Annotated in this window: 43 protein-coding genes and 3 pseudogenes (2 of these 46 cut by a window edge); 22 read left to right on the top strand and 24 right to left on the bottom strand. The window is 71.2% G+C overall.

Going from position 1 to position 57,671, the window contains the following annotated elements; genetic code table 11:
- On the bottom strand, positions 1-1,047 hold the 5' portion of the coding sequence (locus KBY19_RS04525; protein ID WP_210965197.1) for a helix-turn-helix domain-containing protein. The gene continues 372 nt to the left of window position 1, outside the view; 1,047 of the gene's 1,419 nt are visible here — the first part of the coding sequence; its start codon is at positions 1,045-1,047; its stop codon lies beyond the left edge, outside the window.
- Between the two features lie 1,002 nt (positions 1,048-2,049).
- Here KBY19_RS04525 and KBY19_RS04520 point away from each other — a divergent pair.
- Positions 2,050-2,571 carry a universal stress protein gene (locus KBY19_RS04520; protein ID WP_099881187.1) on the top strand — a complete coding sequence of 174 codons (522 nt, stop codon included), beginning with the start codon at positions 2,050-2,052 and terminating at the stop codon, positions 2,569-2,571.
- Between the two features lie 405 nt (positions 2,572-2,976).
- On the opposite strand, the gene glmS is transcribed toward KBY19_RS04520, so the two are convergent.
- Together glmS and KBY19_RS04510 are read right to left on the bottom strand one after the other, a co-directional pair.
- Positions 2,977-4,803 carry a glutamine--fructose-6-phosphate transaminase (isomerizing) gene (glmS, locus tag KBY19_RS04515; RefSeq protein ID WP_099881185.1) on the bottom strand — a complete coding sequence of 609 codons (1,827 nt, stop codon included), beginning with the start codon at positions 4,801-4,803 and terminating at the stop codon, positions 2,977-2,979.
- A gap of 73 nt (positions 4,804-4,876) precedes the next feature.
- Positions 4,877-5,155 carry a hypothetical protein gene (locus tag KBY19_RS04510; protein ID WP_185016925.1) on the bottom strand — a complete coding sequence of 93 codons (279 nt, stop codon included), beginning with the start codon at positions 5,153-5,155 and terminating at the stop codon, positions 4,877-4,879.
- Between the two features lie 248 nt (positions 5,156-5,403).
- Between KBY19_RS04510 and KBY19_RS04505 the strand changes: the two genes are divergently transcribed.
- Positions 5,404-7,065 (top strand): beta-N-acetylhexosaminidase, encoded by a 1,662-nt coding sequence (locus KBY19_RS04505; RefSeq protein ID WP_210965196.1) that lies wholly within the window; start codon positions 5,404-5,406, stop codon positions 7,063-7,065.
- A 65-nt stretch (positions 7,066-7,130) separates the two neighbouring features.
- Here KBY19_RS04505 and KBY19_RS04500 read toward each other — a convergent pair whose 3' ends face one another.
- The 5 genes from KBY19_RS04500 to KBY19_RS04480 form a co-directional block, all read right to left on the bottom strand.
- On the bottom strand, positions 7,131-8,075 hold the full coding sequence (locus KBY19_RS04500; protein WP_210965195.1) for a DUF4429 domain-containing protein: 945 nt from the start codon (positions 8,073-8,075) through the stop codon (positions 7,131-7,133).
- A 67-nt stretch (positions 8,076-8,142) separates the two neighbouring features.
- Positions 8,143-9,309: an acyl-CoA dehydrogenase family protein gene (locus KBY19_RS04495; RefSeq protein WP_099881177.1), complete on the bottom strand. Its 1,167-nt coding sequence runs from the start codon at positions 9,307-9,309 to the stop codon at positions 8,143-8,145.
- A 2-nt stretch (positions 9,310-9,311) separates the two neighbouring features.
- Positions 9,312-10,376, bottom strand: a complete 1,065-nt coding sequence (locus KBY19_RS04490; RefSeq protein ID WP_185016922.1) for a hydroxymethylglutaryl-CoA lyase — start codon at positions 10,374-10,376, stop codon at positions 9,312-9,314.
- Complete coding sequence (locus KBY19_RS04485) at positions 10,373-12,616, bottom strand: biotin carboxylase N-terminal domain-containing protein (RefSeq protein WP_210965194.1); 2,244 nt, start codon at positions 12,614-12,616, stop codon at positions 10,373-10,375. The genes KBY19_RS04490 and KBY19_RS04485 overlap by 4 nt, the downstream gene beginning before the upstream one ends.
- A gap of 76 nt (positions 12,617-12,692) precedes the next feature.
- Entirely contained in the window at positions 12,693-14,369 is a 1,677-nt protein-coding gene (locus KBY19_RS04480; protein WP_185016920.1) for a carboxyl transferase domain-containing protein, read from the bottom strand.
- Positions 14,370-14,574: 205 nt separating this feature from the next.
- Between KBY19_RS04480 and KBY19_RS04475 the strand changes: the two genes are divergently transcribed.
- The 3 genes from KBY19_RS04475 to tesB all read left to right on the top strand — a co-directional run bounded on the left by KBY19_RS04475 (position 14,575) and on the right by tesB (position 17,480).
- A complete protein-coding gene (locus KBY19_RS04475; RefSeq protein ID WP_210965193.1) occupies positions 14,575-15,207 on the top strand; it encodes a TetR/AcrR family transcriptional regulator in 633 nt (210 codons plus the stop codon).
- A 148-nt stretch (positions 15,208-15,355) separates the two neighbouring features.
- Positions 15,356-16,513, top strand: a complete 1,158-nt coding sequence (locus tag KBY19_RS04470) for an acyl-CoA dehydrogenase family protein (RefSeq protein ID WP_099881168.1) — start codon at positions 15,356-15,358, stop codon at positions 16,511-16,513.
- 43 nt (positions 16,514-16,556) lie between these two features.
- A complete protein-coding gene (tesB, locus tag KBY19_RS04465; RefSeq protein WP_099881166.1) occupies positions 16,557-17,480 on the top strand; it encodes an acyl-CoA thioesterase II in 924 nt (307 codons plus the stop codon).
- Here the strand turns inward: tesB and KBY19_RS04460 are convergent.
- Positions 17,447-18,271 (bottom strand): phosphatase, encoded by an 825-nt coding sequence (locus KBY19_RS04460; RefSeq protein WP_247690582.1) that lies wholly within the window; start codon positions 18,269-18,271, stop codon positions 17,447-17,449. The genes tesB and KBY19_RS04460 overlap by 34 nt on opposite strands.
- Positions 18,272-18,383: 112 nt before the next feature.
- On the opposite strand from KBY19_RS04460, the gene speB reads away from it, so the two are divergent.
- Positions 18,384-19,376 (top strand): agmatinase, encoded by a 993-nt coding sequence (speB, locus tag KBY19_RS04455; protein ID WP_099881164.1) that lies wholly within the window; start codon positions 18,384-18,386, stop codon positions 19,374-19,376.
- A gap of 546 nt (positions 19,377-19,922) precedes the next feature.
- Positions 19,923-23,714: an ABC transporter ATP-binding protein gene (locus KBY19_RS04450; protein ID WP_185016918.1), complete on the top strand. Its 3,792-nt coding sequence runs from the start codon at positions 19,923-19,925 to the stop codon at positions 23,712-23,714.
- 30 nt (positions 23,715-23,744) lie between these two features.
- On the opposite strand, the gene KBY19_RS04445 is transcribed toward KBY19_RS04450, so the two are convergent.
- Together KBY19_RS04445 and KBY19_RS04440 are read right to left on the bottom strand one after the other, a co-directional pair.
- Complete coding sequence (locus KBY19_RS04445) at positions 23,745-23,975, bottom strand: hypothetical protein (protein WP_185016917.1); 231 nt, start codon at positions 23,973-23,975, stop codon at positions 23,745-23,747.
- A gap of 16 nt (positions 23,976-23,991) precedes the next feature.
- Entirely contained in the window at positions 23,992-24,489 is a 498-nt protein-coding gene (locus KBY19_RS04440) for an NUDIX hydrolase (protein ID WP_185016916.1), read from the bottom strand.
- Between the two features lie 158 nt (positions 24,490-24,647).
- On the opposite strand from KBY19_RS04440, the gene KBY19_RS04435 reads away from it, so the two are divergent.
- The gene (locus tag KBY19_RS04435; protein ID WP_099881156.1) at positions 24,648-26,072 is read left to right on the top strand and encodes a S28 family serine protease; all 1,425 of its coding nucleotides are present in this window, start codon (positions 24,648-24,650) and stop codon (positions 26,070-26,072) included.
- 52 nt (positions 26,073-26,124) lie between these two features.
- Here the strand turns inward: KBY19_RS04435 and KBY19_RS04430 are convergent, their stop codons facing one another.
- Both KBY19_RS04430 and KBY19_RS04425 read right to left on the bottom strand, forming a co-directional pair.
- Positions 26,125-26,952, bottom strand: coding sequence for a sugar phosphate isomerase/epimerase (locus KBY19_RS04430; RefSeq protein ID WP_185016915.1), 828 nt, complete (start codon positions 26,950-26,952; stop codon positions 26,125-26,127).
- Between the two features lie 108 nt (positions 26,953-27,060).
- Positions 27,061-28,269, bottom strand: coding sequence for a LacI family DNA-binding transcriptional regulator (locus KBY19_RS04425; RefSeq protein ID WP_210965192.1), 1,209 nt, complete (start codon positions 28,267-28,269; stop codon positions 27,061-27,063).
- 214 nt (positions 28,270-28,483) lie between these two features.
- Between KBY19_RS04425 and KBY19_RS04420 the strand changes: the two genes are divergently transcribed.
- From KBY19_RS04420 to KBY19_RS04410, 3 genes and pseudogenes are all read left to right on the top strand, one after another.
- Positions 28,484-29,671, top strand: a complete 1,188-nt coding sequence (locus KBY19_RS04420) for a Gfo/Idh/MocA family protein (RefSeq protein WP_210955275.1) — start codon at positions 28,484-28,486, stop codon at positions 29,669-29,671.
- On the top strand, positions 29,668-30,876 hold the full coding sequence (locus KBY19_RS04415) for a dihydrodipicolinate synthase family protein (protein WP_210965191.1): 1,209 nt from the start codon (positions 29,668-29,670) through the stop codon (positions 30,874-30,876). Before KBY19_RS04420 ends, KBY19_RS04415 begins: the two co-directional genes overlap by 4 nt.
- Positions 30,873-31,693: pseudogene (locus tag KBY19_RS04410) on the top strand (sugar phosphate isomerase/epimerase family protein). The gene KBY19_RS04415 and the pseudogene KBY19_RS04410 overlap by 4 nt, the downstream one beginning before the upstream one ends.
- 200 nt (positions 31,694-31,893) lie before the next feature.
- Here the strand turns inward: KBY19_RS04410 and rbsD are convergent.
- The 5 genes and pseudogenes from rbsD to KBY19_RS04380 all read right to left on the bottom strand — a co-directional run bounded on the left by rbsD (position 31,894) and on the right by KBY19_RS04380 (position 37,981).
- Positions 31,894-32,283, bottom strand: a complete 390-nt coding sequence (gene rbsD, locus KBY19_RS04405; protein ID WP_099881148.1) for a D-ribose pyranase — start codon at positions 32,281-32,283, stop codon at positions 31,894-31,896.
- Positions 32,280-33,326: a ribokinase gene (locus KBY19_RS04400; RefSeq protein ID WP_210965190.1), complete on the bottom strand. Its 1,047-nt coding sequence runs from the start codon at positions 33,324-33,326 to the stop codon at positions 32,280-32,282. Before KBY19_RS04400 ends, rbsD begins: the two co-directional genes overlap by 4 nt.
- A 100-nt stretch (positions 33,327-33,426) precedes the next feature.
- Positions 33,427-35,389 (bottom strand): annotated as a pseudogene (locus tag KBY19_RS36195) (substrate-binding domain-containing protein).
- 22 nt (positions 35,390-35,411) lie between these two features.
- Complete coding sequence (locus tag KBY19_RS04385) at positions 35,412-36,977, bottom strand: sugar ABC transporter ATP-binding protein (RefSeq protein WP_180289648.1); 1,566 nt, start codon at positions 36,975-36,977, stop codon at positions 35,412-35,414.
- Positions 36,974-37,981 (bottom strand): LacI family DNA-binding transcriptional regulator, encoded by a 1,008-nt coding sequence (locus tag KBY19_RS04380; protein ID WP_099881141.1) that lies wholly within the window; start codon positions 37,979-37,981, stop codon positions 36,974-36,976. Before KBY19_RS04380 ends, KBY19_RS04385 begins: the two co-directional genes overlap by 4 nt.
- Positions 37,982-38,338: 357 nt before the next feature.
- Here KBY19_RS04380 and KBY19_RS04375 point away from each other — a divergent pair, with 357 nt between their 5' ends.
- Both KBY19_RS04375 and KBY19_RS04370 read left to right on the top strand, forming a co-directional pair.
- Positions 38,339-40,588, top strand: a complete 2,250-nt coding sequence (locus KBY19_RS04375; protein WP_185016908.1) for an ATP-dependent RecD-like DNA helicase — start codon at positions 38,339-38,341, stop codon at positions 40,586-40,588.
- Between the two features lie 161 nt (positions 40,589-40,749).
- Positions 40,750-42,054 carry a citrate synthase gene (locus KBY19_RS04370; RefSeq protein ID WP_185016907.1) on the top strand — a complete coding sequence of 435 codons (1,305 nt, stop codon included), beginning with the start codon at positions 40,750-40,752 and terminating at the stop codon, positions 42,052-42,054.
- Positions 42,055-42,800: 746 nt separating this feature from the next.
- On the opposite strand, the gene KBY19_RS04365 is transcribed toward KBY19_RS04370, so the two are convergent.
- Complete coding sequence (locus KBY19_RS04365) at positions 42,801-43,019, bottom strand: heavy-metal-associated domain-containing protein (RefSeq protein WP_099881137.1); 219 nt, start codon at positions 43,017-43,019, stop codon at positions 42,801-42,803.
- On the opposite strand from KBY19_RS04365, the pseudogene KBY19_RS37440 reads away from it, so the two are divergent.
- Positions 42,969-43,670 (top strand): annotated as a pseudogene (locus KBY19_RS37440) (DedA family protein); the annotation flags it as partial. The gene KBY19_RS04365 and the pseudogene KBY19_RS37440 sit on opposite strands and share 51 nt — an antisense overlap.
- A 264-nt stretch (positions 43,671-43,934) precedes the next feature.
- Here KBY19_RS37440 and KBY19_RS37435 read toward each other — a convergent pair.
- Together KBY19_RS37435 and KBY19_RS04355 are read right to left on the bottom strand one after the other, a co-directional pair.
- Positions 43,935-44,129 carry an AlpA family transcriptional regulator gene (locus KBY19_RS37435; RefSeq protein ID WP_099881135.1) on the bottom strand — a complete coding sequence of 65 codons (195 nt, stop codon included), beginning with the start codon at positions 44,127-44,129 and terminating at the stop codon, positions 43,935-43,937.
- Positions 44,130-44,273: 144 nt separating this feature from the next.
- A complete protein-coding gene (locus KBY19_RS04355; RefSeq protein WP_210965189.1) occupies positions 44,274-45,218 on the bottom strand; it encodes a sugar phosphate isomerase/epimerase in 945 nt (314 codons plus the stop codon).
- A 248-nt stretch (positions 45,219-45,466) separates the two neighbouring features.
- On the opposite strand from KBY19_RS04355, the gene iolC reads away from it, so the two are divergent.
- From iolC to KBY19_RS04325, 6 genes are all read left to right on the top strand, one after another.
- Positions 45,467-46,456 (top strand): 5-dehydro-2-deoxygluconokinase, encoded by a 990-nt coding sequence (iolC, locus tag KBY19_RS04350; protein WP_099881130.1) that lies wholly within the window; start codon positions 45,467-45,469, stop codon positions 46,454-46,456.
- Between the two features lie 91 nt (positions 46,457-46,547).
- On the top strand, positions 46,548-47,435 hold the full coding sequence (locus tag KBY19_RS04345; protein WP_210965188.1) for a deoxyribose-phosphate aldolase: 888 nt from the start codon (positions 46,548-46,550) through the stop codon (positions 47,433-47,435).
- A 15-nt stretch (positions 47,436-47,450) separates the two neighbouring features.
- On the top strand, positions 47,451-48,395 hold the full coding sequence (gene iolB, locus KBY19_RS04340; protein ID WP_185016904.1) for a 5-deoxy-glucuronate isomerase: 945 nt from the start codon (positions 47,451-47,453) through the stop codon (positions 48,393-48,395).
- Positions 48,395-50,308: a 3D-(3,5/4)-trihydroxycyclohexane-1,2-dione acylhydrolase (decyclizing) gene (gene iolD / locus KBY19_RS04335; protein WP_099881125.1), complete on the top strand. Its 1,914-nt coding sequence runs from the start codon at positions 48,395-48,397 to the stop codon at positions 50,306-50,308. Before iolB ends, iolD begins: the two co-directional genes overlap by 1 nt.
- Positions 50,309-50,435: 127 nt before the next feature.
- Complete coding sequence (locus KBY19_RS04330; RefSeq protein ID WP_210965187.1) at positions 50,436-51,932, top strand: CoA-acylating methylmalonate-semialdehyde dehydrogenase; 1,497 nt, start codon at positions 50,436-50,438, stop codon at positions 51,930-51,932.
- 174 nt (positions 51,933-52,106) lie between these two features.
- On the top strand, positions 52,107-54,443 hold the full coding sequence (locus KBY19_RS04325; protein ID WP_099881121.1) for an FUSC family protein: 2,337 nt from the start codon (positions 52,107-52,109) through the stop codon (positions 54,441-54,443).
- Positions 54,444-54,514: 71 nt separating this feature from the next.
- Here the strand turns inward: KBY19_RS04325 and KBY19_RS04320 are convergent, their stop codons facing one another.
- On the bottom strand, positions 54,515-54,982 hold the full coding sequence (locus tag KBY19_RS04320; RefSeq protein ID WP_099881119.1) for a MarR family transcriptional regulator: 468 nt from the start codon (positions 54,980-54,982) through the stop codon (positions 54,515-54,517).
- Between the two features lie 80 nt (positions 54,983-55,062).
- Between KBY19_RS04320 and KBY19_RS04315 the strand changes: the two genes are divergently transcribed.
- Together KBY19_RS04315 and KBY19_RS37695 are read left to right on the top strand one after the other, a co-directional pair.
- On the top strand, positions 55,063-55,524 hold the full coding sequence (locus tag KBY19_RS04315; RefSeq protein WP_307843433.1) for an ester cyclase: 462 nt from the start codon (positions 55,063-55,065) through the stop codon (positions 55,522-55,524).
- Between the two features lie 236 nt (positions 55,525-55,760).
- Complete coding sequence (locus KBY19_RS37695) at positions 55,761-56,225, top strand: DUF3592 domain-containing protein (RefSeq protein WP_185016901.1); 465 nt, start codon at positions 55,761-55,763, stop codon at positions 56,223-56,225.
- Between the two features lie 89 nt (positions 56,226-56,314).
- Here the strand turns inward: KBY19_RS37695 and KBY19_RS04305 are convergent, their stop codons facing one another.
- Positions 56,315-56,785, bottom strand: coding sequence for a hypothetical protein (locus KBY19_RS04305; RefSeq protein WP_247690581.1), 471 nt, complete (start codon positions 56,783-56,785; stop codon positions 56,315-56,317).
- Between the two features lie 91 nt (positions 56,786-56,876).
- Positions 56,877-57,671: the 3' portion of an SDR family NAD(P)-dependent oxidoreductase gene (locus KBY19_RS04300; RefSeq protein WP_210965186.1), read on the bottom strand. The gene runs 3 nt beyond the window's last position; only the last 795 of its 798 coding nucleotides appear in the window; its start codon lies beyond the right edge, outside the window; its stop codon occupies positions 56,877-56,879.

The following is a 57,671-nucleotide window of genomic DNA, read 5'->3' as shown; positions in this document are numbered from 1 at the left end:
GTGGCCCTGCTCCCCGTCCGGCCGACGGGCCCGGTATGCGGCCCGGTAGGCGGCGGGGGAGGCGCCGAGCTGGCGGCGGAAGTGACCGCGCAGCGCGACGGGGGAGCGGAAGCCGCAGCGGCCCGCCACCTCGTCCACCGAGTAGTCCGACGTCTCCAGCAGCCGCTGTGCCTGCAGCACGCGCTGAGTGATCAGCCACTGCAGTGGAGCGCTCCCAGTAAGAGACCGGAAGCGCCGGTCGAAGGTGCGGCGGCTCATGTACGCGCGCGCGGCGAGCGTCTCCACGTCGAACTGCTCGTGGAGGTGTTCCAGCGCCCAGGCGACGACCTCGGCGAGCGGGTCGGCGCCGATCTCCTCTGGTAAGGAGCGGTCCAGGTGGCGGGGGTGGCCGCCGGTCTCCTGGCCGTTGCCGCGGCGGGGCGGGACGACCAGGCGGCGGGCGAGCGCCCCGGCAGCCTCGGCTCCGTGGTCGGTGCGCACGACGTGCAGGCACAGGTCTATGCCCGCGGCCGTGCCCGCGGAGGTGAGGATGTCCCCGTCGTCCACGAACAGTTCGCGCGGATCGACATGGACGGCCGGGTAGCGCTTGGCCAGCGTCGGGGCGTACATCCAGTGTGTGGTGGCCGGCCGCCCGTCGAGCAGTCCGGCGGCGGCGAGGACGAAGGCGCCGGTGCACAGCCCCATGACGCGGGCTCCCTCCTCGTGCGCGCGGCGCAGCGCCTCCAGTGCGGCCGGTGGTGGTGGCTGGGTGATGGAGCGCCAGGCCGGTACGACGACGGTCCCGGCGCGGGAGATCGCCTCCAGCCCGAACGGCGCGCTCAACTGGAGCCCGCCTGTGGTGCGCAGCGGCCCGTCCTCGCCCGCGCAGATCAGCAGCCTGTAGCGCGGAACTCCGGCGTCCTGGCGGTCGATTCCGAAGACGGAGAGCGGGATGGAACTCTCGAAGATGGGACCACCGCTGAAGAGCAACACCGCCACGATCTCGCGCCGGCGGCGCGCGGCCAGCTTGCGGGTCTCGACTGGGCCGTTCGTGGAGTCCTGGCTCATTGGAACTAAGCCCCCCTCAATCGTTGTGTTCCTCTCGGTCCATGCACATCTCCCCCGCTCTCCCCCGCAGCGAAAGCCAAGATCGAATCTACTGCGTCGGATGAGGTGGGCGGTGCAAGTTCGGCATCCGGCGCTATGTCGACAAGGCAACTTGGCGTGAAGCATTCGATCACGAAGCGTTTCACTCAACGGCGCTGCAGGGAAGTACGCATGCCCTCTCTGCCCCATCAACGTAGGGTGCACACCCGCGCGACGCTCCTTTCGCCCCTGGTGGCAGGGGGGTTGGTGAAAGAGGTGGCAAGGGTTGTGACGAGGTGGCAAGTTGGCTGAAATTAGAGGGCGAGCAGACGTGCGATGAGGCCATTCCTCGGCCATGCCTCCGAGGTGCTGGAGGCCTGTGTGATGCATGAGGTGTACGAGGTGCGCCGGGTGCGCGCAGCGCACAACGATGCGTAACTATTTGTGACTCTGTGCGCGCTTGCGTGTGCCGGTGTGCGCCCCAAGGGGCCTTCTCGCGCCAACGCAACGATCGAGGTGGGCCTGCTCCGATGCGCCCCCTGTGCCACCCCGGTTGCCAGACGGTGAGCGGGACGCATCCGCACTCTGAGTATTCAGTCCAGCACTTAGGGTTATCATAGGGTATTCATGCCGAAGGTTCGGGCTGTTCAGCGCTTCTTCGGGCCCCGGTCACCCGGTGCGCCTGTCAAGGAGGCGCGTAAGGGGCGTAACGCGGCATTGCGCTGCGGGCCGCGCTCAGGCATGCTCCGGGGTCAACCGCCTCGGGCGGCTGCCGTCCCAACCTGGGCAAGAGGGGAGTGCGGCCGTACCCTGTGGGTAAGGGACTTGGGAAGACGATTCCCGGTCTTCGTCGAGCAGGCCGTGCGGTCACCCAGCACCGTCGACCAGCACAGTCGACCAGCACATTTCGACCGAGCAGATTCGAGAGAACGCAAGCCGTCCGTCGTCCCTCTGCACAGAGGACTCACTTCGCCGAGACAACTCATGGCAGGACACGAGATCCCTGACCCAGCAGACCGCAGGCAGGTCGCCGACTCGACGGCGATCCCGGAAGCGGCGGACGAGACGCGCCACTCCTGCGATCCGGCCTTTCGGCACGGTGTCGTCGTGGGCTTCGACGGCTCGGTCTCCAGCGAGCGTGCGCTGGCGTACGCCATCGGTATGGCCCACCGCTCCGGCTCCGGCCTGATCATCGTCCATGTCGCCAACCGGCTGCCGACCACCGTATGGGCGGGGTGCGAGCCGCCCGTCTTCGTCGACGTCCCCGATCATCGCACCGAGGTGCTCGGGCTCGAACTCGCCTGCGCCGATCATCTGGCGGAGGTGCCCTGGATCCTGGTGGAGCGGGGCGGCGACATCTGCCACGAGCTGGAGGAGGTCGGCAGCGAGTACGCGGCCGACGCCATCGTGGTCGGCTCGACCCACGGGCTGGTGGGGCGGATCTTCGGCTCGGTGGCCGGCCGGCTCGCCCGGCGCGCCCAGCGCCCGGTCATCGTCGTCCCCTGACGCACCGCTCCCGAACGTCTATACCCCCCGAACGCCTTTACGGCGGTCCGCTCCCGGTCCCTGCGCGGGCGGCTCCCGTCTCGTCCCGGAGCAGCGACTCCCGTGCGCGTGCCGGGCCTTCGGCTTTCCGCGCCGCTGCCGCAGAAGTGCCGCACATCGACAAATCTACCCAGCCGTAGAGGTGGGTTGTGCGCTTGTGAGGGGCATACAGACAACACACGGGTGGCCGAGACCCGAGGGCGTGCTGCCGGACGGGAGGTGACGGTCCCGCACGGCAGCCCACCCGCCGGCGTAATGGGCGACGCCGGCACAGGGGAGGCGGAATCCCGCGCGGTTGGTGGCCCGCGCGGGATTCCGCCCATTCATGCGTCCCGTCCCTCATGCGGCGCGGCGCTGCGTACCCTCTTACTCGACGGTGACCGACTTGGCCAGGTTGCGGGGCTTGTCGATGTCCCGGCCCAGGGCGAGCGCCGTGTGGTAGGCCAGCAGCTGGAGCGGGATGCCCATCAGGATCGGGTCCAGCTCGTCCTCGTTCTTCGGTACGACGATGGTGTGGTCGGCCTTCTCCTGCTCCTGGTGCGCCACGGCCAGGATGCGGCCGCTGCGCGCCTTGATCTCCTCCATGGCCGCCCGGTTCTTCTCCAGCAGATCGTCCTCCGGCACGATCGCGACCGTCGGCATCGCGGGCTCGATCAGTGCCAGCGGCCCGTGCTTGAGCTCGGAGGCGGGGTAGGCCTCGGCGTGGATGTAGGAGACCTCCTTCAGCTTCAAGGACGCCTCCAGCGCCACCGGGTAGCCGCGCACCCGGCCGATGAAGAGCATCGAGCGCGCGTCCGCGTAGTTCTTGGCCAGCTTCTCGATCTCCGGCTCCTGCTTGAGGATCTCGGCGATCTGTCCGGGCAGCCGGCGCAGCCCCTCGATGATGCGCTTGCCGTCCTTGACCGACAGGTCGCGGATGCGGCCCAGGTGCAGGGCGAGCAGCCCGAAGGCGACCACCGTGTTGGTGAAGCACTTGGTGGACACGACACAGACCTCGGGTCCGGCGTGCACATAGACCCCGCCGTCGGCCTCCCGGGCGATGGCCGAGCCGACGACGTTGATGACGCCCAGCACACGGGCGCCCTTGCGCTTGAGCTCCTGGACGGCGGCGAGCGCGTCGTAGGTCTCACCGGACTGCGAGACGGCGATGTAGAGCGTGTCCGGGTCCACGACCGCGTTGCGGTAGCGGAACTCGCTGGCGGGCTCCGCGTCGGCCGGGATGCGGGCCAGCTCCTCGATCATCTGGGCGCCGATGAGGCCCGCGTGGTACGAGGTGCCGCAGCCGAGGATCTTCACCCGGCGTACGGCACGCGCCTCGCGCGGGTCGAGGTTGAGGCCGCCGAGGTGGACGGTGGCGAACCGGTCGTCGATCCGTCCGGCCAGCACCCGGTCCACCGCGTCAGCCTGCTCGGCGATCTCCTTGTGCATATAGGTGTCGTGGCCGCCCAGGTCGTAGGACTCGGCGGCGTACTCCACCGTCTCCGGCGAGGAGGAGGTGCGGGAGCCCTCGGTGGTGTAGGTGCGGTAGTCGCCGGCCTTGATGGTGGCCATCTCGCCGTCGTCCAGGGTGACCACCTGGCGGGTGTGGGAGACCAGCGCGGCGACGTCCGAGGCGACGAACATCTCGTTCTCGCCGATACCCAGGACGACGGGCGAGCCGTTGCGGGCCACCACGATGCGGTCGGGGAAGTCGGCGTGCAGCACGGCGATGCCGTAGGTGCCCTCGACGTGCCGCAGCGCCTCCTGGACGCGGGCCTCCAGGCGCTCGGCCTGGGCGCCGGCGATGAGGTGGGTCAGGACCTCGGTGTCGGTGTCGGAGACGAAGGTGATGCCGTCCGCGGTGAGCTTGGCGCGCAGCTCGGCGGCGTTGTCGATGATGCCGTTGTGGACGACGGCGACCTTCTCGGCCGCGTCGAGGTGCGGGTGCGCGTTGACGTCGTTGGGGACCCCGTGGGTGGCCCAGCGGGTGTGGGCGATACCGGCGGTACCGGCGAAGCGCTTGGGGATCCGCTCCTCCAGATCACGGACCCGGCCCTTGGTCTTGGCGGTCTTCAGCCCGCCCGGCTTGCCGCCGGTGCCGGCCTGGATGGCGATGCCCGCCGAGTCGTAGCCGCGGTACTCCAGCCGCTGGAGGCCCTCCAGCAGGAGCGGGGCGGTGTCACGCTTACCGATATATCCCACGATTCCGCACATACTGCTGATGCCCTGCCTCTCCGTCGTGCCGTGCTGATTGCGCTGTGAATGATCTGGTGCCGCCGCCGCGTGATCAGCCGTACACGATGCGGCGGAGCTGTCTGAGGGACAGCTGAGGCGGTGCCACAGCCCGGTGCGGCAGTTCGGCCTCGATACGTTCGAAAATCTCCGGGTTCGACAGGCCCCTGGCCTGGAGCTCGCGGTGCCGACGGCGGACGAACTCGGGTGCCGTCTCGTCGAAGTACGACAGGACGTCCAGCACCACCCGGGCCGCCTCACCGCGCTGCAGCGGTGTGGTGCGGACCAGATGGTCGATGAGGTCCTCGTGGACCGGCGTCGGGCTGTCGAGCACCCGTCGATACTGCGGTCTCAGCGCCTCGATCGCAAGAAATCTGCCCGATATCGGGCACCGCGTGGCGAAAACGCTGGGGACGGAGCGGGAAAAGACGCCTCCCGACGCCTTCCCGGTCCCGCCTGAGGCGGTCATTATGACGAAGTGTCCTGAACACGGCTTTCGTTGAGAGTGCGCCAACCCGGTGAACAACCCCCGATGAACAACCGTTCGAAAGGGATCCGGTGCGGATCCCGGAGGGATCGCTGATGGGACGACGACTGGGACCGCTGCTGGTCCTCTGCGCCTCACTTCTCGCCACCACCACGCTGCCCGCCACACCGGCGACCGCCGACCCGGAGGCGAGCGACGCGGCCACCGCACACTCCGACCGCCGACCCCGACCGCTCGACCAGGTGATACCCGCACCCGCCTCGGTGCGGGAGAAAGGCAGGCCGTACACGATCACCCCGCGGACCGTGATCCGGGTGCACGAGGAACGGACTCCCGACCACCGGCGCGGCCGGCAGCGCGGACCCGGCGCCACCAAGGACGTACGACAGGTGGCCGAGCACCTCGCCGAGCTGCTGCGCCCCGCCACCGGCTACCGGCTGCCCATCACCACCCGCCCGGGGCGCGACGGCATCCAGCTGCGCCTCGGCGGCCACCGCGGGCTGGGCGCCGAGGGCTACCGGCTCGATGTGAGCGAGCGGGCCGTCCGGCTCGGCGCACGGGAGCCGGCCGGCCTCTTCCACGGGATACAGACCCTCCGCCAACTGCTGCCCGCCGCCGTCGAGGCCCGCGCCCGGCAGCCCGGGCCCTGGCGGATCGCGGGCGGCACCATCACCGACACTCCGCGCTACGCCTACCGGGGCGCCATGCTGGACGTCTCCCGGCACTTCTTCCCCGTGCCGGCGGTCAAGCGCTACATCGACCAGCTCGCCCTCTACAAGATCAACACGCTGCATCTGCACCTCTCCGACGACCAGGGCTGGCGCATCGCCATCGACTCCTGGCCCCGGCTGGCCACCTACGGCGGCGGCACCGAGGTCGGCGGCGGCCCCGGCGGCCACTACACCAAGGCCGACTACCGGGAGATCGTGCGCTACGCCGCGGCGCGGCACCTGACCGTCGTCCCCGAGATCGACATGCCCGGCCACACCAACGCGGCACTGGCCTCCTACGCCGAACTCAACTGCGACGGCATCGCACCGCCCCGCTACACCGGTACCGAGGTCGGCTTCAGCTCCCTGTGCGTACCGCTGGAGCGGACGTACGACTTCGTCGACGACGTGATCCGCGAACTGGCGGCCCTCACCCCCGGCCCCTACATCCACATCGGCGGGGACGAGGCACACTCCACCAGCCACGAGGACTACGTCACCTTCATGCGGCGCGTACAGCCCGTCGTCGCCAAGTACGGCAAGAAGGCCATCGGCTGGCACCAGATCACCGCAGCGCCGGCCCGTGGCACCGTCGCCCAGTACTGGGGCTACGACCGGACCGGCCCCCAGGAGCGCGCCCAGGTGGCCGAGGCGGCGCAGCGCGGCACCAAGCTGGTGCTCTCCCCGGCCGACCGCGCCTATCTGGACATGAAATACGACAAGGACACTCCGCTGGGCCTCAGCTGGGCCGGCTATGTGTCCACCCAACGCGCCTACGACTGGGACCCGGCCGACTATCTGAGCGGAGTGCCCGAGCGTGCCGTGCTCGGCGTGGAGGCGCCGCTGTGGTCGGAGACCATCGCCACCAGCGCCCAACTGGAATACCTGGCCTTCCCCCGGCTGCCCGGCGTGGCCGAACTGGGCTGGTCGCCCGCCGCCACCCATGACTGGGACGGCTACCGGGAGCGGCTGGCCCAACAAGGGTCGCGCTGGGAGCTGATGGGGGTGAACCACTACCGCTCCCCGCAGGTGCCCTGGCCCCGCTGACCTCCCCACAAGCGGCCGAGTACGGCCGGCAGCGGTCTGGCACGGCCAGCAGCTGTCGAGTACTGCTAGAAGCGGTCGAGTATGGCCTTCTTGGCGAGGGCGAACTCATCGTCCGTGAGTACGCCCGTGCTGTGCAGCTCACCCAGCTCGCGCAGCCGGCGCAGCAGGCCGTCGTGGTCCGCCTCGCCGGCCACCGGGATCCCGGGCGTGTCTGACCGCTCGCCGTCCTTCCCGGCGGTCGGCGAGAGGGACGGGGCGCCCGACTCCGGTGGGTCGGCCGCCGCGTCCACATGCCCGGCCGACGGATGTGGCAGCCGGGCGACCACAGCGGCGGCCAGCAGCACCGCGCCGCCCGTCTCCTTCGTCTGCCGCACGCCCCACAGCAGCAGACAGTTGGGATCGTGCTGCGGCTTGAGGGTGGGGTGGGTGCCCTTGGGACGGAAGCGGAGACTGCCGTTCTCCCAGCCGAGTGCCGGCGTCCACTCCACGCCCTCCAACTCCTTGAGCAGCAGTCGGCGCGGCCCGGCCGCCGACTTGCTCTGCTCGGCCATCCAGTTCCACTCCAGCTGGATGTGCTCCCCGTCGAACGCCGCGGTGCCGTCCGTACCGGCGGCGGTCAGCGGCACCGGCGGCCCCGGCAGCAGATAGCGGTCGCACGAGGTGTCGGGCACCTCCTCCAGCAGCAGGGCGTTGCGCACCTCCTCGACGAAGTACTCGGCCACACCGGCGCGGTCCTTGTCCACCGCCAGTTGATACGGGTCCGCGGCGTCCGGCAGCCGTCCGCTGGCCACCTGGGAGAGGGGGTCGGCGCCGTCGCGCAGCCGCAGACGGAGTCTGCCGCCCTTGCGCCCGCCGGGCTCATAGGCGATGCCCGCCACCGCGCGCAACGGCACGGCGACCTCTCCCAGGGCCTTGCGCAGCTGATGCACCTGACGCTCGGTGCCGGGCACGATCCTGACGGTCTCCCCGTCGAAGGTCCACGCCCCGGCCCGCTGGAGGATTTCCGCCATGCCCCGATTATTTAGCCTCGGGGTGCCCGGGTCACCCCCGGTCCGGCTGCCGCCGTGAGCGGTGCCCTCACTGGCCGACCCCCAACTCGCGGGCCACCAGCATGCGCTGCACCTCGCTGGTGCCCTCGCCGATCTCCAGGATCTTCGCGTCCCGCCACATACGAGCCACCGGATACTCGTTCATGAAGCCGTAGCCACCGTGGATCTGGGTGGCTTCGCGGGCGTTGGTGACGGCGATCTCCGAGGAGTACAGCTTGGCCAGCGCCGCCTCCTTCTTGAACGGCTCGCCCGCCATCAGCCGTGCGGCCGCGTCGCGCCAGGCCACCCGCGAGGTGTGGGCACGCATCTCCATGTCCGCGATCTTGAACTGGATCGCCTGGTTGGCACCGATGGGCTTCCCGAAGGCCGTACGGGTGTTGGCGTAGCGCACCGACTCGTCCACGCAGCCCTGGGCGAGTCCCGTGGCGAGCGCGGAGATCGCGATGCGGCCCTCGTCGAGGATGCGCAGGAACTGGGCGTAGCCGCGGCCCGGCTCGCCGAGCAGGTTGGCGTGCGGAACGCGGACGTCGGTGAAGGACAGCTCATGGGTGTCCGAGGCGTTCCAGCCGACCTTGGAGTACGCCGGCGCGACGGTGAACCCGGGAGTGCCGGACGGCACGATGATCGTGGAGATGCGTGGTGCGCCGTCGTCCTTGCGGCCGGTGACGGCTGTCACGGTGACCAGCCCCGTTATCTGCGTACCGGAGTTGGTGATGAAGGACTTGGTGCCGTTGATCACCCATTCGTCGGTCTTCTCGTCCAGGACGGCGGTGGTGCGGGTGCCGCCCGCGTCCGATCCGCACTCCGGCTCGGTCAGTCCGAAGGCGCCCAGGATCTCGCCCGCGCACAGCCGCGGCAGCCACTCGCGCTTCTGCTCCTCGGTGCCGAACAGATACAGCGGCATCGCACCCAGCGACACCCCCGCCTCCAGCGTGATGGCGACGGAGGAGTCGACCCGGGCCAGTTCCTCCAGGGCGAGACAGAGGGCGAGATAGTCACCGCCCATGCCGCCGTACTCCTCGGGGAAGGGTAGGCCGAACAGGCCCATGGAGCCCATCTGCCGGACGATGTCGTACGGGAACTCGTGCTGCTCGTAGAACTCGCCGATCTTGGGTGCGACCACATCGTGGGCGAACTCCTCGACGGTGCGGCGCAGTTCCTCATGCTCGGGGCTCAGTCGGTGGTCGAGTGCCATGGTCACTGCTCCTGGGAAGAGAGGGGGGAGGCCGTGCCGGCGAGGGCGCGGACCGTACGGGACGGGCTGGGCCGGCCCAGCCGCTCGGCCATCCAGAGGCTGGTGGCGCTGAGGGCGGCCAGATCGGCGCCGGTCTCGATGCCGAGCCCGTTCAGCATCCAGACGAGGTCTTCGGTGGCGAGGTTTCCGGTGGCGCTCTTCGCGTACGGGCAGCCACCCAGCCCTCCGGCGGAGGCGTCCACCGTGGTTACACCGTTCTGCAGCGCCGCCAGGGTGTTGGAGAGGGCCTGGCCGTAGGTGTCGTGGAAGTGCACGGCGAGCGTGGGACCGGCAGCCGACGGGCCGGAGGCGGGAGTGCCGGGGCTCACGGCGCCGGGGCTCGCGGCGCCGGAGGCGGGCAGTCCGGCCGTACGGAGGGCCGCGAGCAGCGCGTGGACATGGCCGGGGGTGGCGACGCCGATGGTGTCGCCCAGGCTCAGCTCGTCACAACCCATCCCGGCCAGCGCCCGGCACACCCGTACCACCTGGTCGACGGGGACCGGGCCCTCCCACGGATCGCCGAAGCACATCGACAGATAGCCGCGCACCCGAAGGCCCTCCCGTTTGGCGCGGGCCACCACGGGCTCGAACATCTCCAGCGCGCCGTCCACCGTGCGGTTCAGATTGGCGTGCGCGAACGACTCGGTGGCGCTGGCGAACACCGCCACCTCCCGCGCCTCCAGCGCCAACGCCCGCTCCAGCCCGCGGGCGTTGGGAACCAGCACCGGCAACCGCACCCCCGACAGACCGTCGAGCCGTGGATACAGCTCCTCCGCGTCGGCGAGCTGCGGGACCCATTTGGGGTGGACGAAGCTGGTGGCCTCCACGGTGGTCAGCCCCGCCGCCGCGAGCCGCCGGATGAACTCCGCCTTCACCTCGACCGGGACGATCGCCGACTCGTTCTGCAAGCCGTCCCGCGGTCCCACCTCATGGATCCGCACCCGGGCGGGCAGGCCCTCCAGCGGGAAGACCATGGGCAACTGGGCCGGTGATCCTCCTGAGACCGTGCAGTTGGCCGCGTCCGTCATCCCGCCACCTCCGATCCGGCTTCCGATCCGGCCTGTGTGCCGACCTGTGTGCCGACCTGTGTGCCGGTGTTCGCCCCGTCCGCCGTTCCGCCGTCCTCGAACGGGTCCACCACCGCGAGCACCTGGTCCATCGCCACGGTGCTGCCGGCCGTCACCTCCAGCTCGGCCACCCGGCCGGCGTGCGGGGCAGTGATGACGTGCTCCATCTTCATGGCCTCCACCACCAGCAGGCTCTGGCCCGCGGCGACCTCGTCGCCGACGGCCGCCTTGACCACGGTGACGGTGCCGGGCATGGGCGCGGTGAGCGCGTCGGCGCCGTGCGCGGCGCCGGCCCGGCGTAGGGCGTCCGCCACCGGGTCGTGACCGCGCACCTGCCAGGCCTCGCCGTCCCTGCCCAGCCAGACCCCCGGGGTGTCGCCTTCCATGTGCAGTGCGCGGGTGAAGGTGCAGCTCATGCCGTCCCAGTCGAGCCGGACCGTCGCACCGTCCGCTGTCGCACCCGGTGCCAGCCGCGCCCGCACGGGGGTGGCGCCATCGACGCTGACCTCCATCTCACCCGGCGGCGGGCCTTCGGGGCGCCTGCCGTCCGGGGCGGCCGGGCGGACCCGCACCGCCACCGGATCGCGGCCCGGCACCCGCAGATGGTGCACCGTCCAGGCCCGCTGCCCACCGAGCCGCCATCCGGACGGCACCGAGAACGGGCTGACCCAGCCGGCGGGCCCGGCGCCGGTGCCGGAGGCGGTGTCCGGGCCGGCCCCCGATGCGGCAGCGGCCTCCTGCGCCGCTCCGGTCTGCGGGGTGAGCGCCGCCTGCCGCAGCAGCGCCGCCGTGCCGTACACCTGAGCGGGCACGCTGTCGGGCAGCAGCCCGGCCGCCGCGCGTTCCACCAGGCCGGTGTCGAGTTGGCCGGAGGCCACCTCGGGGTGGGCGAGGAGGGCGCGCAGGAACGCCGTGTTGGTGTCCACTCCCAGCACCGTCGTCCGCGCCAGTGCCGCCCGCAGTCCGCGCAGCGCCGCGGCCCGGTCGGGGCCCCATGCGATGACCTTGGCGAGCATCGGGTCGTAGGTCGTGCCCACCTCGGTGCCCTCCGACAGCCCGGAGTCGGTGCGCACGCCTTCGCCCTGCGGTTCCCGCAGCAGCAGCACCCGCCCGGCCGAGGGCAGGAAGTCCACATGGCCGTCCTCGGTACCCGGTGTGACGCGGGCCGTCTCCGCGCAGATCCGGGCCTCCACCGCGTGCCCGTCGAGGGTGATGTCCTCCTGGGCGAAGGGCAGCGGTTCCCCGGCGGCCACTCGAAGCTGCCACTCCACCAGATCCAGCCCGGTGATCAGCTCGGTGACCGGGTGCTCCACCTGGAGCCGGGTGTTCATCTCCATGAAGTAGTACGACCCCGAGCCGTCGCCGGGCACGATGAACTCGACCGTGCCCGCGCCCCGGTAGCCGCACGAGCGTGCCGCGTTCACCGCCGCCCGGCCCATCGCCTGACGTGTGGGAGCGTCCAGCAGCGGGCTGGGCGCCTCCTCGATGATCTTCTGGTGGCGGCGCTGGAGGGAGCACTCACGCTCTCCCAGGTGGATGACGTTGCCGTGCCCGTCCGCCAGCACCTGGATCTCGATGTGCCGCGGCCGGTCGATCCACCGCTCCACCAGCAGCCCGTCGTCACCGAACGCGCCCTGGGCCTCGCGGCGCGCCGCGGCGATCTCGTCGGGCAGCACCGCCTCGTCGCGCACCAGGCGCATGCCCTTGCCGCCGCCGCCCGCGGACGGTTTGAGGAGCACCGGGAGACCGGTCTCCCGTGCCGCGACGACCAGCTCGGCGTCGGTCAGCCCGCTGCCCGAGGAGCCCGGCACCACCGGGACGGCCGCCTCGCGCACCGTCTCCTTGGCGCGGATCTTGTCGCCCATCAGCTCGATGGCATCCGCGGGCGGGCCGATGAAGACGAGGCCCGCTTCTTCGCAGCGCCGCGCGAACTGTGCGTTCTCCGCCAGGAATCCGTACCCCGGGTGGACGGCCTGGGCGCCGCTGCGGTGCGCGGCCTCCAGCAGCCGGTCCGCACTCAGATAGCTGTGGACCGCCGCCGCAGGGCCGATCCGCACGGCTGTGTCGGCCTCCCGTACATGGCGTGCTTCGGCGTCCGCGTCGCTGTGCACCGCGACGGAACGGACTCCGAGCCGGCGCAGCGTACGGATCACCCGTACCGCGATCTCGCCCCGGTTGGCCACCAGCACCGTGTCGAACATCGGTCCTCTCCTCGCCCTTGCGGCCCCGTCGCTCCCGGCCCCGTGGCCGGCGTTCGGCTGCGTCATCTCCGGCCCCTCACATCCGGAAGACGCCGAAGCGGGGCGCCTCCGGATCGCGGTGCGGCAGCGGGGCGTTGGCGCACGCCGTCAGCGCCAGCCCCAGCACCTGGCGGGTCTCCAGGGGGTCGATGACGCCGTCGTCCCACAGCCGGGCGGTGGCGTAGTAGGCGTTGCCCTGGGTCTCGTACTGCGCGCGGACAGGGGCGCGGAACTCCTCTTCCTCCTCGGCGCTCCACTCCTCGCCGCGCGCCTCCAACTGGTCGCGCTTGACGGTGGCGAGCACCGAGGCGGCCTGTTCGCCGCCCATGACGGAGATCTTGGCGTTCGGCCACATCCACAGGAAGCGCGGGCTGTAGGCCCGGCCGCACATCGAGTAGTTGCCGGCCCCGTAGGAGCCTCCGATCACCACCGTCAGCTTGGGGACCCGGGCGCAGGCCACGGCGGTGACCATCTTGGCGCCGTGTTTGGCGATGCCGCCCGCCTCGTAGTCCTTGCCGACCATGAAGCCGGAGATGTTCTGCAGGAAGAGCAGCGGGATGCCGCGCTGGTCGCACAGCTCGATGAAGTGGGCGCCCTTTTGGGCCGACTCGGAGAAGAGGATGCCGTTGTTGGCCACCACGCCGACCGGGTGGCCGTGGACATGGGCGAAGCCGGTGACCAGCGTGCTGCCGTACTCCGCCTTGAACTCCTGGAAGCGGGAGCCGTCCACCAGCCGGGCGATGACCTCGCGCACCTCGTAGGGCGTGCGGGAGTCGACGGGCACCGCGTCGTAGAGGCCGGCCGGGTCCAGGGCCGGTTCCTCCGCCGGTCGCACGGCCCAGGGCAGGGCCGGGGCGGCGGGCGGTGCGGGCAGGGTGGCGACGATATGGCGGACGATGCGCAGCGCGTGCGCGTCGTCCTCCGCCAAGTGGTCGGTGACGCCCGAGATCCGGGCGTGCGTCTCGCCGCCGCCCAACTCCTCGGCGGTGACGACCTCACCGGTCGCCGCCTTCACCAGCGGCGGTCCGCCCAGGAAGATGGTGCCCTGCTCACGCACGATCACCGCCTCGTCGCTCATCGCCGGGACGTAGGCTCCGCCCGCTGTGCAGGAGCCGAGGACGGCGGCGATCTGCGGGACGCCGGAGGCCGACAGCCGGGCCTGGTTGTAGAAGATGCGGCCGAAGTGCTCGCGGTCGGGGAAGACCTCGTCCTGCATCGGCAGGAAAGCGCCGCCCGAGTCGACCAGGTACAGGCACGGCAGCCGGTTCTCCAGGGCGATCTCCTGGGCGCGCAGATGCTTCTTGACCGTCATGGGGTAGTAGGTGCCGCCCTTGACCGTGGCGTCGTTGGCGACGATCACCACCTCGCGGCCGGCGACCCGGCCGATGCCCGCGATCACTCCGGCGGCCGGCGCCGCGTCGCCGTACATCCCGTCCGCCGCCAGCGGGGAGAGCTCCAGGAAGGGGGAGCCGGGATCCAGCAGGGCGTCCACCCGCTCGCGGGGCAGCAGCTTGCCGCGTGCCGTGTGCCGCTCGCGGGCGCGGGCTCCGCCGCCCAGCCGGGCGCGGGCCAGCTTCTCGCGGAGCTGCCCGGCCAGCTCGCGGTGGGCCCTGCGGTTCTCCGCGGCGGCCTCGGATCCCGGGTCCAGGGCGCTCACCAGGCGTGGCGCCGCGGGTCCGTGCCCGCTCACGTCCCGCACTGCTCGCTCGTTCATCCGGCCGGCCCCCTCGCTCGCACGACACCACCACTTTCATCGCGCCACGCCACCGCACGTCCGGCGCTGCGCACCCGAGCCAACGCGGCGGTCGCCGGTGACGGTCGACGCGTCGGCGGCCGCCGACCGTCATCCGGCCCGTCGCCGGTTAGCCATCGTTAACTCGCTGCCTCCAGGTTAACGCTCACTAACGCGGCTGTCTAGAATGGTCGGCATGAGCACGAAGACGGCAGGCACGGCCGCACCCGGCCGACGGGAGCAGATCCTGCGGGAGGCCGCACGGCTCTTCGCCGAGCGCGGTTTCCACGGGGTGGGTGTCGACGAGATAGGAGCCGCCGTCGGTATCAGCGGCCCCGGCCTCTACCGCCACTTCGCGGGCAAGGACGCGATGCTGGCCGAGTTGCTGGTCGGGATCAGCCGGCGGCTCCACGAAGGGGGGCGGCGCAGAGCCGAGGAGTCGGCGGAGGCGGGCCTGGCGCCGGAGGCGGCGCTGGACGCGCTGATCGAAGGGCATATCGACTTCGCGCTGGACGACCGCGAGCTGATCACGCTGCACGACCGCGAGCTGGACCGGCTGCGGGAAACCGACCGCAAGCAGGTCCGCAAGCTGCAGCGGCAGTATGTCGAGCTGTGGGTCGCCGCGGTCCGTGCGGTGTATCCGGATCTGACCGAGCTGGAGGCCCGGGTCTCGGTGCACACCGTCTTCGGGCTGCTGAACTCGACACCGCATCTGAGCGGTCCCTCGGCGCTGCCCGACCGGGAGACGACGGCCGCGCTGCTGCACCGCCTGGCGCGCGGCGCCTTCTCGGCGGCGGCGCCCCGGGAGCGCGTCGAGTGACGAAGAAGCGTGCGGGTGTGCGGGTGTGCGGCTCCGGCGTCCCGGACTGCCCTGGACAGTTGACGTGACTGCTCGGTAGCTTTGACTCCCATGGACTGAGCAAGCGCTTAGCCATGCCGAGACTGCCACCCCGACGAGGAGGCGTGCTGTGCGCCGCACGGTGTTCAACGAGGACCACGAAGCGTTCCGCCAGACGATCCGCGACTTCATCGCGGCGGAGGTCGTGCCCCACTACCCGCAGTGGGCGGAGCAGGGCTACGTACCCAAGGAGTTCTACAAGAAGCTCGGCGAACTGGGCGTTTTCGGTATCGAGGTCCCCGAGGAGTACGGCGGCGCCGGGGAGACCAGCTTCAAGTACAACGCCGTGATCACCGAGGAGTGCGCCCGCGCGGGCGTCAGCTTCGGCGGCTCCAGCGTGCACACCGCGCTGTGCCTCCCCTACCTGCTCAAGTACGCCAACGAGGAGCAGAAGAAGCGCTGGCTGCCTGCCTTCGTCTCCGGCGAGATGATGACCGCCATCGCCATGACCGAGCCGGGCACCGGCTCCGACCTGGCCGGGATGAAGACCACCGCCAAGCTCTCCGAGGACGGCACGCACTACATCCTCAACGGCGCCAAGACCTTCATCACCGGCGGCGTCCAGGCCGACCGGGTGCTGGTCTGCGCCCGCACCGCCCCTCCGACCCCCGAGGACCGGCGCGGCGGCATCTCCATCCTCGTCGTGGACGCCAACAGCGAGGGCTACGCGGTCGGCCGCAAGCTCGACAAGCTCGGGCTGCGCACCTCCGACACCGCCGAGCTGTCCTTCACCGACGTCAAGGTGCCCGTCGAGGACCTGCTGGGCGAGGAGGGCAAGGCGTTCTCCTACCTCACCCACAACCTGCCGCAGGAGCGGCTGGGCATCGCCATCGGTGCCTACGCGCAGTCCGCGGCGGCCGTGCGCTTCGCGCAGCAGTACGTGAAGGAGCGCACGGTCTTCGGCAAGGAGGTCGCCTCCTTCCAGAACACCAAGTTCGTGCTCGCCGACTGCAAGGCCGACGTCGACGCGATGCAGGCCGTCGTGGACCGCGCTCTGGAGGCGCTGGACGCCGGCGAACTGTCGCCCGCCGACGCCGCCTCGGCCAAGCTGTTCACCACCGAGATCGCCGCCCGGGTCATCGACAAGTGCCTCCAGCTGCACGGCGGTTACGGCTACATGCTGGAGTACCCGATCGCCAACCTGTACGCCGACACCCGTGTCTCGCGCATCTACGGCGGTACCAGCGAGGTCATGCGCTCCATCGTCGCGAAGTCCATGGGCCTGTGAACGGCGCGACCGCCGCGCAGCCCTCCTCGGCAGAATCACGTACATGAGCCAAGAACTGACGTCCCTGCTCGAACTGCTCGACCTGGAGCGGGTCGAGCAGGACATCTTCCGCGGCAGCAGCCGCCCCGCAGTCGTCCCCCGCGTCTTCGGCGGCCAGGTCGCGGCCCAGGCACTGGTTGCCGCCTGCCGCACCGTCCCGGCCGGACGGCTGCCGCACTCCCTGCACGCGTACTTCCTGCGCTCGGGCGACCCGGGGGCGCACATCGTCTACACGGTGGACCGGATACGCGACGGGCGCTCCTTCACCACCCGCCGGGTGGTGGCCGTGCAGCACGGGCAGCCGATCTTCCATCTGTCCGCCTCCTTCCAGGTGCACGAGGAGGGGATGGAGCACCAGGAGCCGATGCCCCAGGCACCCGATCCGGAGACGCTGCCGACCGCGGAGGAGATCGTTCCGCGCTACCGGGAGCTGTTCACCGACCCGCAGGTGCCCGAGCGGCTGTTGCGGGCGCGGGCCGCGGTGGATCTGCGCTACGTCGAGGAGCCGCCGTTCGGCAGGGTGGGCAGGCCGAGCGAGCCGCGCTCGCAGGTGTGGTTCCGCACCAACGGGAAGCTGGACGGCGAGCTGGACGACCCGATGCTGCACATCTGTCTGGCGACGTATGTCTCGGACATGACGCTGCTGGACTCCGTGCTGCTCGCGCACGGCAGAGGCGGCTGGGCGGTCGGCGACGTGGTGGGAGCCAGCCTGGATCACGCCATGTGGTTCCACCGTCCGTTCCGTGCGGACGAGTGGCTGCTCTACGACCAGGAGTCACCCACGGCGCAGGGCGGCAGGGGGCTCGCCAAGGGGCGGATCTTCACCCGGGACGGGCGGCTGGTCGTCTCCGTCATCCAGGAGGGGGTCGTCCGGGTTCCGCGCGGGGAGAGCGGTCAGCCGGCCAGTCCGGCGGCGGCCAGCAGGTAGGCCGTCATCGGCTCGTAGAAGCGGGGGTCGACCACATGGTCGTCCAGGGGCACGGTGACCTCCAGCGTGCCCTCCGCCTCGCCCAGGAAGAGCGCGGGGTCGTTGCAGTCGGCGAAACCGACGGTGGTCAGTCCGTGCTGCGCGGCGCGGCCCGCCCAGCCGTGGTCGGCCACCACCAGGTCGGGCAGCGGCTCCCCGGCCTGCTCCAGCCCGTGCAGCACGCCCGCCATGGGCTCGGGGGAGTGCGTGTGCCACAGGGAGGCGCCCCGCTCGTAGACCGCGACCCCCTGGAACTGCACGATGACGCCCTCGTCCGCGAAGACGTTCAGCGGGGTGCGGACGATGTCGCACCCCGCCGCGCGCAGCGCGGTGGCCAGAGTGCCGTGCATGTCCAGCAGTGCTCCCGGATGGCCGGTGGCGAACAGCACCCGGCTGCGTCCCTCGGCCGCCTTGCGCAGCTCGGCGGCGGCGCGGTCGAGCGCGGCCATGGTCAGCTCCGGGTCGATGGTGTCCTGGCCCGTGCGGTAGTCCGGGTCGTCGTTGACCCCGCAGCGCTCGGCCATCACCGCGAGCACGTCCTGCTCGTCCGCCCAGCGCTCGCCCAGTTCCAGGCCGAGCCAGTAGTGGCGGTCGCCGTTGGCGAGCTTGCGGTAGTGGGACAGGTTGTTCTCCCGCGGCGTGGCGACGTCCCCCGCGATCCGGGTGCGCACCAGGTGGCCGGCGAGTTCGTCACGGGAGGGCGCTTCCGGGAGCGGCAGGGGCAGTGACACGGGCAAGAGAGGCTGTGACATGTAGCCATTGTGGCTCGTACGGACACTCGATGGACGGAGTGTCCAAAAGGCGGCGTACGCTCCTTCGGACCGTCCAACGGCGGACGGCATCGTTCCGCCTACGCTCGACGGTATGACCAGCAGCGAAATACATCCCTCCGACAGCGTTCCGACGCCCCGCGGCCCCGTCGACTCCTCCCGGGTGCCCCGCTACGCGGGCCCCGCGACCTTCGCGCGGCTGCCGCGGATCGACGAGACGGGCGGCCGCGCGGACGTCGCCGTGGTGGGTGTCCCGTTCGACACCGGCGTCTCCTACCGTCCGGGCGCCCGCTTCGGCGGCAACGCCATCCGTGAGGCCTCGCGGTTGCTGCGGCCGTACAACCCGGCGCAGGACGCCGCTCCCTTCGCGCTGGCCCAGGTCGCCGACGCCGGGGACATCGCCGTCAACCCGTTCGACATCGGCGAGGCCGTCGAAACGGTGGAGGAGGCGGCCGGGTCCCTGCTGGAGAGCGGGTCCCGGCTGATGACGCTCGGTGGTGACCACACCATCGCACTGCCGCTGCTGCGCGCGATGGCCCGCAAGCACGGCCCCGTCGCACTGCTGCACTTCGACGCGCACCTGGACACCTGGGACACCTACTTCGGTGCCGCCTATACGCACGGCACCCCCTTCCGGCGCGCGGTCGAGGAGGGGCTGCTGGACACCTCGGCGCTCTCCCACGTGGGCACCAGGGGGCCGCTGTACGGGAAGCGCGACCTGGACGACGACGCCAAGATGGGGTTCGGCATCGTCACCGCCGCCGATGTGATGCGGCGGGGGGTGGACGAGGTGACCGACCAGTTGCGGCAGCGCATCGGCTCCCGTCCGCTGTATGTGTCGGTGGACATCGATGTGCTCGACCCCGCGCACGCCCCCGGGACCGGCACTCCCGAGGCGGGTGGACTCACCTCGCGGGAGCTGCTGGAGATTCTGCGCGGTCTGTCCGACTGCCATCTGGTCTCCGCCGACCTGGTGGAGGTCGCGCCCGCCTACGACCACGCGGAGATCACTTCTGTTGCCGCCTCGCATACGGCATACGAGCTGACGACGCTGATGACCCGGCAGATCGCGGCGGCCCGGGGCTGAGCGGGCGCCCGGATGAGTGGGTTCCGGCCGTGTTGGGGACCGGGTCCTTCCGGTCCTCGTCCGGGCCCGGGCGGTCCGCCGTGCACCTCGGTGCCGCCACCCGCGTACGGCATGACGAACGGTGCAGGTCGGGGCGGGCTTGACGAACCCCGGCAAATCGTCCGCTCAGTCACGGACTGCCACTGGTTTAATACGTGACGTTACTAGATTTGATCGGTCGATGTGCATTCCGTGGAAGTTCTCGACAGACTGCACAAGCGATCCCGCGGGAAGACGGCGCGGAGCGGTCGCGGAGCTGGCCTCGTGGGGGGTGCCGGCCCGCACGCACCCAGGGACGCGCCGTCGGTGGCCGGGGCGGCCTCGGAAGAGCCAAGGGCTCACCGGGCCGCCTTCGGTCACCCTCATCCTCCTCTCCCCACCCTCCTTCCTCACCGCTCGCTCCTTCGCCTCGACCCAGGCGCTCCGGAATGAAAATCCGCTCCTTCGATGTTGGGCTTTCCGCAGGGGAGTCGGGGCAAGGCCCAACACGAAGGGACTGGGGACGTCGTGACGGAGGAGAGTGCGAGTACGCCGGGCTGGGCCAGGCGGCTTGCCGGGTACTGCTGGCGGTACAGGCGTGCGGTCGTGCTCGCGCTGGGTGCCTCGCTCGGCGGCATGGCCGTCATGGCGATGGTCCCGCTGCTGACCAAGATCATCATCGATGAGGTGGTGGTCGGCGGCCAGGGCAGCCTGTGGACGTGGATCGGGCTGCTGCTCGCCGCCGCCGTCGTCATCTACGTACTGACCTACGCCCGCCGCTACTACGGCGGACGGCTCGCCCTGGACGTCCAGCACGACCTGCGGACCGAGATGTACCGCTCGATCGTGCGGCTGGACGGGCGCAGCCAGGACGAGCTGTCCACCGGGCAGGTCGTCGGTCGCGGCACCAGCGACCTGCAACTGGTGCAGAGCCTGCTGTTCATGCTGCCGATGATGATCGGCAACGTGCTGCTGTTCCTGGTGGCGCTGGTCGTGATGCTCGTCCTGTCACCGCTGCTGACGCTGGTGTCGGTGGCCGTCTTCCCGCTGCTGTGGTGGGTGGCCAACCTCAGCCGCAAGCGCCTCTTCCCGGCGACCTGGTACGCGCAGCAGCAGGCCGGTGCGGTCGCCTCCGTGGTGGACGGATCGGTCACCGGCGTCCGGGTGGTCAAGGGGTTCGGCCAGGAAGCACAGGAGACCGGCAAGCTCCGGGACATCAGTCGGAAGCTGTTCGCCGGCCGGCTGCGCACCGTACGCCTCAACGCGCGCTACACCCCGGCCCTCCAGACGGTGCCCTCCCTCGGCCAGGTCGCCATGCTGGCGCTGGGCGGCTGGATGGCCACCCGCGGCCAGATCACCCTGGGCACCTTCGTCGCGTTCTCCACCTATCTGGCGCAGCTGGTGGGCCCTGTCCGGATGCTCGCCATGATGCTCACCGTCGGACAGCAGGCGCGGGCAGGCGTCGAGCGGGTCTACGACCTGATCGACACCGAGCCGCAGATGGCCGAGAGCCCCTACGCACGCGCCCTGCCGAAGTCCGCCGACGCGTCCGTCGAGTTCGAGGACGTCACCTTCGGCTACGCGCCGGACAACCCGGTGCTGGACGGCTTCAGCCTGCGCATCGAGCCCGGTGAGACGGTCGCCCTGGTGGGCGCCAGCGGCAGCGGCAAATCCACCGTCTCCATGCTGCTGCCGCGCTACTACGACGTGACGGGCGGAGCGGTGCGCGTCGGCGGCCAGGACGTGCGCGAGCTGACGCTGGACTCACTGCGCTCCGCCATCGGCCTCGTCCCCGAGAACCCCTTCCTGTTCTCCTCCTCCATCCGGGAGAACATCGCCTACGGTGCCCCCGACGCGACCGACGAGGAGATCCGCGCCGCCGCCCGGGCCGCGCAGGCCGACCGCTTCATCCAGGAGCTGCCCGACGGCTACGAGACCGCCGTCGGCGAGCAGGGGCTGACCCTCTCCGGCGGTCAGCGCCAGCGCATAGCGCTCGCCCGCGCCCTGCTGACGGACCCGCGTCTGCTGCTGTTGGACGACGCCACCTCGGCCGTGGACGCCCGGGTGGAACACGAGATCCACGAGGCGCTGCGCGAGGTGATGGCGGGCCGTACGACGCTGCTGATCGCCCACCGGCAATCCACCCTGGCGCTGGCCGACCGCATCGCGGTGCTGGAGGGCGGGCGGCTGGCCGACTTCGGCACCCACGAGGAGCTGACCGAGCGCTGCGCGCTCTACCGCCGGCTGCTGACCGACCCGGACGAGCTCGGCGAGGTGGAGCGCGACCCCGCGGGGATGGCGGTGCACGACGCGCACGACACCGTCGACGGGGTCACGCCCGAGCTGTGGGTGCGCGAGCAGGAGCCGGAAGCCGACGGTGCCGATCAGGGGGGCCTCACCGGTACCGCCGCGGCACAGGCCGGACGGCCCGGTGCCTTCGGCGCCGAACTGGCGGGCCTGCCCGGCAGCCCGGAACTGCTCGCAAGAGTGGCCGCGCTGCCACCCGCCGACGACACCCCGGACGTGGACGAGGAGCGTGCCGAACAGCGCGAGGACAACTACGGACTCCGCCGGCTGCTGCGCGGCTTCGGCAAGGCGCTGCTGGTCGCTCTGGTCTTCGCCGCGCTGGACGCCGGGTTCGGACTGATGCTGCCCGTACTGATCCGGCACGGCATCGACGACGGTGTGGAGAGGGGCGCGCTGAGCGCTGTCTGGGTCGCCTCCGGGCTGGCACTGGCCGTGGTCATCGCCCAGTGGGGCGCACAGATCGGCTCGCTGCTGCTGACCGGGCGCACCGGAGAGCGCGTGCTGTACGCCCTGCGGGTGAAGATCTTCGCGCAGCTGCAGCGGCTGGGGCTCGACTACTACGAACGGCACCAAGCGGGCGCCGTGATGACCCGTATGACCACCGACGTGGACGCGCTGTCGACGTTTCTGCAGACCGGTCTGGTCACCGCTGTCGTCTCGCTCTTCACCTTCCTGGGCATCCTGGGCGCGCTGCTCGTCCTCGACGTCGAGCTGGCGCTGGTCGTCTTCGCGACGCTGCCGCTGCTGGTCGTCGGGACGGTCTTCTTCCGCAGGCAGAGCGTCAAGGCGTACGAACTGGCCCGCGAGCGGGTGAGCGTGGTCAACGCGGACCTGCAGGAGTCGGTCGCCGGGCTGCGCATGGTGCAGGCGTTCCGCGGTGAGGAGCGCGGCGCCGAGCAGTTCGAGCGGCGCAGCGACGGCTACCGCCGGGCGCGGGTGCGCGGCCAGTGGCTGATATCCGTCTACTTCCCCTTCGTGCAGCTCCTCGCCTCCGTGGCGACCGCCGCCGTGCTCGTCGTCGGCGCCGGACGGATCGAGAACGGCACACTGACGGCGGGCGCGCTGGTGGCCTATCTGCTCTACATCGAGCTGTTCTTCGCCCCGGTGCAGCAGCTCTCGCAGGTCTTCGACGGCTATCAGCAGGCGGCCGTCTCGCTGCGCCGTATCCAGGAGCTGCTGCATGAGAAGAGCAGCACGCCGCAGGCCGCTTCACCGCGAAAGGTGACGGCGGTGGACGGCCGGATCGAGTTCCAGGACGTGCACTTCCGCTACGCCACCGCCGACCCGGAAGGCACCCAGGGGGACGAGGCCGCGCTCTCGGGCGTCGGGCTGACCATCCCGGCCGGTCAGACCGTCGCCTTCGTGGGGGAGACCGGCGCGGGCAAGTCCACGCTGGTCAAGCTTGTCGCGCGGTTCTACGACCCGAGCCGGGGCGCTGTCCTGGTCGACGGTCAGGATCTGCGCGAGATCGATCCGACCGGCTACCGGCACCGGCTCGGAGTCGTCCCCCAGGAGCCGTACCTCTTCCCGGGCACCGTCCGGGACGCCATCGCCTACGGCCGTATGGACGCCACCGACGCCGAGGTGGAGGCGGCGGCCCGGGCGGTCGGCGCGCACGACATGATCGCCTCCCTGTCGGGCGGCTATCTGCACGAGGTGGACGAGCGGGGCCGCAATCTGTCCGCCGGACAGCGGCAGTTGATCGCGCTGGCCCGGGCGGAGCTGGTGGATCCGGCGATCCTGCTGCTGGACGAGGCGACCGCGGCGCTGGATCTGGCGACCGAGTCGCTGGTCAACCAGGCGACGGACCGACTGGCCGGTTCGCGCACCACTTTGGTGGTGGCGCACCGGCTGACGACTGCCGCGCGTGCCGACCGGGTGGTCGTGCTCGACCACGGAAGGGTCGTCGAGGACGGGACGCACGAGGAACTGGTGGCGCGGAACGGGCGCTACGCGCAGCTGTGGCGGACGTTCACGGGGGAGAGGACACCCGCGAGCCCGTCCCGCGTGTGAGGCGGACCGGGCGGCGCCGTACGGGCGGGCTCAGCGTGCGCCGCGGTTGCGTGGATGGGCGCGGGCTGCACGCTCGTTGCCGCGCTTGTAGTTGCCCGTCCAGCGGGCCATCACCAACTGCGCGTCACCGGCGCGGACCTCCCGGAGGAAGCGGTCGGCGCGCGGACCGCGCAGGGTGGTGACCGGGCGGCCGTGGTGGGTGATCACCACGGCCGCCGTCGCGTCGTGCTGCTCGTAGGTGAATCCTTGCGGTCTCGGCATGCGCCGACGGTACGCCTCAGGTGCCGCAGAGGCCGACCACATATTCGTCCACCGTCTGCACCTCGCCGTAGGGCAACGGCTCCTGCCCCGTGCGCCAGTGGATGGCGGAGATCTCGTCGGTCGCGGTGAAGGGGAGCACCTGTGTGAGTTCCCCGGTGTAGACGGCGCCGTAGAGGACACGCTGCTCGGGCCCCAGCGCGGTGCGGGCGAAACCGGCGAAGCGCAGGGCGGCCGGCTCGACCGATTGGCAGGTCTCCTCGCGCAGTTCGCGTGCCGCCGCCGCACGCGGGCTCTCGCCCTCCTCGATACCGCCGCCCGGCAGCTCCCAGCAGGCGCGGCTGCGCACATGCACCATCAGCAGTCTGCCCCCGTGCCGGACGGCCAGCAGCACATAGCCGACGGGCGCGTCCGGAAAGCGGGTGTCCTCCGGTTCGCGGTGGAAGGACAGCAGCCGCATCCCGCGCGGACCCGTGGCCAGCGGGGCGGGTGTCGGCGAGGTCGCGGGATCAGTCATGGCGGCAGCGTAACCCCGGGCGACGACAGCCCTTCCGGCACCGCTGAGCGGTGCGCGCGCTCCCGTATTCCGTACACCTGGTCGCTCCGGGGGTCTGGCGGAGCCGGTCGGACGCGGATAGGTTCTCGACGACTTTTGGCGAAGTAAGGGGAGGGTGAATGCGTAAAACGCTCAGATGGCTGCTGTCATTGGTGGTGCTCATAGGCACCTTCAGCGTCGGCAGCGCCACCGCGGGGGCCGCCACCACGGCCGGGACGGCGGCCGACACGGACATCAAGGACCGCATCCTCGCGGTGCCCGGGATGAGCCTCATCGAGGAGAAGCCCGTCGACGGATACCGCTTCTTCCTGCTCAACTACGAACAGCCGGTGGACCATAGGCACCCCGGCAAGGGCACGTTCAAGCAGCGCATCTCCATCCTGCACAAGGACACCAACCGTCCCACGGTGTTCTTCACCAGCGGCTACAACCTCAACACCAACCCCAGCCGCAGTGAGCCGACGCAGCTGACGGACGGCAACCAGGTCTCCATGGAGTACCGCTTCTTCACCCCCTCCCGCCCGCAGCCCGCGGACTGGTCCAAGCTCACCATCTGGCAGGCGGCGAGCGACCAGCACCGCATCCACAAGGCACTCAAGAAGATCTACAGCAAGAACTGGATCGCGACCGGCGGCAGCAAGGGCGGCATGACGGCGACCTACTACCGCCGCTACTACCCGCACGACATGGACGGCACCGTCCCCTACGTCGCCCCCAACGACGTGCGCAACGACGAGGACTCGGCCTACTACAAGTTCTTCCGGAACGTGGGCTCCAAGGAGTGCCGCGACCGGCTGAACGGCGTGCAGCACGAGATCTTCGAGCGGCGCGGCGAGATGGTCCAGCGGATCAAGGCGTGGGCGAAGAAGAACGACTACACCTTCAAGCTGGCGGGCAGCGCCGACAAGGCGTTCGAACTGGTCGCCCAGGACCTCGTATGGGCCTACTGGCAGTACAACCTGGAGAGCGAGTGCGACCAGGTGCCGGCCACCGACGCCTCCACCGACACGCTCTACAAGTGGGCCGACCAGATCGGCGGCTGGTCCGCCGGCACCGACCAGGGCATCACCCCGTACGTCCCGTACTACTATCAGGCGGGCACCCAGATGGGGTCCCCGGACTATGAAGAGCCCCTGCTGGACGACGTGCGCAAGTACCCGGGCCTGAACGTGCCCCGCACCTATGTGCCGCGCAGCATCCCGATGGCGTTCAACAAGCACGACAGGGCGATGCGTGACATCGACCGCTGGGTGCGCCACCGCTCCTCGCAGATGCTCTTCGTCTACGGCGAGAACGACCCCTGGGGCGCCGAGCCGTTCCGTCCCGGCAGGCACACCGAGGACACCGCCGTCTACTGGGCGCCCGGGCAGGACCACGGCGCGAAGATCGCCACGCTCAAGGAGGACGACCGGGCGGCGGCGACCCGCATGGTGCTGGAGTTCGCGGGTCTGAAGGTCGACCCGGACAAGAAGCCCAAGCGGCTGACCGCGTACGACAAGAAGCTGGACAAGCCGCGGAAGGACACGCTGGAGCTGCGTCCCTGACGCCGGATCGGCCGGGCGTCTCCGCCCGGCCGTCTCCGCCGCGCCGTGTCGCTCAGGCGGCGTCGGCCAGCAGCCCCAGCAGATGCTCGCGTACTCGCGGCAGCAGCTCGGGCAGCTCACTCACCCGGGGGTACCAGCGCTTCTCGTACTCCCAGCACAGCCACTCGACGCCCGTCCCCTCCCCGGGGGCGGGCGTCCGGGCGTCCGCGGCGCGGGTGAGCAGCTCCGCGACGTCGGCGAGCGGCAGCACCCCCTCGCCGGGTGGCAGCGGCGTCGTGTCCTCCCGCGAGGCGATGTCCTTCACCTGCACATAGCCCAGGTGCGGGCCCAGCAGCCGGTACGTCTCTTCGGGCTCCTCGCCACCGCGCCAGGTGTGCATCACGTCCCACAGCGCTCCGGCGCCCGGATGGTCCACCGCGTCCAGGACCCTGGCCGCGTCGGCGCCCGTGCTGTGCGAGTCGTGCGTCTCCAGCAGCACCCGCACATCCAGACCGGCGGCGATCGTGGCGGCCTGCCGCAGGCGTCGTACGGCCGTCGCATCGCCCGTGGCGCGGTCGGGGCCGCCCCCGGGGAAGACCCGGACGTACGGCGCGCCCAGGTCGTGTGCCAGCTCCACCAGGGCGCGCACTTCGTCGAGTACGGGCGCGTCGTCGCCGCTGTCGGCCATCCGCGGATACCCGGCCACGCACAGGAGCCGGATGCCGGACTCGGCGAACTGCCGCACCACCTGCTGCCGCTCGTCCCGGCCGAGACCCGGGTGCACGGGTTCCTCGGGGTGGGCACGCAGTTCCACCCCGTGGAAGCCCGAGCGGTCGGCCAGGCGGAGCACTTCGGGGACGGGCACACCGGGAACGCCGAGAGTGGAGAACGCGAGTCGCATGGGCTCACCCGACCAGATGCCCCGCCCTCCGGCAAGGTTCCGGAAGGACGTGTCGGCCGTAGCGCGCCGGTGCTGCCCGGCGCATCGGACCGGCGACCGGCCGGCGCCTCAACCCCCGGTGCGCGGCGGGGCGGTGGAGGCGCGGAGCCGCAGTTCGTGGCGTACCGTCACCATGCCGCCCGGCGGGGGCGCCAGCGTTCCCAGCGCGAGCTGCCCGGCGCGGGCACCCGCCTCCTGCAGCGGCAGGCGGACGGTGGTCAGCGCGGGGGAGGTGTCGACGCTGAAGGGCAGGTCGTCGAAGCCGGCGACCGACACGTCCTGCGGGACGCGCAGACCCATCTCGCGCAGCGCCGCGCACACGCCGAGTGCGACGGTGTCGTTGGCGGCCAGCACGGCCGTCGTCTCGGGCGCGGTGCGCAGCAGTTCGCGGGCGCCCTGGTAGCCGCAGGAGCGGTCGTAGCCGCCGCCGTGGACGGTCAGCTGCTCGGCCCGGTCGGCGGTGACGTCTCCGTGCGCGGCCAGTGCGGCACGGTGGCCCTCCAGCCGGTGCCTGGTGGTGGTGCGCTCGGCGGGGCCCGCGACATAGCCGATGTGCCGGTGGCCCAGTGCCAGCAGATGTTCGGTCAGCTCGCGTGCTCCGCCGTAGTTGTCGAACGCGACCGTGAGAACGCCGCCTCGGGTGCCATCGTGCGCGGCGCCCCGTGGGCCCTGGTCGCCTGCCGCCGAGCGCGGCTTCGCCGAGGACGCCGGCCCGGACAGCTGTGGGCCGGACAGCTCCGGTCCGGGCTGCCGTGCGCCGGTCCCGGTGACGGCTGTCGGTTCGTCCAGCGGCGGTCTGCCGCACAGCACGATCCGGGTGCCGCCCGCGGCCAGCCGCCGCAGCCGGGTGGTCAGGGCGGCGCTGTGCTGCGGGTCCTCCACCGCGCCACCGGTCAGTACGATCGCCGCGGCACGCTGGCGCTGCAGCAGTGTCAGATAGGTGAGCTCCCGTTCGGGTGAACCGCCGGTGTTGCACACCACGGCGAGTTTGCGCGGGACCGGCCCGTCCGCCCGGCCCTCCAGTTCGCCCTGGACGGCACCGGCGATGATGCCGAAGAACGGGTCGGCGATGTCGTTGACGAGGATGCCCAGCAGGTCCGAGCTGGCGGCGGCCAGTGAGCTGGCGGGGCCGTTGACGACGTACTCCAGTTCGTCCACCGCGCGCAGTACGCGACTTCTGGTGGCGCCCGCGACGGGGTAGTTGCCGCTCAGCACGCGGGAGACGGTCGCCGACGAGACGCCCGCGCGTGCCGCGACATCCGCCAGGGTCACTGCCATCCGTTCCTCCGCCTCGTCCCGGTCGAGGGCTTCGAGGACATGTTCCCACGCGGACGAGTGCTGCCCTACCGTGCGCCAAGTCCCTTGCCCGCGCCCTTCCCCGGGGCTACCGTGTGTGGATAGTAAGCGCTTACTACGCGCACCTGTCACCCCCGCTCACCACGCACGCTTGCCACCGCGCCCTCCACCGCCGACCGCAGGGAGACGAGCCCACGTGTCACGCAGGACAGTCCGGATCGCCATGAACGGCGTCACCGGCCGGATGGGACACCGCCAACACCTCGTACGCTCCGTCCTCGCGCTGCGCGAGGAGGGCGGCATCGACCTCGGCGGCGGCGAGACGCTGTGGCCCGAACCCGTCCTGGTGGGCCGCAGGGAGCACGCGCTGCGGGCCCTCGCACACGAGTACGGACTTGATCCTCAGGCCGTCTCCACCGACCTGGACGCGGTGCTGGCCGACGACAGCATCGACATCTACTTCGACGCCCAGGTCACCTCGGCGCGTCAGGAAGCGCTCAAGAAGGCCATCGCGGCCGGTAAGCACATCTACGCGGAAAAGCCCACCGCCACCTCGCTGGACGGCGCCCTGGAGCTGGCGAGGGCGGCGTCCCGGGCCGGCGTCAAGCACGGCGTCGTCCAGGACAAGCTCTTCCTGCCCGGACTGCGCAAGCTCGCCCGGCTGGTCGACAGCGGCTTCTTCGGCCGGGTGCTGTCGGTGCGCGGCGAGTTCGGCTACTGGGTGTTCGAGGGCGACTGGCAGAGCGCCCAACGCCCCTCCTGGAACTACCGCGCGGAGGACGGCGGCGGCATCGTCAGCGACATGTTCCCGCACTGGGAGTACGTGCTGCACAACCTCTTCGGCCGCGTCACCTCCGTGCAGGCGCACGCCACCACCCACATCCCGCGCCGCTGGGACGAGCGGGGCGAGCCCTACGAGGCGACGGCGGACGACGCCGCCTACGGCATCTTCACCCTGGAGGGCGGCGCTGTCGCACAGATCAACTCCTCCTGGACGGTACGGGTGCACCGGGACGAACTGGTCGAGTTCCAGGTGGACGGCACCGAGGGCTCCGCCGTCGCCGGTCTGCGCGGCTGCCGCTACCAGCATCGCGCCGGTACGCCGAAGCCGGTGTGGAACCCGGACCTGCCCGCCACCGAGCGCTTCCGCGAACAGTGGCAGGAGGTGCCCGACAACGACGGCGACGAGGACACCAACGGCTTCAAGGCGCAGTGGGAGCTGTTCTTGCGCCACGTCTGCGCCCGGGACACATCCGGTCCGGAAGCCGCCGAGCCCTACCCGTGGGATCTGCTCGCCGGGGCGCGCGGGGTGCAACTGGCCGAACTGGCACTCATCTCCTCGGCCGAGGGCCGCCGCTGCGAGGTTCCGGAGCTGGAGCTGTGATCCGGCTGCCCGACCCGGACACCGGGGGCATCCGCGGTTACGAGCCGCGCAGTACGCCCTCCGACGCCGTAGGCGCCCACCACGGCGGCGGCACCGGCGTGGGGCTGCCGCTCAACTCCCGTACGGTCTACGCCGCCGCGCATGTGGTGGCCGACCCGCTGGCCGACACCTCGCCCGACGGCCCCGCGGCACTCGACTGGGACGCCACGCTCGCCTTCCGCCGCCATCTGTGGGCGCACGGGCTGGGCGTGGCCGAGGCGATGGACACGGCACAGCGCGGCATGGGCCTGGACCGGGCAGGGGCTGCCGAGCTGATCCGGCGCTCGGCAGCCGAGGCCGAGGCGGTCGGCGGGCTGTTGGCCTGCGGTGTGGGCACCGATCAGCTCGCCCCGCTCGGACAGCGCCCGGCCGGGGCGCCCGAGCAGGCCCTGGCCGCCGTCACGGCGGCGTACGAGGAGCAGTTGACGCTGACCGAGGACACCGGCGCGCAGGCCATCGTGATGGCCTCCCGCGCCCTGGCCGCTGTCGCCCGCGGCCCCGAGGACTACGAGAGCGTCTACGGCACGCTGCTGCGCCAGGCGAGCCGTCCTGTCATCCTCCACTGGCTGGGTCCCATGTTCGACCCGGCGCTGGAGGGCTATTGGGGCAGCAGCGATCTGGACGAGGCCACCGACACCTTCCTGCGCATCATCGCGGCGCACCCCGAGCGGGTCGACGGGGTGAAGGTCTCGCTGCTCGACGCCGACCGCGAGGTGGCACTGCGCCGGCGGCTGCCGGGGACGGTGCGCTGCTACACCGGTGACGACTTCCACTACCCGCAGCTGATCGAAGGTGACGAGGCGGGCCACAGCGACGCGCTGCTGGGCGTCTTCGACCCGCTCGCCCCGCTGGCCGCACACGCTGTACGGCTGCTGGACTCCGGGGACGGCGCGGCGTTCCGGGCCGCGCTCGATCCCACCGTCCCACTGGCGCGCCACCTCTTCCAGCAGCCGACCCGCTACTACAAGACCGGTGTGGTGCTGCTCGCCTGGCTGGCGGGGTACCAGGAGCACTTCACGATGGTCGGCGGACTGCAGTCGGCCCGCTCCCTGCCGCACCTGGCACGCGCCTACCAACTCGCCGACTCGCTGGGCCTCTTCCCCGATCCGGACCGTGCCGAGCAGCGGATGAAGCAGCTGCTCACCGTCCACGGAGTGGCCCAGTGAACCCGGGCCAGGGCCTTGCCAGGCTGTCGATCAACCAGGAGACCGTCCGCCAGCTGTCCCTTCCCGAACTGGCTCGCAGGGCCGCGGAACTGGGGATCGGAGGGGTCGGCCTGTGGCGCGATCCGGTGCGCGCCTACGGGCCCGCCGCCGCGGCCCGGCTCCTGCGCCAGCACGGGCTGGCCGTCACCTCGCTGTGCCGGGGCGGCTTCTTCACGGCGCGGGAGGCCGGGGCGCGCCGCGCCGCACTGGACGACAACCGGGCCGCGCTCGACGAGGCCGCCGAACTGGGCACCGGCCTCCTGGTGCTCGTCTCGGGGGGACTGCCGGACGGCGAGCGGGATCTGGCGGCGACCCGCTCGCCGAACTCGCCCCCTACGCACGGGAACGCGGCGTACGGATGGCCGTCGAGCCGCTGCACCCGATGTACGCCTCCGACCGGTGCGTGGTCTCCACGCTCGGCCAGGCGCTCGACCTGGCCGAGCGGTTCCCCGCCGACGAGGTCGGGGTGGTGGTGGACTCCTACCACCTGTGGTGGGACGAGCGGGTGCCGCGGCAGATCGCACGGGCGGGGGAGCAGGGCCGTATCGCGATCCTCCAGCTCGCCGACTGGGTCACCCCGCTGCCCGAGGGCGTACTGCTGGGCCGGGGGCAGTTGGGGGACGGCGCGATCGACCTGCGGGCCTTCCGCACCTGGACGGACGCCGCCGGCTACCGGGGCCCGGTCGAGGTGGAGATCTTCAACCCGGCGCTGTGGGAGCGCGACGGTGCCGAGGTGCTGCGGGAGACCGCGGCGCGGTACCTCCAGCACGTCCTTTGAGGCCGCGCCCACCAAAGCGGACGCCAGGCTGCCGAAAAAGTCACCCAGCGCGGTGCAACCCTTTCGCTCCGTGGTGTGTCGAACCTGGTATCGGCGCTCCCTTGGGGGGAAGAAGCGGGAGACCGAGGGGGGATACGAAGGGCCCGGTCCGTGGACCGGGCCCTTCGTGAAGCTTCTTTCCAGCAGTCGGTGTCAGCGACTCAGAACGGCACTCCGCAGCGCAGCGCCACGTTGGCATACGGTCTGGCCTCACCGGTGCGCACCACCAGCCGTGCCTGCCGGGTCAGCGCCTTCAGTTCCTCGTGCGGCACCAGTTCGAGGCCGGGGAAGTGACTGTCCAGCAGTGCGCCGCACTCCGGGTTGGCCTGCCGCACCTCCGCGGCGGCGACGGCGCCCTCGACCTCCAGCTCCTCCAGAAGGCCGGTGAGTACTTCGGCGAAGGAGGGCACCGAGGCGCGGAAGGCGAGGTCGACCACGGTCGGCCCCTCGGGGATGGGAAGACCGATGTCGCAGACGACGACGAGGTCCGTGTGCCCCAGCCGCGCCAGGGCGCCGCTGAGATGACGGTTGAGTATGCCGGTCTTCTTCATTCCGCTCTTTCCTCGGCGTCGGCTTCCTGGGCGTCGGCTTCCTCCGCGCCGGCCGCGCCGATCTCCTCAGCGCTGGGGTACGACTCCTGGGCCCCCGGGCGGGTGACGGCGAGGGCGCCGACGCGTACGGCGTAGCCCACGGCGTCCTCCAGCCGGTCACCGCGGCCCAGCCGCCAGCCGAGCGCGCCGGTGAAGGCGTCGCCCGCTCCGGTGGTGTCCACGGCCCGCACCCGGGGAGTGGGTACCCGCACCATGCCGATTCCGTCCGTCGTCTCGCTGCCCACTCCGGGGCCGGCCACCAGTGCGCCCTCGGCTCCCAGGGTGACCACGACGCTGCGCGGGCCCAGCGCCAGGAGAGCGGTGGCCCACTCCTCGGGGTCGGCGGTCAGCGACTGCCCGTCGTCCAGCAGGAGCCGGGCCTCGTGCTCGTTGAGGACCAGCGGGTCGCACAGCGCCAGTACGTCCTCGGGCAGGCGGGCGGGTGGCGAGGGGTTGAGCACCAGACGGGCACCGTGCTCGGCGGCGGCCCGTGCCGCCGCGGCGACCGTCTCCAGGGGGATCTCCAGCTGGAGGGAGACGACGGCAGCGGCCTCGAACAGGTCGCGCGCCGCCGCCACGTCGTCCGGCGTGAGCCGGGCGTTGGCGCCGGGGGAGACGACGATGCTGTTGTCGCCGGCCGCGTCCACGGTGATGAGGGCGACGCCGGTCGGTGCGTCCTTGCCCTCCGCGGCACCGTCGGTGCCGTTCTTGCCCACCGTGCCGGGCGTGTCCGTCGATCCCACGAGGAGCCCCGCCAACGCGGCGCCCGCATCCCGCTGGGCCTCGGCCAGCATACGGCCGTACGCGTCGTCGCCGACGCGCGCCAACAGCGTGGTGCGGGCGCCGAGCCGGGCGGCTGCCGCCGCCTGGTTCGCGCCCTTGCCGCCCGGGTGGATCATCAGATCCGACCCGAGCACCGTCTCGCCGGGTCCCGGTCGGCGGTCGAGACCGATGACCAGGTCGGCGTTGGCGGAACCTACGACCAGCAGGTCGTATGCGTGCATCCGGGGTGCTCCTTCTCGTCCCGTGCGGGCACGGCTGCCCGCGACGGGCCGTTCAGCCTGTCGTCCGTCCGGCTCCCGCTCAGGAGAACCGGTTCTCCGGTCAGGAGAAGTGGTCGACGTTCTTCTTGGTGACGACCTCCACCGGGACCTTGATCTGCTTGTCGATGGAGGAGCCGTCGATGACGCGCATGGCGTTGCGGACGGCCATCTTGCCGAGCTCGGCCGGCTGCTGGGCGACGGTCGCGTTCATGGTGCCCTTCTTGACGGCCTTCATCGCGTCCGGAGTACCGTCGAAGCCGACGATCTTCACGGACTTGCCCGCCTTGGACCCGAGCGCCTTGATCGCACCCAGTGCCATCTCGTCGTTCTCCGCGAAGACCGCGTCGATCCCCGGGTGCGACTGCATGGCGTTGGTGGTCACGTCCAGGCCCTTGGTGCGCTGGAAGTCCGCGGGCTGCTTGGCGACGACCTTGATGCCGGGGTACTTCTTGAGGCCCTCGGAGAAGCCCTTGCCCCGCTCGCGGGAGGCGGAGGTGCCCGTCTGGCCCTGCAGGATCAGGATCTCGCCCTTGCCGTCGAGCTGCTCGGCGATCTCCTTGGCGGCCTTCTTGCCGCCCGCGACGTTGTCCGAGGCGACGGTCGTCTCGACGTCCGCCTTGTTGACGCTGCGGTCGGCGGCGATCACCGGGATGTTGGCGTTGTTCGCGGCCTTGACGGAGGGGGCCGCGGCGTCGGAGTCGACCGGGTTGATGATGATCGACTTCACCTGCTGCGAGGTGAAGTTCTGTACCTGGTTGGCCTGCTGGGAGGCGTCGTCCGAGGCGTTCTGGACGCTCAGCTCCGCGCCCTGTGCCTTGGCCTCCTCCTCGGCGCCCTTCTTCATCTGGACCATGAAGGGCTGGTTCAGCGCGGATATGGCGAAGCCGATCTTGGGCTTGTCCTTGCCACCGCTCGAATCGTCACCGGACCCGCAGGCCGTTGCCGTCAGTGCGACTGCCGTGGCCACGACGACGACAGACGTGTTCGTTCTCTTGCTCATTGCTGCATTCCTTGCAGTCGGCAGATGGATGAACTACGCGAGCTCCCCCGTCGCACAAAGATCATGCGCGGCGACGCAGTGTATCGAGGAGCACGGCGAGCGCAATAACTACCCCAATGACAACCTGCTGCCAGAAAGCGGAAACATCGAGAAGGTTGAGTCCATTGCGCAGAACAGCGAGGATAAGCGCGCCGATCAGCGTTCCGGAAGCCTTGCCCACGCCTCCGGCCAGACTGGCACCACCAATGACGACGGCGGCAATCGCGTCCAGTTCGTAACCTTCGGCGGCCGTCGGCTGGGCCGAGGCGAGCCGGGAGGCCAGGACGATTCCGGCGATGGCGGCGAAGGTGCCCACCAGGGTGTAGATCACCAGCTTCTGCCGGCCGACCCGGATGCCGGACAGGTGCGCGGCCTCCTCGTTGCCGCCGATCGCGTACATCGACCGGCCGCTGTAGGTGCGGTTGAGCACCAGTGCCGCCAGCAGACCCATCGCGATCATCACCAGGACCGGGACCGGCAGCCATTCTCCGATCGTCTTGCCGATCCAGGACAGCGAGTCGGGCAGGACGACCGGGTTGCCCTCGGAGACGACCTGCGCCAGGCCGCGCGCCGCCGAGAGCATCGCCAGGGTCGCGATGAACGGCGGCAGCTTGCCGTAGGAGATCAGCACACCGTTCAACAGCCCGCAGGCGGTGCCGGAGAGGATGGCCAGGATGACGCCGAGGAACGCCGGCATGCCCTGGGTCGTGGTGAACCAGCCGAGCATCACCCCGGAGAACGCGGCCACCGAGCCGACCGACAGGTCGATACCGCCGGAGACGATGGCGAAGGTGACACCGAACGCGAGGATCGCGGTCACGGCCGCCTGCACGCCGACGTTCAGCAGGTTCGTCGTGGTGAAGAAGTTGTCGGTCCAGAACGACAGCACGATGACCAGGACGGCGAGCGCTGTCAGTGCGCCGTTGTCCTCCAGGATGCGGCGTACCTGGTTCGGCGGCCCGCTGCCGCCGGGGCGCTTGTCCAGGCGGTGACCCGGCTGCTGCGTGTCAATGGCCACGGGGAGAATCCTCCATCTCGCTCGTTCCTGGCGCGGAGGTGCCGACGGCCAGTGCCATGACGGCGTCCTGGGTCGCTTCCCGCGCGGTCAGTTCACCGGCGATCCGGCCCTGGGACATCACCAGGATCCGGTCGCTCATGCCCAGCACCTCGGGGAGGTCGCTGGAGATCATCAGCACCGCGTGGCCGGAGGCCGTCAGCTCGTTGATGAGCTGGTAGATCTCGACCTTGGCGCCCACGTCGATACCGCGGGTGGGTTCATCGAGGATCAGCACGCGGCTGTTGGCGAGCAGCCACTTGCCGATCACGACCTTCTGCTGGTTGCCGCCGGAGAGGGTGCGCACATGCTGGTCGAGCCCGGCCATCCGCACACCGAGCCGGTCCGCGATCCGGGAGGCCGCCTTGCGCTGCCCGGCGCGGTCCACCAGGCCGCCCCTGCTCGCCTCGCGCAGGGTGACCAGGCCCAGGTTCTCCGAGACCGAGGCGTCCGGGAGCAGGCCCTGCCCCTTGCGGTCCTCGGGGACCAGGCCCAGCCCCGCCGCGTGCGAGGCCCATACGTCGCGGGCGGGCAGCCGCTTGCCGCCGACCTCGACGCGGCCGGCGTCGTAGCCGTCGGCGCCGAAGACGGCCCGCACCACCTCGGTACGGCCCGCGCCGACGAGCCCTGCGATGCCGACGACCTCACCGGCGCGCACCTCGAAGCTGACGTTCTCGAAGGCGCCCTGCCTGCGCAGCCCGGTCACCCGCAGCAGCGGCGCGGCCGAGGCGGCTTCCTGCTGCGTCCGTGCGGTCTGGCGCGGGTACTGCTGCTCGATGCTGCGGCCCACCATCAGCCGCACCAGCTCCTCTTGAGGAGTGTCGGCCGCGACCTGGCCGACACTGCGGCCGTCGCGCAGCACGGTGACCCGGTCGCCGATGGCGGGGATCTCCTCCAGGTGGTGGGTGATGAAGACGATGCCCACGCCCTCGGCCCGCAGCTTGCGGACGATACCGAAGAGGCGGTTCACCTCCTCGGCGGTGAGCACGGCGGTCGGCTCGTCCATGATCAGGACGCGGGTGCGCAGGCTGAGCGCCTTGGCGATCTCGACCATCTGCCGCCCGGCGATACCCAGCTTGCCGACCGGGGTGCGCGGGGGCGCGGTGACACCCACCCGGTCCAGCAGCACCTTGGCGTCGGCTTCCATCTTCTTGCGGTCCACCAGGCCCAGCCGGCGCGGCTGCCGGCCCAGGAAGATGTTCTCCGCGATGGACAGATGCGGCACCAGGTTGAACTCCTGGTGGATGGTGGCGATGCCGAGTTTCTCCGCGGCCTCCGCGTCGGCGATGCGCACCGTCTTGCCCTCGCGCAGCACCCGCCCGCCGTCCGGGCGGTAGGTGCCGGAGAGCACCTTGATCAGTGTGCTCTTGCCGGCGCCGTTCTCGCCCAGCAGGACGTGCACCTCGCCGGTGCGCAGGTCGAAGTCGACACCGTCGAGGGCGACCACGCCGGGGAAGGTCTTACGGATGCCTTCGGTGCGCAGCAGTTCCCGTGCCGGGGGCGGGTCTGGGGTGGTCAACGACGCGTCCTTTCGTCTTCGCCGCAGGAGCGGCGCGCTATGAGGTGGGCGGAAAGCGTGACGGAACCGGCGCTCCTGCCCTCCACCAGGTCGGTCAGTGCGGCGACCGCGCGGTGTCCCAGCTCCTGGGTGGGCTGGGCGATCGCGGTGATCGGGGGGTCGGTGTGCAGGAACCACGGGATGTCGTCGAAGGCGGCCAGTGACACGTCCTGCGGCACCCGCAGACCGCGCGTACGCAGCTGCTCCATGACGCCCAGCGCCATCAGGTTGTCCGTCGCGAAGATCGCGTCGGGCGGCTGGGGCAGTGCGAAGAACCGTTCCGCCGCCTGCCGGCCGCTCGCCGTTTGGAAGTCGCCCTGCCCGATGTAGGCGTCGGGCAGCGGCAGCCCGTGTTCGAGCAGCGCCGAGCGGAACGCCCGGACCCGCTCGTTGCTGGTGGTGCTCGCCACGGGCCCGGTGATGATAGCCAGCCTGCGGTGTCCGAGGGCGTACAGATGAGCGACGAGATCGCGAACAGCGGGTCGCCCGTCGGCGCGCACCAGCGGAATGTCCAGGCCCTCGATCCACCGGTCGACGAAGACCATGGGGATGCCCAGCAGCGCGGCCTCGCGCAGCGCGACGGAGTCCCCGTCCGCGGGGGAGACGAGCAGCCCGTCGATCCGGCGGTCCAGCAGGGTGCGCACATGGTGGTCCTGCAGCGACAGCTGTTCGTCGGCGTTGCCGATGATCACGCTGTAGCCGCGACCGCGTGCCGCGTCCTCGACCGCGCGGGCCAGTTCGGTGAAGAAAGGATTCAGCACGTCGCTGATGACCAGACCGAGGGTGCGGGTCTGGTCGGTGCGCAGCGAGCGGGCCAGGGTGTTGGGCCGGTAGCTCAGTTCGGACACGGCGGTCAGCACCCGGGCGCGGGTCTCCTCGCGGACCCCGCTGTGGTCGTTGAGGACGCGCGAGACCGTGGCGACGGAGACGCCGGCGCGTGCCGCGACGTCCTTGATGCCTGCCATTGCCGTGCCGGTTCCAAGCTGGGAAAAGGGGCGAAGTGCCTCCAGGCGCACGACACTCCGAGGGCGCCGCGCTGCGCATGGAAACGATTACATCGGTCATGCAATGTGATGTGCGCATGGTGACGCAAGTTGAGGACGTGGCCGATGCCGGATCGTGATGATGCTCGTGCAGACGTAACTGCGGTGGTCACGCGGACAGTTCCAACGGTGAGCCCAGAGTTATCCAGGGCCGGTGTGTCGGTTCGGATGCGCTGTCGGTCCGGCTTGTCCGGCTGAGGGTCCGGGGGTCGGTCCCCGGGAGGGCGCAGTATCCACAAGGCTGCCGCAGTGTCGGCACCCGGGGCTACGGTCGGTGACATGACGTTCCAGCCTGCCGTGCTCGAAGGGGTACTAGAGCGCATCACCTACGCCAACGAGGACAATGGGTACACGGTCGCGCGGGTGGACACCGGCCGCGGCGGTGAACTGCTCACCGTCGTGGGCGCGTTGCTGGGCGCCCAGGCGGGGGAGTCGCTGCGGATGGAGGGCCGCTGGGGCTCCCACCCGCAGTACGGACGCCAGTTCCATGTGGACAACTACGTCACGGTGCTGCCGGCCACCGTCCAGGGCATCCGCCGCTATCTCGGCTCGGGCCTGATCAAGGGCGTCGGCCCGCGCATCGCCGACCGGATCGTCAGCCACTTCGGGGTCGACACGCTGGAGGTCATCGAGGCCGATCCGAACAAGCTCGTCGAGGTCCCCGGGCTCGGTCCCAAGCGCACCAAGCTGATCGCCGCCGCCTGGGAGGAGCAGAAGGCCATCAAGGAGGTGATGGTCTTCCTCCAGGGCGTCGGCGTCTCCACGTCCATCGCCGTGCGCATCTACAAGCAGTACGGCGACGCGTCCATCTCCGTGGTGCGCGGCAACCCCTACCGGCTGGCGGCCGATGTGTGGGGCATCGGCTTCCTGACCGCCGACCGCATCGCCCAGTCCGTCGGTATCCCGCACGACAGCCCGGAGCGGGTCAAGGCGGGTCTGCGACACGCGCTGTCCCAGTCCTCGGACCAGGGCCACTGCTATCTGCCCGAGGAGCGGCTGATCTCCGAGGCGGTCAAGCTCCTCCAGGTGGACACCGGCCTGGTCATCGACTGCCTCGGCGAGCTGGCGGCCGACGAGGAGGGCGGTGTCGTGCGCGAGCCGGTGCCCGACCCGGAGGATCCGCAGCGCACGGAGACCGCCGTCTATCTCGTCCCCTTCCACCGTGCGGAGGTCGCCCTGGCCGCCCAGCTCAAGCGGCTGCTGCGCACCACCGAGGACCGGCTGCCCTGGTTCCAGGACGTCGACTGGGACAAGGCGCTCAGCTGGCTGAGCGAACGCACGGGAGCCCGGCTGGCCCCCGAACAGCAGGAGGCGGTGCGGCTCGCGCTCACCAGCCGGGTCGCGGTGCTGACGGGCGGGCCGGGGTGCGGCAAGTCGTTCACGGTGCGCTCGGTGGTGGAGCTCGCCCGCGCCAAGAAGGCCCGCGTGGTGCTGGCGGCGCCCACCGGGCGGGCCGCCAAACGGCTGGCGGAGCTGACCGGTGCCGAGGCGTCCACCGTCCACCGGCTGCTGGAGCTGAAGCCGGGCGGTGACGCGGCCTACGACCGGGACCGCCCGCTGGAGGCCGACCTGGTGGTGGTCGACGAGGCCTCCATGCTGGATCTGCTGCTGGCCAACAAGCTGATCAAAGCCGTCCCGCCCGGTGCCCATCTGCTGCTGGTGGGGGACGTGGACCAGCTGCCCTCGGTCGGCGCCGGGGAGGTGCTGCGCGATCTGCTGTCCGAGGACGGGCCGGTTCCCGCGGTGCGGCTGCGCCGGATCTTCCGCCAGGCCCAGCAGTCGGGCGTGGTCACCAACGCGCACCGCATCAATTCCGGCACCCAGCCGCTCACCCAGGGGCTGGAGGACTTCTTCCTCTTCGTGGAGGAGGACACCGAGGCGGCCGGCGCGCTGACGGTGGATGTGGCGGCCCGGCGCATCCCGGCGAAGTTCGGGCTCGATCCACGGCGCGACGTCCAGGTGCTCGCCCCCATGCACCGCGGCCCGGCCGGAGCGGGCGCGCTGAACGGGCTGCTCCAGCAGGCGGTCACCCCGGCCCGTCCGGGGCTGCCCGAAAAGCGGTTCGGCGGTCGGGTTTTCCGGGTGGGCGACAAGGTCACCCAGATCAGAAACAACTATGAAAAGGGTGCGAACGGCGTCTTCAACGGCACGGTCGGAGTGGTCACCGCACTGCAGCCGGACGACCACCGGCTCACCGTGCTGACGGACGAGGACGAAGAGGTCGACTACGACTTCGACGAGCTGGACGAGCTCGTGCACGCCTATGCGATGACCATTCACCGCTCACAGGGCAGCGAATACCCGGCAGTAGTGATTCCGGTCACCACGGGCGCCTGGATGATGCTCCAACGGAATCTGCTGTACACGGCAGTGACGAGAGCCAAGCGACTGGTGGTGCTGGTGGGGTCGCGTAGGGCACTCGGACAGGCGGTCCGCACCGTCTCGGCGGGGCGGCGCTGCACGGCGCTCGACCACCGGTTGCGCGCGGTGGCTGCTGCCTCGGGAGGCGAGAACGGTGCCAGGGGGTGACCATGACGGCCAAGAGGGTGCAGGATAGCTAGATGGGCGGCACTGCGTGCCACCATGGAGCCCTCTGGCTGACCCCCAGTGCACCGCACGGCGCTGGATAAGGGAGAGTGGAAGAAGTCAGGGCACCTCGAAGAAGAGGCACTACGTCGGTGAGGGATGACGTGAGCGAACACCGCGACAGCGAGAACTCCGTAGTACTCCGCTACGGGGACGGCGAGTACAGCTACCCGGTCGTCGACAGCACGGTGGGCGACCGTGGCTTCGACATCGGCAAGCTGCGTGCCCAGACCGGTCTGGTGACCCTGGACTCGGGATACGGCAACACCGCCGCCTACAAATCCGCCATCACCTTCCTCGACGGTGAGCAGGGCATCCTGCGCTACCGCGGCTATCCGATCGAGCAGCTCGCCGAGCGCGGCACCTTCCTGGAGACCGCGTACCTGCTCATCAACGGCGAGCTGCCGACCGTCGACGAACTGAGCGCGTTCAAGAACGAGATCACGCAGCACACACTGCTGCACGAGGACGTCAAACGGTTCTACGACGGTTTCCCGCGCGACGCCCACCCGATGGCGATGCTCTCCTCCGTGGTCAGCGCGCTGTCGACCTTCTACCAGGACAGCCACAACCCCTTCGACGAGAAGCAGCGGCACCTCTCGACCATAAGGCTGCTGGCCAAGCTGCCCACGATCGCCGCCTACGCCTACAAGAAGGCGATCGGCCACCCGGTCATCTACCCGAGCAACGACCTGGGCTACGTCGAGAACTTCCTCCGGATGACCTTCTCGGTCCCGGCGCAGGAGTACGAGCTCGACCCGGTCGTGGTCAACGCCCTCGACAAGCTGCTGATCCTGCACGCCGACCACGAGCAGAACTGCTCGACCTCCACCGTGCGCCTCGTCGGCTCGTCCCAGGCGAACATGTTCGCCTCGATCTCGGCGGGCATCAACGCGCTCTGGGGCCCCCTGCACGGCGGTGCCAACCAGAGCGTGCTGGAGATGCTCCAGGGCATCCAGGCCGCGGGCGGCGACGTCGACTCCTTCATCCGCAAGGTGAAGAACAAGGAGGACGGCGTCAAGCTCATGGGCTTCGGCCACCGCGTCTACAAGAACTTCGACCCGCGGGCGAAGATCATCAAGGCGGCGGCCCACGATGTGCTCTCGGCGCTGGGCAAGAGCGACGAGCTGCTGGACATCGCGCTCCGCCTGGAGGAGCACGCGCTGTCCGACGACTACTTCACGGAGCGCAAGCTCTACCCGAACGTGGACTTCTACACCGGTTTGATCTACCGCGCGATGGGCTTCCCGACCAGCATGTTCACCGTGCTGTTCGCGCTGGGCCGGCTGCCGGGCTGGATCGCCCAGTGGCACGAGATGATCAAGGAGCCGAACTCGCGCATCGGCCGCCCGCGCCAGATCTACACGGGCGTCGTCGAGCGGGAGTACGTCCCCGTCGAGGCTCGCTGACCCGTTCGGGCGTCCGGCTCGCGGTGCCCTGAGTCGCGGTGCCCTGAGCCGCGGTGCCCGAGTCTCGGGCTGCACAAGGCGACCCCTGTATCGGCACAACTGGAAGGCCCCGGTCCGATTGGACCGGGGCCTTCCGTTTGTGCGCATTGACGACGAGACGTAGGTCACAGAAATTGGGGGGTAACCATCGGCGGGGTTCGTGGGTCTAACCGGGTGGCGTCGGCCTCCCGGCGGAGCCTTCGCCGCTGCTTCACATTCGTCTTGGGGGACGGATGCGAAGTGAAGGAACGGTGAACGTGCGCGGGGAGCTTTGAGCGGCCCTCCCGTCCGCACGGACACCCAGGAGGCGCCCGGCCAGGATCCCGTGGGGGGAATCCGTGACCGGGAATCGAAAGCGCCCCGTCGACGGGCCCGTGGGGGGACCTGGCCGACGGGGCGCTTTTCGCTGCCGCGGGCCTTGACGCAAGAGGGCTCCGCCGATGCGGAGTGCCCCCTCGCTGCCCGTCGCACTGGCGAGCCCTCCGCGGTGGCGAGGTGTGCTTCTTCCCGCCGCGGTGGCGAGGTGTGAAACGCGCGGGGCCGGCGGTGCCGAACTCGCCGCAATCGGTGGGTTCGGCACCGCCGCGCACGTTTCCTGTGGCTGAGCGCTGCCGCGGCCAGAAGGGTTCGCTCTGCCGTGCGGGCGCCCGGGGCCGGGGTGACAATGGAGGTGCGGTGCCTCTTGTGATGGCGAGGCGGCGGGGCCGTCAGGCGCGGCCGACCAGCTCGTACCCCGCCTCGTCCACGGCGTCGCGTACGGCGACGTCGTCCAGCTCGCCGGAGGAGGTGACGGTGACCTCTCCGGAGGCGGCCACGGCCTTCACCGCCGAGACGCCCTCGATCCGGGAGATCTCCTCGGAGACCGCGCCCTCGCAGTGGCCGCAGGTCATTCCGGAAACCTTGTAGGTGGTCGTGACGGTACTCATGGCCGACTCCTCAACTCTCAGTACAAAACCCTCGGTACAAGGCTCTCGACGCGAGAGCTCCGGGTACCGAACTCGGACCGCACGAGGGGCCCGGAGGGCCGGGCGGTGCGTGCGCGAGGTCAAAGATATACCCCTGCGGGGTATAGGCCAAGCGCTGCCTCACCCCACGTAGCGCCGCCCTCCGGCACCCCGCGGGGAGGGAACCGCGGAAGGCAGGTGGTCGGTGTGGAAGGCGCCTTGTGGGTGACGCTCGCGCTCGTGGGTGTCACCACCCTGCCGCCGCTGGTGCCCAACGCGGCGCTGATAGCGACGGCGGGTGCACTCGCGGCCGAAGGCCGGCTCCCGCTGCCGCTGGTGCTGCTGGTCGTCGCGGGCAGCGCGCTGGCCGGGGACGCACTGGTGTACTGGCTGGGGCGGCGCACCGGTGCGCGCAGCCGCCGGTGGCTGTCGACCGGCCCCCGCCGCAGGGCCGCGCTCGACCGTACCGCCGCCTGTGTGCGGCGGTACGGGGTGCCGTTCGTGATCGCGGTGCGCTTCGTGCCCAGCGGCCGGATCGTCGGTGGTCTGGCCACCGGCACGGTGGGCTACCCGGCCCGCCGCTTTCTGCTGGGCTCCGGCCTCGCGGAGCTGCTGTGGGCGAGCTACTCGGTGGGCGTCGGCTACTGGGGCGGGCGGGCACTTGCCGGAACCCTGGCCGGCGCGCTGCTCGGAGTCGGCGCCTCGGTGGTGCTGGCCGGCGCCGCGGCCGCGGTTCAGCGGGTGGTGCGGCGGCGGGCGTCGCGGCGGCGGGCTCCCCGTGCGGGCTTCCACGCGCCCCGGACGTCTGTTGGGGCGGCACCTGCGGTGCCGCCCCAAGGCGGTGACGGGCAGGCCGGTATCGCGGAGGGTATGCCGGAAGTCATGACCGGGGCCGCCTCAGTGACCGCCCCGGTGCCCCGGCCTGCGGGTGACCCACTCGCGGACGGTGTCCGCGAACCAGTAGGGCCTGCCTCCTTCCACCAGATCGGGCGGGGGTAGGAGGCCATGCTTCCGGTAGGAGCGCACGGTGTCCGGTTGGACGCTGATGTGCGCGGCGATTTCCTTGTACGACCAGAGTTCTCGGTCGGCCACTCTCGCACCTCCCAGGGTTGGCTGGTGATCGCTCAGCCTGTGCCCGGTGAACGACGGAGAGTGACCTTGGGAGGGGGGCTGTGCGACGGCTGTGACACCGCGCCCGTGAAACGGTGACATCGGTGACATGGCTGTCGTCTGCCGCTAGGCCCCGCAGCCGCGCAGGAACCGGCGGGTGCGCTCGGCGATCGGAAAAGGCTGGTCCGGCGGGCACGGGTACATGTCCTGCTCGACGATGGCGAACAGGTCCACCCCCAGGTTCTGTGCCGCGGCCAGCACCGGCTCCAACTCCGGTACACCCCGGGGCGGTTCGCACATCACGCCCTGGCGCACCGCGGGGCCGAAGGGCGTCCCCTCGCGTACGACGTCGGCGAGGATCTCCGGGTCCACCTGCTTGAGGTGCAGATAGTCGATCCGTTCGCCGTACCGTTCGATCAGCTCGACGCTGTCGCCACCGCAGTAGGCGTAGTGCCCGGTGTCCAGGCAGAGGTTGACCAGGTCGGAGTCGGTCGCGTCGAGGAAGCGGACGACATGTTCCTCGGTGTCGATATGGGTGTCCGCGTGCGGGTGGACGGCGATGCGCAGCCCGTACTTCTCGCCCACCTCCCGCGCCAACCGCTCCGTGCCCTGGGCGAGATGGCGCCACTGCTCGTTCGTCAGCTCGGCGGGTTCGATCAGTTCGGCCGTCTTGTCGTCGCGCCAGAAGGAGGGGATGACCACCAGGTGTGCGGCGCCCATGGCGCGGGTGAGCTCGGCGACGCGGGAGACGTGCGTCCAGGTCTCGTCCCAGACGTCCGGCCCCCGGTGCAGTGAGGTGAAGACGGTACCGGCGGAGACCTGCAGGCCGCGTGCGGTGACCTCGTCGGTGAGGCACGCCGGATCGGTCGGCAGGTAGCCGTAGGGGCCCAGCTCGATCCAGCTGTAGCCCGCCTGTGCCACCTCGTCCAGGAAGCGCTGCCAGGGCACCTGTTGCGGGTCGTCGGGGAACCACACGCCCCAGGAGTCGGGCGCGGAGCCGACCCGGATGTGGTCGAGCGAGGTGCCGGACGCAGAGGGGGTGGAAGGGGAGGGGGCGGGAGTGCCAGTCATGGCTCAGAGCCAATCCGGTCGCTAGGAGTCAGGTCAAGAGTTTGTCAGGACAACGCTTCATCCTGCTGAACTCTGCTCTACCCACCCGGAGGGGCGACGTCAATATGTAAGGACAAATTATTGACAGTGGCCCGTGGGCCGACGGACGATGTGCCGGGCACCTACACATCGGGCCGCGAGGAACGACGCGAGGAAAGACCCGCGAGGAACGACGCAGGAAAGACGTGAGGGAAGAGAGGGACGGTGGCATGACCGAGCCGCACGAGGTGGTCACCATGGGCCGCATCGGGGTCGACATCTACCCCCTCCAGACCGGCGTCCCGCTCCAGCACGTGGAGAGCTTCGGCAAGTTCCTCGGCGGCTCCGCCACCAACGTGGCCGTCGCCGCCTCCCGGCTCGGCCGCTCGACGGCGGTCATCACCCGCACCGGTGACGATCCGTTCGGCGTCTACTGCCACGAGGCGCTGCGCGACTTCGGCGTCGACGACCGATGGGTGACCCCGGTGGCGCAGTACCCCACACCGGTGACCTTCTGCGAGATCTTCCCGCCCGACGACTTCCCGCTCTACTTCTACCGGCAGCCCAAGGCACCCGACCTGGAACTGCACCCCGGTCAGCTCGACCTGGCGGGTGTCGCGGCGGCGCGCATCTTCTGGATGACCGGCACCGGGCTGTGCGAGGAACCCAGCCGAAGCGCCACCCTGGCCGCGCTCGCCGCCCGTGCGCCCGGCCGCGAGGAGGCGGTCGCCACCGTCTTCGACCTGGACTGGCGGCCGATGTTCTGGGGCGCGGGCAGCGCCGGGCAGCTCACCCGGGCCGAGGCCGCTCAAGCCGCGCGGCCGTACTACCGGGAGGCCCTGGCGCACGCCACCGTCGCCGTGGGCAACCTCGACGAGTGCGAGGTCGCCACCGGCACCCGCGAGCCGCACGCCTGCGCCGAGGCGCTGCTGGCGGCGGGAGCCGAGCTGGCCGTCGTCAAACAGGGGCCCAAGGGCGTGCTCGCCGTGCATGCCGACGGCACCGTCGCCGAGGTGCCCCCGCACCCGGTGGAGGTGGTCAACGGCCTGGGCGCGGGCGACGCGTTCGGCGGCGCCCTGTGCCACGGGCTGCTGTCCGGCTGGGACCTGGAGTACGCGATGCGGTACGCGAACGCGGCGGGCGCGCTGGTCGCCTCCCGGCTGGCCTGCTCCTCCGCCATGCCGACGGCACCCGAGGTCGAGGAGCTGCTGCGCGCGTGACTCCGGCGCCTGTCACCGCGCCCGTCACCGCCCCCGCCTCCGGCCCGCCCGGCCCGTACCGCCCCCACAACGCCGCGAAAGAGAGCCACCCTTGACCCCCAGCAGTGTCAGCATCCGCGAGCTGGCGTCCGTACGGACCCGACATCCGGAGGCCATCGCCGAGGCGGCGGCGCGGCGTGCGCGCCGGCCGCTGGTGGACGCGAGCGAGCGGCTGATGATCGTCGCCGCCGACCACCCGGCACGTGGCGCGCTGGGCGTCGGCGCCGACGAACTGGCCATGGCCAATCGTGCCGAACTGCTCGAACGCCTCGTCCTGGCGCTCTCCCGACCCGGCGTCGACGGAGTACTGGGCACCGCCGACATCCTGGAGGACCTCCTGCTGCTCGGCGCGCTGGAGCACAAGGTGGTGCTGGGCTCCATGAACCGCGGCGGGCTGGCCGGCGCCTCGTTCGAGCTGGACGACCGCTTCACCGGGCAGCGTGCCGAGGACATCGCACGGCTGCGCTTCGACGCGGGCAAGCTGCTGTTGCGTATCGACCACGACGACCCGGGCTCGCTGCGCACGCTGTACGCCGCGGCGCGTGCCGTCGACGACATGGCGGCACACCGGCTGCCGGTCTTCGTCGAGCCGTTCCTCAGTACCAGGGTGGACGGCAAGCTGACCAACGACCTGGGCGGGCCCGCCGTCGCCCGCTCCGTGGCCATCGCCGCCGGACTGGGCGGTACCTCCGCCTACACCTGGCTCAAATTGCCGGTCACCGAGGACCCGGACGACATGGCGTGGGTGTGCGAGACCTCCACGCTGCCCGTCGTACTGCTCGGCGGCGAGGTGCACGGCGACCAGGAGGGCACCTATGAGAAGTGGCGCAAGGCGCTCAGCCTGCCGACCGTGCGCGGGCTGGTCGTCGGGCGCTCCCTGCTCTACCCGGCCGACGGCGACGTGGGCGCGGCCGTGGACACCGCCGTCGGACTGCTCTGAAAGGGGCTGGCAGAGATGACACGCACCACCACCGACTTCCACCTGCGCGCCGGTAGTGCCGCAGTCGGCCCGTACGCCCTGGACATCGGTCCCGAGAGCGCCGGCTGGGGCTACTCGTCGCTGCGGGTGCTGGACCTCGGACCGGGGGAGACCCAGACGTTCACGACCGGCGAGAGCGAGTGGATCGTGCTGCCGCTGCGCGGCGGCTGCACCGTCGCGGCCGAGGGGCACACCCTCCGGCTCCACGGCAGGGAGAGCGTCTTCGCCTCCGTCAGCGACTTCGCGTACGTACCGCGGGACGCCGAGGTGGCGCTCAGCAGCGCGGCGGGCGGCCGGTTCGCACTCACCGGGGCGCGCTGCGAGCGGCGGCTGCCGGTCCGCTACGGCGCGGCCGAGGACGTGCCGGTCGAACTGCGCGGCAGCGGGCAGTGCTCACGGCAGGTCAACAACTTCGCGGCAGCGCACGTGTTCGAGGCGGACAAGCTCATCGCGGTCGAGGTGCTGACCCCCGGCGGCAACTGGTCCTCCTACCCGCCCCACAAGCACGACGAGCACCGCGAGGGGGTGGAGAGCGAACTGGAGGAGATCTACTACTACGAGATCGCCCCGCACCACGCCCCCGACGGTTCGGTCACCGAGGGCCTCGGCTACCAGCGGGTGACCCCCAGCGGCCACGGCAAGGGCACCGATGTGCTCGCCGAGGTGGGCAGCGGGGACGCGGTGCTGATCCCGGACGGCTGGCACGGCCCCTCCATGGCCGCGCCCGGGCACGACATGTACTACCTGAATGTGATGGCCGGGCCGGGGGTGGAGCGGGACTGGCTTATCTGCGACCATCCAGATCACGCGTGGATTCGCGGCGCGTGGGCCGATACGCCTGTGGATGCAAGGCTTCCGCTGTACGGGGCGATGGAATCCGCGGGATCGCCGGCAGGGGCGCAAGAGGAGAAGGGCGAGTGATGACGACCGTCAGGCTGACCGTCGCGCAGGCCCTGGTGCGCTTCCTCGCCGCGCAGTACACCGAACGGGACGGGCAGCGGCACCGGCTCATCGACGCCTGCTGGGGCATCTTCGGACACGGCAACGTCGCCGGACTCGGCCAGGCGCTCGTCGAGAGCGGGCAGGGGCCCGACGCGCCGCTCCCCTTCCACCAGGGCCGCAACGAGCAGGCGATGGTGCACGCCGCCGTCGGCTTCGCCCGCCAGCGCGGCAGGCTCTCCGCACAGGCCGTCACCACCTCCATCGGCCCCGGCGCCACCAACCTGGTCACCGGCGCCGCGCTGGCCACCGTCAACCGGTTGCCCGTCCTGCTGCTGCCCGGCGACATCTTCGCCAGCCGCGTCCCCGACCCGGTCCTGCAGCAGTTGGAGGTGCCGTACGCGGGTGACATCTCCGTCAACGACGCGCTGCGGCCCGTCTCCCGTTACTTCGATCGGGTACTGCGGCCCGAGGCGCTGGTCCCCGCCGCGCTCCAGGCCATGCGGGTGCTGACCGACCCGGCCGAGGTCGGCGCCGTCACCCTCGCGCTGCCGCAGGATGTGCAGACCGAGGCGCACGACTGGCCCGAGGAGTTCTTCGCCGAGCGCATCTGGCGGGTGGCGCGGCCGGTCCCCGAGCCGGAGGCGCTGGCCCTGGCCGCCGAGGCGGTGCGGGGCGCGCGGCGACCGCTGCTGGTGGCGGGCGGCGGCGTCCACCACAGCGAGGCAGAGGAAGCGCTGCGGGCCTTCGCCGATGTGACGGGCGTTCCGGTGGCCTCCACCCAGGCGGGCAAGGGCTCCCTGCTCCCCCAGCCTTCAGCCGGGGGGCACCCCCACGACCATCCCTGCGACGTGGGCGGCATCGGCCACACCGGCACCGCCGTGGCCGACGAACTGGCCCGCGCCGCCGACCTGGTGATCGGCGTCGGCACCCGCTACACGGACTTCACCACGGCGTCCGGCACCCTCTTCCCGGCCACGGCCCGCTTCCTCAACCTCAACGTCGCCGCCTTCGACGCGCACAAGCTCGGCGCACTCGCCGTCGTCGCCGATGCGCGGGCCGCGCTGGAGGCGCTGACCGGCGCACTGCGCGGTCACCGGGTCTCGCCGGACTACGAGGCCGAGTACCGGCGCGGCAAGCAGGCGTGGGAGCGCACCGTCGCCGAGGCGTTCGCTCCGCAGCCGCCGGAGGAGAAGGCCCGCCCCTCCCAGACCCAGGTGCTCGGCGCACTCGACTCCGTCGTCGGGGACGAGGACGTGGTCATCAACGCCGCCGGATCCATGCCCGGCGACCTGCACAAGCTGTGGCGCCCCCGCTCCCCGCGCCAGTACCACGTCGAGTACGGCTACTCGTGCATGGGCTACGAGATCCCGGCCGCCATCGGCGTACGGCTGGCCGCGCCGGACCGCCCCGTGTGGGCGCTGGTGGGCGACGGTACGTATCTGATGCTGCCCACCGAGATCGTCACCGCGGTCCAGGAGGGGGTGAACATCAACATCGTCCTCGTACAGAACCACGGCTACGCCTCCATCGGAGGCCTGTCCGAGCAGACGGGCGGCGAACGCTTCGGCACCGCCTACCGGTTCCGCGACGCCGAGGGCGGCTACACCGGCGAGGTGCTCCCCGTCGACCTGGCCGCCAACGCCGCCTCGCTCGGCATGGAGGTGTACCGGGCCGCCACCTACGACCAGCTCCGCGAGGCGCTGGCCGCGGCACGCGCGTCCGAGCGGCCCAGCTGCGTCCATGTCGAGACCGAGCAGGACCCGGCCGTCCCGGCGCCCGCACCGCAGGCGTGGTGGGACGTGGCCGTCGCCGAGACCTCGCAGCGCCCCGCGGCCCGCCGGGCCCGCGAGGAGTACGAGCGGCAACGCGCCCACCAGCGGCGCCATTTGTGAGCGCCGGCGGCCGAAGCGCCCGGGTGCCTCCGGTACGCCGGGGAGCCTCCGTCACGCCGGGGCGCCTTCGGCGCCGTCCGTGCGACCCCCTCGCAGCATGTCACGTCCGAAGAAAGGTCCCCTCCCCATGAAGACCCTCGGCCACTGGATCGGCAACAAGCCGGTGGAGTCCACCTCCGGAACCTTCGGCCCCGTCTACAACCCGGCCACCGGTGCCCAGCCCACCCAGGTCTCCCTCGCCTCGGTGGAGGAGGTGGACGCGGCGGTCGCCGCCGCCAGGGCGGCCTACCCCGAGTGGTCGCAGTCCTCGCTGGCCAAGCGGACCGCGTTCTTGTTCAAGTACCGCGAGCTGCTGGACGCGCGGCGCGACGAGATCGCCGAGCTGATCACCGCCGAGCACGGCAAGGTGCACTCCGACGCGCTCGGTGAGGTCGCGCGGGGCATGGAGATCCTGGAGCTGGCCTGCGGCATTCCGGAGAAGCTCAAGGGCGAGCTGTCCACCCAGGTCTCCACCCGGGTGGATGTCGCCTCCATCCGGCAGGCCGTCGGCGTGGTCGCGGGCATCACCCCGTTCAACTTCCCCGCGATGGTGCCGATGTGGATGTTCCCGCTGGCCATCGCCTGCGGCAACACCTTCGTTCTCAAGCCGAGCGAGAAGGACCCCTCGGCCGCCTACCGGCTGGCCGAACTCGCCGCCGAGGCGGGGCTCCCCGAGGGCGTGCTCAACGTCGTCAACGGCGACAAGGTGGCCGTCGACCGGCTGCTGGCCCACCCGGACGTGGCCGCCGTCTCCTTCGTCGGCTCCACCCCCATCGCCCGGTACATCCAGGCCGAGGCCACCGCGAACGGCAAGCGGGTGCAGGCGCTCGGCGGCGCCAAGAACCACATGATGGTGCTGCCGGACGCCGACCTGGACCACGCGGCGGACAACGCCATCAACGCCGCCTACGGCTCGGCGGGGGAGCGGTGCATGGCCGTCTCCGTCGTCGTCGCCGTCGGCGGGATCGCGGACGAGCTCGTCGCCAAGATCGCCGAGCGGGCCGGTGCGCTGCGCATCGGACCGGGTGACGACCCGGCCAGCGAGATGGGTCCCCTGATCACCAGGGAGCACCGCGACAAGGTCGCCTCGTATGTGAGCGGCGCCGCCGCGCAGGGCGCCGAGGTCGTGGTCGACGGCACCGGGTTCTCGGTGGAGGGCCACGAGAACGGCTTCTTCCTCGGCGTCTCGCTGCTCGACAAGGTTCGGCCGGGCATGGCCGCCTACGACGACGAGATCTTCGGCCCGGTGCTGTGCGTGGTGCGTGCCGAGACCTACGACGAGGGCCTGGCGCTGATCAACTCCAGCAAGTGGGGCAACGGCACCGCCATCTTCACCCGCGACGGCGGCGCGGCCCGGCGCTTTCAACTGGAGGTGGAGGCCGGCATGGTCGGCGTCAACGTGCCGATCCCGGTGCCGGTCGGCTACCACTCCTTCGGCGGCTGGAAGCAGAGCCTCTTCGGCGATCTGCACATCTACGGCAACGACGGCGTGCAGTTCTACACCCGCGGCAAGGTCGTCACCACCCGCTGGCCCGACCCCGCCGACAGCGCCGGTATCAACCTCGGCTTCCCCAGCAACCACTGACGGCGCCTCCGGCGGGAACGGGCGCCACGCCCCTTCCCGCCGACGCGGTGGCGCTCCCGCGCGGCGGTCTCCATGTGGCGGCCGGACGTGGGGTCCCGTGCGGGTCCCCACGCGCGGCCCGGCGGAAATGGGCGGGCCGGAACCAGAACGTCCGGCTTCGATAGGCTCGCACCCATGCTCGCCGCACCCTTGCCCTGGCTCCGGGCGCTGAAGGACACCGCGCGCTCCGGTCTCAGTGTGGAGCGGGCCTCGCTGACGCCGCTGGCGGCGGTGCGCGGCGCGTGCGGTGTGGGCCTCGTGATCGCGCTGGCGCTGCTGATCGGGAATCCCCAACTGGCCGTCTCCAGTGCGTTCGGTGCCTTCGCCTCGGGCATCGCGACCTTCCAGCGCAGTTGGCGGCCCCGACCCGTGCTGGCGCTGGCCGCGTCGACGGGGCTGGCGATCTCCACCTTCGTCGGCTACCTGCTGGTCGGCCTGCCGTGGGCGTTCATACTGCTGCTGGCCCTGTGGGCGTTCCTGGCCGGGATGGCGTGGGGCGTCGGGCCCACCTCCGGGGTGGTGGCGGCCTTCAACATCTCCGTCATGCTCATCACCGTCCACCTGCCCACCAGCACCCTGGGCGCGCTCAGCCACGCCGCGCTGATCGCCGCGGGCGGTGTGGTGCAGGCCGCGTTGATCCTGCTGTTTCCCGTACGGCCCTGGGGCGAGCGCCGCGACACCCTCGCCGACGCGCTGGCCGCCGTCGCCGACTACGCGCGCCGGCTGCGGCACGACCCGATGGCGCCCTTCGACCCCGAACCGCTGATCGAGGCCCGCAGCGCCGCCGCCGTCACCCCCCGTCAGGCCCGCCGCCGCCCCCGCCAGTTGCACGGCTACCGGGCCATGGCCGAACGCTTCCGCCCGGTGCTGGCCTCCCTCGCCGACCCGGTGGTGGGCGGCGCCCCGATGGTGGGCCCCGAACGGGACCGGGTACGCGAGCTGCTGGCCGCCGCCGCGACCGTGCTGGACGCCAGCGCGCGGGCCATCCGCCGCGGCGAGCGGGTCCGGCTGCCCGACCAGGCGCTGGACGTGCTCCAAGTCCCCAAGAGCGGACCCGTGCTGAGCGGACCCGCCCGGCGTGCCGCACTGCGCCTCATCGCGCTCACCGACGACGCCGTGGAAGCCGCACAGGAGCCCGTCGAGGTCACCCGCGGCGGCGTGCTGGCCCGGGTGACCTGGCATGTGGCCGACCGCGAGGGCCGCCGCAGCGGCTTCCCCGACCAGCCGCCGGTGGTGGACGCCAGCCTGGACGGCCCCTACGGCCCCGACCCGGAGGAGATCGCCGCCGAGGAGGCCGCGGCCCGGGCGGCCGAACTCGCCCGCCGCAAGGCGGCCGGCGGCAAGCACACCCCCGCCGCCGGGCACGCGCTCGCCCGCGAACGCCATCTGCACATGCCCACCCTCGCCGGGCTGGTGCCCGTCGCACTCCGCGCCTTCCGCCGCGAACTGCACTGGAAGTCCCCGATCCTGCGGCACGCGCTGCGCGTCAGCGTCGTCGTCTCCCTCGGCTATCTGCTCGGCCGGGCCCTCCCGCCCGCGCACGGCTACTGGGTGCCACTCACCGCCGTCATGGTGCTGCGGCCCGACTTCTCCCGTACGTACCAGCGGGGCATCGGCCGGGCTGTCGGCACGCTGGTCGGTGTCGCCATCGCGGGAACGGTGATGGCGCTGGCGGGCCCCGGCTCCTATCTCAGCGCCGGGTTGGCCGTGGTGAGCGTGGGCCTGCTCTATCTGCTGCTGAGCACGGGGTATGTCATCGCGTCCGTCTGCACCGGCGCTTATGTGGTCTTCCTCCTCGGCATCCTGGGCGCCGACTGGTACCAGACCGCCTACGAGCGCGCCGGACTGACCGCGCTGGGCGGGCTGCTCGCCATGCTCAGCTACGCGCTCTTCCCCGCCTGGGACACCCCGCTGCTGCGTGACCGGCTCGGCGACTGGCTGGCGGCGACCGGACGGTACGCCATCGCCGTGCTGGACGCCTTCGCGCAGCCCGCCGAACACGACCCCCGCCAGGTGCGCGAAGCCCTGCTCGACACCCGCGCGGCCCGGCAGAACTGGGAGCAGACCCTCGGCCGCGCCGAGGCCGAGCCCGTCCGCCAGCACGGCCGCCTCTCCCGGCTCTCCCGCCGCTCCGCCAGCGACGCCCAGTCCGCGCTGGTCACCATGGGCCGCGCGTGCATGCTGCTGGAGGCGCATCTGCCCAGCCCCCATCCCAGCTTCCGGCCCGACAGCGCCGCCGCCGACTTCTCCGCGGCCCTCGCCGGCGACATCTCCACCGCGGTGACGGCCGTCCGCCGCAGCGAGCCGGTGGAGTGGAACGCCGTCCACGACGCCCTGGCGCGCTGGTGGGAACAGGCCGACCACCCCCCGCCCGTCGCCCTGCGCACGGCCGAACTCCTCACCGACGCCCTGGACGACCTGGCCCAGGCGGTCGCCCCCAAGAGCGCGCCGCGGGCCGGGAGCGGGCGGTAGGTCCGCGGCGCGCGACCAGGGGGCCGCGGCACCGGCACCCCACCGTCCGCCCTCCCCCCGGCACCCGGTGCTCAGCCGTCCCGCAGTCTTCCGGCCTGCTCGTCGCCCACCCGGGTGGTCCGCTGCAGGTATCGCTCGATCACCGCCAGCTCCTCGGTGGTGAAGGTGTCCAGGGCCGAGGCGAAAGCGGCGCCGGGTGCTTCCCAGGCGGCCGCGAGTTCCCCCGCACGTCGGGTGGACGGCGTGACCCGGGTCTTCCTGCGGTCGTGCGGGTCAGGGCCCTTCTCGACCAGCCCGGCCCGCTCCAGACGATCCACCAGCCGGGTGGCCGAACCGGAGGTCAGGCCGGTCAGCTTGGCGATCTCACCGGTGGTGAGCGGTTCGGGTTCGAGGCCGAGCAGGCTCACACACTGCAGATCGGTCGGATGCAGCCCCAGCCGCTCCGCCATGGCCTGGTTGAACAAGGTGTAGGCGGCGTGCTGCCGCCGGGCGGCCACGGTGACGGCCGCGAGCAGGTCGGCACGGTTTCGGTTTGACACGTCGGGGCATCCATCCCTTACTTTTCTCTGCGTCACGCAGATATTTCGTGACGCAGACTCTATCCGATGGGGAGAACATTGTGAGCACCCTGCCCGCTGCCCGGCTCCGCGAGCTGTACGGCCGCTGGTCCGAGCTGTGGCGCGGCGACTTCAGCCACGCCGATGAGATCCTGCACCCCGACTTCGTCGTCCACCAGGCGCGGCCCGACGGCAGCGACTCGGAGGCGACGCTGGGCCCCGCGCGGCTGCTGCCCGAGATCGAGCAGACCCGGGCGGCGTTCCGGGACATCCGCATCGGCGTGGACCTCGGACCGATCGTCGAGGACGACCTGATAGCCGCACGGTGGACCATGACCGCCGCCTACAACGGCGGGCTTCCCGCAGCCACCGCGCCGGTCGGCACCGAGGTCTCCTTCAGCGGCCACGACATCCTGCGGGTGGCCGACGGCAGGTTCGTCGAGTACTGGACCTGCACCGATGTGCTGGACGGTCTCTCCCAACTCGGCGCCGTCTCCGGCCCCAACGGCCCACCCCGCAACTGACCACGCCGCCGCCTCCCCCTCCGGCCGGGGCGGCCTTCGCCGCCCGCCCGCCTGCACGCCGGGACCGGCGCGCCCCAGTGTGCGTCCGGTCCTGGCCGAGGTCGCCGTCCTCAAGATCCCGGCATTCCGGAACTTGTGTTCTTCCCCGCATCAGCGGGGAAGGCCGCTGTGGCGGCACTGATCGTGCCGCGTCTACGCTGCTGTTGTCCCGACCCCGCCGATCCGAAACCGTCCTCATGTCCCCTTCCTCGGTCGCCTTCCTCCTTGGAGCAGTCTTCCTGCCGGTCGGCGCCGCCGTGGGCGCACTGTCGTACCGCGAGGTCCGCCGGGTTCGGCGCCTTCTGAGGAGCGGCGCGACGGCGCGGGGTGTGGTGACCCGGCTGTCAGCCACCGAAATGCGCTCCTCGAGCTCCGAGGGTCCGATCTCTGTCGGGAGTTACGGGAACCTCGTGTACTACCCCGTCGTCGAGTGGGTCACCGCAGACGGCCGTCCCATGGAGACCACGGCCAACATCGCCCGTCCCATCGACCGGACTCCTGCCCCCGGCACCCAGGTCTGCGTCCGCTACGACTCGGCGGACCCCTCCTGTTGGGCGCTCGAGTCGAACGGCACCGGTATGTTCCGCGGCTTTGCCGCTATCGGGGCGCTCTGCGCGGTGATCGGGGCAGGGCTCTTCCTCCTGGGGCTGGTGCTGAGCTGACCCGCCAAGACACCTACGCGCCCCGGTCGGTGGTCCGGCTGCTTTGCGCCCAGGGGGGCCGCACCTCGGGTGTCCGGCGGCGCTGTCCTCTACCGCTGTACCAGAGCCTGGACCACTGGCCCGTCCTCGGTGTCCAAGACCCGAACCTCGAAGCTCCGACGCGGAAAGTCGCTCTCAAGGGTCGAGAGCCAACAGAAGGCGATGTCTTCGGCAAGTCGTTGGAGGTATGTCTCCATCTCGGGTTTCTCTGCCTCAGGCGTGGACCCACTGTCCACCACGTGCCACAGACGGAACTGATTCAGCACCGCTTCCACGGACGTCGCATCGCCGTGCAAGTGGGTGTACCAGCTTTGGAAGTTCTCCGGCTCGTAAGCCCTGTCCCAGATGACGCAGTCCAGAACCTCGACGAACGTCGGGCGCAAGCAGCGTGCCACCGCCAGCCAGTCCGGCAACTCAAGGCGCTGGGCCGCATAGTCGAGATGGTCGAGGCCACCCGCACCGCTGTCCGCGGCCCATCTGTCGATGTCCGGGTGAACGGCTCTTCTCGGTTCCTCGAGCATGGGTTGCCCTTCCCGAAGGCGTGACGCGCCGGCCGAGCAGGCTGTAGATGAAGGACGCCGTTCGGCCGTCGGCGGTCTCCGGCAGGTGCGGCTAGTTGGTGATCCGGCCGCCCGTGACGTCCAGGGTGACGCCCGTCAGATAGCCGGCGGCGTTGGAGGCGAGGAAGAGGGCGGCCGAGGCGATGTCGGTGGGCTCGGCCAGGCGGCGCAGGGGGTGGCGCAGGGCCGCTTTGTGCTGGAGTTCCTTGGACATGGCGGCGGTGACCTTCGCGGTGCGGACCGTGGTGGGGGCCAGGCAGTTGACGCGGATGCCCTGCGGGCCGAGCTCGGTGGCGAGTTGGCGGGTGAGCATGGTCAGGCCGGCGTTGGCCGCGCCGTGGGCGAGGTTGACCTGGCCGGGTTGGCGGCCCGCCGCCGAGGACAGGGTGAGGATGCTGCCGCTGAAGCGCTCCACCATGCCGGGCAGGAAGGTGTGGATGGTGAGGAAGGCGGAGGTCAGATCGGCGTCGAGGATCTGGCGCCAGCGGTCCTCGGCCAGCTCGGTGGTGGGGATCGGCTCGCCGGGGCTGCCCGCGAAGGCGGCGAGGATGTCGACGGGACCCAGCTCGTCGGCCACCCGCTCCGCCACGCGGCCCAGCGCTCCCGCGTCCGTGACATCGGCGACGACGCCGATCGCGGTGCCGCCCTGCTTGCCGATGCTGTCGGCGACCTCGAACAGCGCGGGCCGGTCCCGGCCCACCAGGCAGACGGCGACGCCCTGTCCGGCCAGCGCCCGCCCGGTCTCGGCGCCGATGCCCCGTGAACCGCCCGTGACCACCGCCACCTTGCCCGCCAGGTCGGGGTAGACCGGGTGGGCCGGGGAGTCTTCGGGCCTGTGCTCGGTCGT

Source organism: Streptomyces sp. B15, from assembly GCF_018070605.1.
Classification (GTDB): domain Bacteria; phylum Actinomycetota; class Actinomycetes; order Streptomycetales; family Streptomycetaceae; genus Streptomyces; species Streptomyces smyrnaeus.
Note: the sequence above shows the minus strand (reverse complement) of the source record. Positions and strands in the feature narration are given on the sequence as shown.

Coding starts and splice junctions, on each gene's coding strand:
- speB (WP_099881164.1), top strand. CDS start 18,384: ATGACCAGCAGCGAAATACATCCCTCCGACAGCGTTCCGACGCCCCGC.
- KBY19_RS04375 (WP_185016908.1), top strand. CDS start 38,339: ATGACGTTCCAGCCTGCCGTGCTCGAAGGGGTACTAGAGCGCATCACC.
- iolD (WP_099881125.1), top strand. CDS start 48,395: ATGACGACCGTCAGGCTGACCGTCGCGCAGGCCCTGGTGCGCTTCCTC.
- KBY19_RS37695 (WP_185016901.1), top strand. CDS start 55,761: ATGTCCCCTTCCTCGGTCGCCTTCCTCCTTGGAGCAGTCTTCCTGCCG.
- rbsD (WP_099881148.1), bottom strand. CDS start 32,283: ATGAAGAAGACCGGCATACTCAACCGTCATCTCAGCGGCGCCCTGGCG.
- KBY19_RS04445 (WP_185016917.1), bottom strand. CDS start 23,975: ATGCCGAGACCGCAAGGATTCACCTACGAGCAGCACGACGCGACGGCG.
- iolC (WP_099881130.1), top strand. CDS start 45,467: ATGACCGAGCCGCACGAGGTGGTCACCATGGGCCGCATCGGGGTCGAC.
- KBY19_RS04355 (WP_210965189.1), bottom strand. CDS start 45,218: ATGACTGGCACTCCCGCCCCCTCCCCTTCCACCCCCTCTGCGTCCGGC.
- KBY19_RS04505 (WP_210965196.1), top strand. CDS start 5,404: ATGGGACGACGACTGGGACCGCTGCTGGTCCTCTGCGCCTCACTTCTC.
- KBY19_RS04440 (WP_185016916.1), bottom strand. CDS start 24,489: ATGACTGATCCCGCGACCTCGCCGACACCCGCCCCGCTGGCCACGGGT.
- KBY19_RS04330 (WP_210965187.1), top strand. CDS start 50,436: ATGAAGACCCTCGGCCACTGGATCGGCAACAAGCCGGTGGAGTCCACC.
- KBY19_RS04305 (WP_247690581.1), bottom strand. CDS start 56,785: ATGCTCGAGGAACCGAGAAGAGCCGTTCACCCGGACATCGACAGATGG.
- KBY19_RS04430 (WP_185016915.1), bottom strand. CDS start 26,952: ATGCGACTCGCGTTCTCCACTCTCGGCGTTCCCGGTGTGCCCGTCCCC.
- KBY19_RS04495 (WP_099881177.1), bottom strand. CDS start 9,309: ATGGCACTCGACCACCGACTGAGCCCCGAGCATGAGGAACTGCGCCGC.
- KBY19_RS04500 (WP_210965195.1), bottom strand. CDS start 8,075: ATGGCGGAAATCCTCCAGCGGGCCGGGGCGTGGACCTTCGACGGGGAG.
- KBY19_RS04485 (WP_210965194.1), bottom strand. CDS start 12,616: ATGTTCGACACGGTGCTGGTGGCCAACCGGGGCGAGATCGCGGTACGG.
- KBY19_RS04435 (WP_099881156.1), top strand. CDS start 24,648: ATGCGTAAAACGCTCAGATGGCTGCTGTCATTGGTGGTGCTCATAGGC.
- KBY19_RS04520 (WP_099881187.1), top strand. CDS start 2,050: ATGGCAGGACACGAGATCCCTGACCCAGCAGACCGCAGGCAGGTCGCC.
- glmS (WP_099881185.1), bottom strand. CDS start 4,803: ATGTGCGGAATCGTGGGATATATCGGTAAGCGTGACACCGCCCCGCTC.
- KBY19_RS04480 (WP_185016920.1), bottom strand. CDS start 14,369: ATGAACGAGCGAGCAGTGCGGGACGTGAGCGGGCACGGACCCGCGGCG.
- KBY19_RS04425 (WP_210965192.1), bottom strand. CDS start 28,269: ATGGCAGTGACCCTGGCGGATGTCGCGGCACGCGCGGGCGTCTCGTCG.
- KBY19_RS04380 (WP_099881141.1), bottom strand. CDS start 37,981: ATGGCAGGCATCAAGGACGTCGCGGCACGCGCCGGCGTCTCCGTCGCC.
- iolB (WP_185016904.1), top strand. CDS start 47,451: ATGACACGCACCACCACCGACTTCCACCTGCGCGCCGGTAGTGCCGCA.
- KBY19_RS04365 (WP_099881137.1), bottom strand. CDS start 43,019: ATGAGTACCGTCACGACCACCTACAAGGTTTCCGGAATGACCTGCGGC.
- KBY19_RS04400 (WP_210965190.1), bottom strand. CDS start 33,326: ATGCACGCATACGACCTGCTGGTCGTAGGTTCCGCCAACGCCGACCTG.
- KBY19_RS04325 (WP_099881121.1), top strand. CDS start 52,107: ATGCTCGCCGCACCCTTGCCCTGGCTCCGGGCGCTGAAGGACACCGCG.
- KBY19_RS04460 (WP_247690582.1), bottom strand. CDS start 18,271: ATGTCACAGCCTCTCTTGCCCGTGTCACTGCCCCTGCCGCTCCCGGAA.
- KBY19_RS04475 (WP_210965193.1), top strand. CDS start 14,575: ATGGTCGGCATGAGCACGAAGACGGCAGGCACGGCCGCACCCGGCCGA.
- tesB (WP_099881166.1), top strand. CDS start 16,557: ATGAGCCAAGAACTGACGTCCCTGCTCGAACTGCTCGACCTGGAGCGG.
- KBY19_RS04490 (WP_185016922.1), bottom strand. CDS start 10,376: ATGACGGACGCGGCCAACTGCACGGTCTCAGGAGGATCACCGGCCCAG.